We start from the raw sequence: 57,671 nt of genomic DNA on the forward strand, positions 1-57,671 counted from the left end.
CGCAAGTACCGACGGGCTCAGACTACCCCGAATTCAGACCTATATTGCCGAAAATTACTTTTTATTTTGATTTTTTACAGCTCCTTTTATATATCTTTCAGCCAACAATTAAAAACAGTTTTTATTCAAGGTTAGCATGATTTAAAAACATTTTCTCTTCATTCATTTGCAGTAAATGCATTAAATGCATAACTAATGTATCACAAACTAGCCAGGTCATTTGTTCAAACGAACTCCCCATTGCTTGCATGCTTTTATTTGTATTCTTTAATTGACTTTTAGGTGTAGATCCCGGCAATATAATCCTATAATCAGCAAGCTTTCCTATCGATGAATCTCCATGTATAGTAATAAGTAAAACTTCTGCCCCAATCTTCTTGGCTTTCTCTGTTATATTTACCAGACTTCCCGTTTCTCCTGACCCGCTTCCAACAATCAACAAATTTCCGGATCGAATAGCCGGTGTAGTAGCATCTCCAACAACATGCACTTGCTTTCCTAAATGCATTAAGCGATTGGAAAAAGCACGCATTGCAAATCCTGTTCTTCCACAACCTGCAACAAAAATCATTGTAGACTTAGCAATAAGCTTTGCTGCCATTTCTATTTCTTGCCCATTTACCATATCAGCATTTTCTTGCAGTTCTTTTATAATTCTCAGTAATTCTATGGACTTCGTCATAGTGTACCTCTTTCATTTAAAAAAACCTACCGTAGTAGCATTCCACAGTAGGCTATTTTTTATTATAATTCAAAAACATGACGCACAAATTCACATGAATGTTTAGCATCTGCATCCAATTTTGCTTCTGAGGTATCTGTTAAAAGATTTCGCCAAATCTTTATATCTTGTCCAACTCTCCCCCCCTGTAAGACAAATGGTTCCATAACTGCAGCATGCTGATAATTAATGTCTCGAAGCGCCTGTCCGATTTCGGCCCATGGCATAGTGCCTTTACCGGGAACTTTACGATTTCGTTCTCCCATATGAAAGTGCACCAGCTTATCTCCAGCTTTTCTGATAGCATCTCCAATATTATCTTCCTCAATATTCATATGAAATGTATCTAACATCACACCTACTCGATTGTTTCCGACAGCATCAACATATCTTAAACATTCATCACAAGTATTGATAAGATAGCCTTCAAAACGATTAAGCACTTCCATTCCAAGTGTAATGTCATACTCCTCTGCATATTTTGCAATAAGTTTCATATTTTTTACAGAAGTTTCAAAATCACGTTCTTTATTAATATCACTATTAAAATCAACCGGCCAATAAGAATACAGTCCTCCACCTAAAATATGAATATCCATCAAATGGAGTTTCCGAAGTGTTTCTTTAAAAAATTCAATTGCATTTTTTTGTACAGCTTCATCAGGTGAGGCAAGATTTTCATCTTTCTGAGGACCATATCCAGCTGTTAAAATAATCCCTTTTTCCTTAGCATATTCCCCTATTCTAAGTAACTGCTCATCTGTTGTGTAATCTTTTTTAAATGCTCCACAGGAAATTTCAAGAATATCAAATCCCAGTTCCTTGACCTTATCAATGTATTTAAAGTAATCACCAGTCCATTCTTTTTCCCAATATGCATAGTAAATACCATATTTCATCTTGTTTCTCTCTATTCTTTTTTATGATTCAACAAATGGTCTTAATTGTATTAAAATGTTGAATAATCAATAAGTTCCGAATGTACAAAAATTCTTTATTTATACAAATACTTTCTCCATAATATTTATCAAAAAATTATTCTTTCTTATTTTCTCATTTTTCGCTTATCAGAATAATAATTTGCAATCAATACAAGAATTAATGCAAGACCCCAAATCAGGTCACGGTAATAGTTACTTATATCCGGGAAGGTATTAAGATAAGAAGATAACATCTGTAAAATAAATGCTGCAATTATAACTCCTGGCACAGCACCAAATCCACCATTCGGATTAATACCCCCTAGTACTGATATCAAAATGCATTGCATTATATAACTAGACCCAAAATCAGCTTTTGCAGAATTAATTCTCGCCAGTGAAAGATTCCCGGCAATTCCACAAAGTACACCCGAAATTGTGTATGTAAATAACAAAACTTGTTTCGTACGAATTCCCGAGAAAATTGAACACTTTTCATTGGTACCTACAAAATATACTCGCCGCCCAAAAGAAGTTTTTCCCATTAAGAAAATAGCACCTAAGGCTACTACTGCAAATATAATAAATGGTATAGGAATTCCCAATACCTTTCCCATTGCAAACTTTGCTAATACCTTATTACCCTGCACCGTTTTCCCGTCCGAAATCACAATGGCAATCCCTTGAAATATTTGATAAGACCCAAGAGTCGCAAGCATTGCAGGAATCCGTAGATGGGCAACTAAAACCCCATTAAATGCACCACAAATAGCTCCGATGAGAATACCGCAAAGCATTCCTACAAATATATTTCCACTTGTTTTTTGCATAACCAATGCTGCTGATATTCCTGCCAAATTTGCAATATATGCGCCGGAAAGATCTATACCACCGGAAATCATACAAATACTACATCCTAGAGCCATAAGCCCAATTTCTGATACCTGGCGCGCAATTGTTTGAAATACTGTTGGCTTAAGAATTTGGTTTCCCTTTGTTAACGCCATGACAGCAAATAGAACAACAAAAATGAAAATCAATTTTTCCACTTTATCATCAATGTTAAGCTTTTTTACTTTGGTCATTATGCATTTCCTCCGTTCTGATGAATTCCGGAATTTTTAGATGCGAAATGCTTCTGTACCATCGGTATCACTGTTCCAACAATAATAATTCCACCGATAAATACTTTCTGCCAATTTATACTAATTCCAACAAGAATTAAACTATTGGTAACCATAGATAAAAGCAATGTTCCCAAAAGGCATCCACGTAATGTTCCAACACCGCCAGTCAATTTAGCACCACCAAGCACGATGGCTGCAATCACCACCATTTCACCGCCTGAATATTCCGCAGGAAGATAATGTAATGTCATTGTCGCATAGCTTAATCCTGCAATTGCTGCTACACATCCATTAATTACAAAAACGCCAAAACGAATTGCATTTACATTAAAACCGGCTCTATCTGCAGAAATCTCATCTCCGCCGATTGCATAGACCCCTCTTCCTATCATAGTATAATTCAGAACTATATATGCCACTAAGTACACTACAATTAAAATTATAAATGTATATGGCATGGAAGACCCAAGTCCCGTTTTTACATTCTTAACGCTGAAGAGCGCTGCACTTCCAAACGCTTGTAAATTAGCCGGTAATTCCGTACGTTCCGCTTCAAATGCGCCAAATAATAGACCGCTGATAATTGACGATGTGCCAAGAGTCACAATTAATGAAGGAAATTTATACTTAACTATAATGAATCCATTAACAGCACCCATGATAGCACCAAAAATAATGGCAATTAAATATACAAAAATCCAAGGTCCGTTAAATCCGGTGCTTTTTGTAATGGCAATTGCCAGGAAACTACTACAAGCGCCAATCATCGGAAATGAAACATCAGGCCCTGTACTAACAAAGGCAAGCAGCGCACAAATAGCCCCCATTGCCGGATAAATCATTGATCGTATAATATCCACTATATTATTATTGGTAAAGAATTGACCTGAGCGTACCTGTATAATAAGTGAGAGTATAACGATGATTATAAACACCCAAAATTCAGTGTCTTGAGTGATTTTTTTGAACTTCTTCATTGTTGCAACCTCCTCTATTACACTGTAGCTTTATTCAAATTAACTGTATTCAGGTCTTCTTTCTCCAGTGCACCTGTCATCTTTCCCCCTTGCATCACAATTGCTCTGTCACAAAGCGACACCACTTCAGCAGTGTCATCAGAAACAACAATAATAGACATCCCTTGCATTGCTAATTGCTTCAATAGCTTGTGAATATCGTATTTCGCACCAATATCTACTCCAACTGTAGGTCCATTCAAAATTAAAATTTTAGGATTATCAGAAAGCCATTTTGCCAGCACTACTTTCTGCTGGTTTCCACCTGAAAGCGTTCCGGCAGCATTTGTCGGATTTTGCGTTGCAATTTCCAACTTTTCCACCCAAGTGCTAGCCTCATTCATTAATCTTCCCTTATTTAAAACTCCCATGCTAGACAAAGAATTTAAACGAGTTACTGTGATGTTATCTGTAATAGATTGAGGGATAAAAAGTCCCTCTGTTAACCTATCTTCGGGAACCAATGCAATTTTCAGTTTTTGAGCTTCCTGTACACTATTGAGGCTAACCTCTTGTCCCTCCATAATGATTTTTCCGGAAACAGGACGATTTAACCCAAACAACGATAATGAAAGTTCTGTACGTCCAGAACCCAACTGCCCCGTAACACCGAGAATTTCCCCCTTGTGAAGTTTAAAGCTGACATCTTCAAATCCCTTTGCAGAAAGATTCTGTGCTTCAAGGATAATCTCTTTACTTATCTCTTTAGGCAAAGTAGACGATTCATTCTCAAAATGTCGACCGGTCATATAATAAGTGAATTTATCTTCTGTCATCTCACTGGCCGGACAGCTAATCACATTTTCACCACTTCTAAGAACTGTAATGCTATCGGATATCTCAAATACCTCATCCAACTTGTGTGATACAAAAAGGATAGTAATTCCTTTGCTTTTAAGTTCCGCAATAATATCAAAAAGACGATTGACCTCCTTACTTGTTAATGCAGTAGTCGGTTCGTCCATAATAATAAATTTTGCATCATGAACCAAAGCTCTTGATATTGCTATCAGCTGTTTGTCTGCTACAGGCAGTTGTTCCACTCTTGCATCTAAGTCTACATTGAAGTTAATCTTTTGAATTGCTTCTTCTGCGATAGTTCTAAATCTTTTTTTATTTACGAATTTTTCATTATTTGCAAGAACCTGGTTAAATGCCAGATTCTCCAAAACTGACAAATTCGGGAATAGGGAAAAATCCTGGTAAATAACCTGTATACCGGCTTTAATAGCATCAGACGGTGTCATATGTGGGTGTACAATGCCATTAACTTCAATTGAACCCGCATCAGGCTTATAGAAACCGGAAATCACTTTAATAATTGTAGACTTCCCACACCCGTTTTCTCCGGCAAGACAATGTGTTTCGCCTTTTTTAATCGTCAAATCCACGCCTTTTAACGCATGAACACCACCAAATGATTTTTTGATTCCCTTAACGGACAATATGTTTTCCATCATACCTCCTTCAGCAGGAACATATTATTTAAAAAATGCATATCCCACCACATAACTGTCAATAGGATGGGATATGCAACACTAAATATAGTCCTTAGAACTCGTAATCATCTACTGTATCAGGAGTAACAACCAGTTCCGCCTGCCCAATCAATGTACGGTTAGTATCCTTATTTAGGGTCATTGATTTATATCCATCAACACCTGCATTATAGCCTTCTCCATCACCAATGTTTTCACCTGCAAGAATATCTGCTGCCAGCTTACACATAACATAACCTGAAAGATCAGGATCCCATAAAAGTAGCGTATCAATAGTGCCCGACTTCATATATGGTGCAAATTCTTTCGGTGTACCAACACCGACTACATGAACGTCCAATCCAAGTTCCTCAACAGCTTTAGCAATTCCCGGACAGTCTGTTGATGCAACACCAGTGAACCCTTTAAGATCCGGATTAGCCTTAAGAACTTCTTTTGCACGCTGATAAGAAGTATCCATAGACTCCTCTGACTCACAAGTCGGAACTTTTCCGTCTATGAGTTCCATATCTGGATATGCTTCCTTTTGACGTTCATATTGAGCATTAGCATATTCCATATGTGTAGTAGAAGTTGTATATGCAACCATCTCGGCATATTTACCTTCTTTATCCATTGCCTTAGCTAGCTCATCCATAATAGCAGCGCCAAAGTCCTTTGCAGTGAACGCTTCTATATCAAATAAGGTATTTTCAAGATTAGATGCTTCATGAGAAACAACCACAATTCCTGCTTCCATTGCTCTTTGTAGTGATGCCTCAAGTGCCCCTGGATCAATGGGCACAACGCAGATTGCATCTACGCCTTGATCTATCATCTGATCCACAACCTCAACCTGAGAGGCAGCATCTGCTGTTGCAGGTCCTTTTTGAATCACATTAATAGAGGTATCCTTACCAAATCGATTAACACCAACTTCCATCCGTTTAAACCACGCTGAAGTATTGTCCTTAGTAACAACAGCAATAGTCCACTCAGACTTATCCTTATTGGACTTGTACTTAGCAACGTCAAAGAGATCCCCTGAAGCTACTTCCGTTTTCCCGCTCGCTTTTTCTTCAGCAGATGCCTCTGTCTTGGCCGCAGTAGAAGTAGTCGTATTTGATGAACTGCTTCCACATCCCACCAGTGCACTGATGATAGTTGCTCCAGCTATAACCATAGCCATCAACCTCATTCTTTTCATAGTTTCCTCCTTAAAATTATAAGTGAATTTTTGCTATTCCTAGCAAAAACTAGTTAATAAGAACAATCATAAATTTTGAATACATATCTTGGGCGTAAGGTAAACATGCCGAGTTTCGGATTTCGGAAATGCAATCTTTTCAATGAGAAGATTAATGGCTGAATTGCCTATTTCTTCCGGGGGTCTATCAATATAATCAAAATTATCCAAAATAATATCCATTGGTTCAATCTTATCAAGACTGATACACCGAATTTCCCTATTCCAGTGCATTCCATGTTTTTTCAATGCCTTCAATAATCCAAGACTAATACTATTATTGCCAGTTATCATTCCATCTGGTATCTCACCTGAATCTAGCATTTCCATTGCCACGCGATATGCGCTTTCTGTCAAATAATCCACTGTATTATAATAATATTGATCAATACACTTGATGTTATGCTTCTCTAAAGCATCGATATATCCCTGTCTTCTTGTACGTCCCAATGTAGTACAAACATCAGCATTCATCATCCCAATGGTTTTGCACCCGGCCTCCATCAAGATTTCTGCAGATTGGAATATCGCCTCACGATCTCGAAAGAAAACTCCGTCAAACATCTTAAGTGCTTCTACATCTCGATCCATTACAACTATAGGTACATCAAGCTGTTGCAAAAGAGATATAATCTCACTTTGAGAAGAATAGTCTATTGCAGGCGTGTATAGTAACCCTGCAACTCCAATTTCTTTAAATCTTTCCAAAGCTAGCATATCTTTTTTTTCATCATCATATGCGCTAAAACAGATGAATGTCATCTTTCGTTCATCCAGTTTTTTCGCAATACAACGCAATACAGCACCCCAGAATGGATTATCAATTTCAGGAATTATAACTCCGATAGTAGTACTTAATTGCATGGATAGGTTTCTAGCGTTCTGAGACGGTACATACTTTCGTTTTTTCATTATTTTTTCAATTTTTTTTCTAGTAATATCATTTACCTTCTCAGGACAATTCATTACACGAGAAACCGTTGTTTTTGAAACCTTTGCCTCCTGTGCTATATCATTAATCGTGAATTTTTTAATTGCCATCTCGTTTCCTTTTTTATGAAATCGGTTACATCAACTAGAGATTATTGCTTTTTTACTTTTTTGTCAATAAAAACATTTGCCCATTGATTAATTTGTGCTAAATGCCTATATTTTTGAATACAAGTTGTTCATAATGTCTTTTGATTGATATTTATATTATATTTTGTAAGCATAGTGCGCAACTTTTTATTGACTAAAATCCAGACTTGAATTAAATAATATATATGTAACTGGTTTCATCTTTTTTAGTCTATTGCTACTGAAAACTTGAAATAATTTAATATATATAAGGAGGTTAAAAATGAAAAACCCTAACGTAAAACACATAATTATAGGAGGAGATCCTGGTGGCTTTTCATTAAAAAATGCAATTCGAGATCACCTAATTGAAGAGGGATATGACATAACAGATGTTGATTATGATGCTCCCATTTTTTTTCAAGATGTAGCAAAAAAAGTTGCCAAAGGAGTACAATCACAAAAATTCGATAGAGGAATTGCAATCTGTGGAACCGGAATGGGGGTTAGTATTATTTGCAACAAGCATAAAGGAATATATGCAGCACTTTGCGAGAGCGTTTACCAAGCTAGACGAGCTCGCCAAGTAAACAATACAAACGTACTATGTCTAGGTGGATTTATCGTTGGGGAGGAAATGGGCCGAATCATGGCTGATGCTTGGCTAGAACAAGAACATATGTCTGGTTTATCCCCCAATGTTGCAAAAATTGTAGAGCATGAATTTGATCAACTGGTCGAATTCGAGAAAACGATTTTTGAATAGATAAGTGAGGTCGCTTAGCAAATGGATATTAAGAGACAAATAGAGAATGAGGATATATTTCTTGGCATTGAATTAGGATCAACAAGAATAAAGGCTGTTCTTAATGATCTTAACAATTACCCCATTGAGGAGGGAACTTTTTCATGGGCAAGTAATTATGAAAATGATATTTGGACATATAAATTAGAGGAATCTGTTTTTGGACTTCAACAAGCATATGCCAACTTAAAGGAAAAAGTTAAAAATAAGTATGGTGTTATTATTCGCGGATTCAAAGCAATTGGAATAAGTGGTATGATGCATGGCTATCTCATTTTTGGGAAAGACGGAAATCTTCTGACACCATATAGAACATGGCGGAATACCATGACCAAAGAAGCGTCCGTATTTTTAACAGGATTGTTTCATTACAATGTTCCTCAGCGTTGGAGCATTGCGCATCTTTATCAGTCAATTCTGCGAAAAGAAAATCATATTCCAGATATTACTTTCATGACAACATTGTCCGGATATATCCACTGGATTTTGACCGGAGAAAAAGTTTTGGGTATTGGTGATGCCTCGGGAATGTTTCCAATTAATTTTTCTCATAAGACTTATGATGCCGACATGATTCAAGCATTTAATACGCTTATCAGTGAACATTCTGTAACTTGGCGCCTCCAAGATATTTTACCCAAAGTTCTTCTTGCCGGCTCAGAAGCAGGGAAGCTCACCGCAAATGGTGCTCTAATATTAGACCCTACGGGAGATCTCAAGTCTAATATTCTATTCTGCCCTCCTGAAGGCGATACATCGACTGGGATGGTTGCTACGAATTCACTAAGCCCTAAAACCGGAAACATTTCGGCTGGAACCTCTGACTTTGCAATGTTAATTTTAGAAAAGTCACTTTCAGAGGTATATCCTCAAATCGATATAAATGCAACGCCAGCAGGTCATCTTGCCGCCAACATACATTGTAATCACTGTACTGCCGACCTCAATGCATGGGTTCATATTTTTGAAGAATTTGCTGAAGCAATAGGCCACACAATTTCATCTACAGAACTCTATTCTTTACTGTTTCATAAAGCTATAAAAGGAGACGCAGATTGTGGCGGCCTATTAGCATATAACTTCTATTCAGGCGAACCAATTATTGGAGTTGATGATGGAAGGCCATTGCTAACACGTTCTTTTAATAGTAATTTCACTCTAGGGAACCTTATGCGTTCACATTTATTTACAGCATTTGCCGGTTTGAAATTTGGAATGGAAATACTACAAATAAATGAAAAACTAACTTTTAACCGCATTATGGCTCATGGTGGAATTTTTAAAACCCCCCATGTAGCACAAGATATTCTAGCTGCAGCTATGAATACCCCTATTTCTGTAACACCAACAGCATCATTTGGAGGTGCCTGGGGTATAGCGGTTCTTGCTGCATATACATATGCCATAAAAGAACATAATACAAACAAATCTTTAGATAACTGGGTTGATCAAGATGTATTTAAACAACAAGACATTGTTACAGTAGATCCAGATCCTGAAATGGTAGCGGGTTTTAACACATTTTATCAAAGATATATTCGTGGCTTACCTATTGAGGATGCTCTAGCAAAATATATGAGTTAAGTAAAGCTAAGAATATACGTTTATATTTATTTATCCGCTTTGATATGGAAAGACTTAATTCCATCGATAAAAACACTTCTTAAATATAAATTATGAGAAGCATCAATAAAACTATGGAATTTCAAGTTAAAAAAGAGTCCAGTAAACGTAATTGGAAAAGGACTTCCAAGATGTATTTAGAGACCGATAAACCGGTGTTCGCCGGATTATCGGTCTTTCTTTTTTATGCTCCTGATTATGTCTTATGAGCCTCTTTCTTGCAAATGCATGCGAGCTCTTACAAATAGAAAATTCTACTCCGTTTACGGATATTATCCGAATGTGGAGTATAGGAGATTTGGAATATTCGAATTATACTATTAGAAAATCTAATTTCTTCATTCTGAAAATTCTCATTCTTACAAGGAGATTCTTATGTCCACATTTAAAGTCAATTATGACTCTACCGAAAAGCAAAAAATCATTTCCTCTCTCACATTAATGGATGATCTGTTTATGAAGGTCGTTTTGCAGGATAGCAAATGTACGGAATATATCCTTCAAACAATCCTGGATAATGCAAAATTAAAGCTCAAAAAACAGATTCTTCAAAAAAATCTTCCTAATCTCCATGGACATTCCCTAATTTTAGATTGTCTATGCGAAGATGAGACAAATAATATTTATAATATCGAAATTCAAAATAATACCTCCGGAGCCCAACCCAAAAGAGCCCGCTATCATGCCGCTTTATTAGACACGCACTCTCTAAAAAGAGGAAATGATTTTACACAATTACCTCAGTCTTATGTTATATTTATTACAGCAAAAGATGTACTTCACGGTCAACAGCAGATTTATCATGTAGAAAGAATAATAAGAGAATCCGGAAAGCCATTTTCAGATGAATCTCACATTATCTATTTCAATACTTCTTACATAGATAATAGCCCTTTAGGGAAATTGGCTGAAGACTTTCATGCTTTAGAAACAAGCAAGATGCACTCCCCGATTTTATCCAAAAGAGTAGAAGTATTAAAAAGCTTCAACGCTAATCAGAAAGGAGATCAAGAAATGAATGTTCTTTTAGAGCAATACCGGCAAAAAGCCCTTAGAGAAGGAATGGAAAAAGGAATGGAAAAAGGAAGTTTAGCTAATAAAAAAGCGATGAAGCTAATGGGATTGCTGGCGGAAGAAGGTAGAATTGAAGATATCAAAAAAGCTTCTGTGGACCAGGAATATTTGCAGAACTTGCTTTTGGAATTTGATTTATAAAACAATTCATATACTGTATATAAGTAAGCCCCCCGAATGTTTAGAAAATGATTCTGTTCATTCGGGGTCATTTTTATATATAAAATTAATCTACTATTTCTGTCAAAAAGCTACATATTAGAGTTTACTCAATGACATATAAAGGCTCTCCTGTAACAAGATAATTTTCTTCTGCCGGAGCAGATGCATCAGATTGTCTCCAAAAGTTATTTTCAAATACTAAATACACTGTCTTGCCATTATATGGCATTAGATAAGATCGCATAGAAGAATCCGGATAAAAATCAAGACCTTTCAGATAAACATATTCACTTGGATCACCATCTGCTCGATTCATCCATAGCCTTTCCGGTTTCGTAAAATCAATTATTCCAAAATAATGTCTTAGTGAATCCATGGAATAATTAGCAAGCAAATTAACATCATGACCAGCTTTTCTCCAGTCATAATATGTCCAAATACCAATCTTTCCTTGAATAGGCACATACCCCTTATTCTTCGCCTCCTGAATTTTGGCCTGCCTTGCCGCCTCTGCCATGGCTTGCTCTTGTGCCTGGTCTCTCTTTCCATCTTCTCCCAGATACTTTCCATCAATCTCTTGATTTTTCGCCATGGATCCATCTCCCAAGAGATAGTAGTCCTCAATCCATTGATTTTTTGCCATGGTACCATTAGGCAAAAGATAGTACCAGCTTCCCTGTTGCTCCACCCACTCCTGTTTTGCCATGGAGCCGGTGGGTTTAAAGTAGTACCATTCTCCGTCAATTTCTGCCCATTGGTTTCTATAAAAATGCTTTCCCACCCGATAGCGCCATAGGCTTCCGGTTTTTACCCAAGTGCCGGCAAAGCTGATTCCGGAAAATAAAGTGGCTAATAAAATGCTGAGCCACGCCATACTTAAAAATCTTTTTTTCACTTTCCCCTCCATTTTCTCTATTTAAGAGTATGTTCTAAGAAGCGTAACATTTGCCTGTTCCACAGCATTCATGACAGGGTAGATTTCTTCCATATCGGCAGTCCTAGGGATATACCAACTCTTCTGCGCAAAATAATCCGTTAGAGCCTGGTCTTTGAAAATGTAACCGTGCCGGGCATACATTTCATTGATAATCATTTGGGTGATGCTTCTCTCTCCGGGGAACATACTGTTTGGATACCGGGCTTGGAAGTTCGAAACATCCGCAGTACTTAACAAACGACTTGCACTTTCTGCATAAAGATACTCTCCTGTGGTAGGAGTTTGCACTGATGCATTGCCTCCCTCTGCACCAGTCTGAACGTTGGCACCGGGCTGAGCATTGGCATCGGCCTGAGTTTTTGCATCAGCCTGCATTTCCATAGAAACAGTTGACTGCTCCATAGCGCCTTCCTTCTCATTTTCAGGCAAAGAAGCTTGCTCTGAAGCGTTTTCTTTATTTGGGTCTGTAGCATCAGAAGCTTTCTTTTCATCCTCTTTTGTTAAGCCCGATACTTTATAGCTTCCGCCTTTAAGAGAAAGGGGAATAGCTAAATTCTTTACACTTTCTTCTGAAAAATCCCAATGATACTGTACCGTATCTCCATTTTTCAAATCCGTAGTTTGGCTAAAATTCGGTAGCATAATGATATTTTTAGTATAGTCAACGGCCTCCGGATAAAGAAGGGGAAGAAAGCCTTCCTCCGCTTCTTTAGAATAATGAATTTTCTCCTTCTCTTTTTCCAAGAGAGCATCCCAATCAATTTCAGCCTCTAAAGTTCCCTGCCCATCCGTTCCTATGGATTGAATTTTTAGGTAAGAATTTAAATCAATACCATGGTTTTTTGGACGAAGCAGTAGAATTCCACCTCCTGCTATCACTGCTAAAGCAAAAATTACCAGCCCTGGTATATACTGTCCCGGTTTAGTTTCGGTATTGCTCGGTTCAACTTTTGGAGATGAAGCTCCGGGGAAAATCTGCTCTTCTTCAGGAGAAGCGTTTTCCATATTTTTATTTTCATTGAATTGTTCCGTCATAGGACACTCCTTCTTTCCATGAAAAGCACTTTAATAGGGATATTTTTTCACGAAATTATCCCAGCCCATCTTTTTTACTTCAGATAAAGGATAGTATTCCAGCCATCCGGTATCCTGTGATGCAGCAAATAAGGCGGAATCATTCGTCACCTGTGTATTGGGTTCGGTTTCTCCAAAAGTATAAACCTCTGTAGAATTAATCTTTCCACCATCATAGAAGAAGTAGAATTCATGATAAAACATCTCATCATTTTTGTACTCTCCTCTATACCATGTGGAGCCAAAAAGTCCGGGAACCTTTCTTCCCTTACTATATTCCGCATAGGCTGTTGGTGCATGTACATCCATAGCTCCATCAATAACTTTTGCACCGTTAGCAGAATATTTTATAAAGCAAGTATAGCTATATGTAGCTCCGATATTCGTACCGATAAGTAATTCCGGTGTTCCATCATTAGTAATATCATACAAAGCTAAAACAGGATCATCATAAACAGTCAATTCTGTTGCATACCTTTTTGACCATATATAATCATAAAACTGTTCTTTCCACGTTCCCTGATTGGCACTTGCATTGTTCACCGCTTCTGTTGCTGCCGTTGTTGCCGGAGCTTCCGTTTCAGCGGGTACAGCTTCTGTCTGCGGTGCAACCTCTACAGCCTGTCCGTCTCCATTTGTATCAGTTCCTTCTCCCGCCTGTTCGGCTACTTCCTCTTGCAGTGCCTGAGCCTGACTTTCCATCTTGCTCTTTTCTTCCGCACTTGCTTCCGCCATGTTTTGAACAGTGAAGGTCAATCCCTGCTCTCCTGCATTTTCCGCTACAAGGCAGGAGCGATATTGCTCTTCCGAAAAGCTTTCGCTGATAAATTTGAGTAGAATACGATAAGCCATTGCCTCCTTTTTCACGGAAAGGATTTCCATACTGTTGACTTCTCCGGTAGAGGGGCTTCCTTGCTCCAGATTTTCTAAAATGCTAAGCAATAGAGAATCCGGAAGACTTTCCAGAAGAATGTCGGAATCATCCCCTTCCTTTAAAATCTGTCCTTGCAGGAAGAACAGGGCCTCATTATAGGATAAGGCTATATTTTTTACAGAAGCAGTCACAGGTTGATTTATGCTATTCTTCTGTTTTTTTGCAGTATTTTCTGAGGAATCAGTAGATTTCTCAGGCTGATTCTCAGGCTTCTGAGACTCAGCCAAAGTATTCGAAGCTTTATCTTCAGTTTTTTGCATTACATCTACAGTGTCCTGAGAATCCTCAAACTTGCTGTTTTTGCCGTTGCTAAGAAGTATACGGGATTGTTTCTTCTTCAATCCTTCCCAAAGGGTCAAGTAATCCTGTTCCTTGACTTCTTTTCCGTGTAGCATATATTGTCCGGAACTACCTTCTACAGCCGTTTCTCCGACTGATTCCCCGACATTTTCCCCTGCTTCTTCTCCCGCATCTTCACCGCCAAAGGCTTCATAGGAATGACTGGCGATTTCCTCAAAGCTTAGGGGAAGACTGCCGTTATTCAAACGATAAAGGCGCTCCAACATTTGCCCGTCATACTCTTCCCGATAGAGATAGAGCGTTTTTTCCCCTTGAATTTGAAACAGGGTATAGTTCACACCGCCGCCGGCAAAGACATCCAGACTGTCCATAGTGCATAGAGGCTCAAGCTTTCCGCCTACAAAGCTGTATACCTGTAAATCTGCCTGACTTACCCTGCCGTCTTCCTTTCCACTGTTTCCTTCTATGTAAAGTAGCTCCGGGGTATCGTCACCGAAAATATCCCAAAGCAGGACCGTTTTTCCCTCTTTCTGCTCTGCTTCTTCCCCTGCATCCTCTGTATCCTGTCCGCTGTACTGCCAGACATACGAAGAAATGGCCTCTCCCTTTTCTTCCAAGTGGGCAAGATAGGACCCATAGGCTCTACTATAATCCGAAGAAAATGCTTCCTCCTTCCCTACGGCATTAGACTTTCTCTGTAAGAACATGAGAAAAAGAAGCAGTATCGCCACAAACAACACGAAAAATGGCAAATACTGCATGAGTTTGTAACGGCCGTTTCCGGTATTTTCGGTATTACCGGTGTTTTCAGCTTGACCTGCACTTCCGGAAACTCCGCCGTTTTCCTGTTGCTCCTGTGAAAAATTGGAAAAGTTCATCATTTTCCCCCTCTAATTCCGAGTAAATCGGCTTCTTTGAAGCTTTAAGTTTTACCCTATCTTTTTACCACAATACCAGCGGTAGCAAAAAAGCCACCGCCGGTATCAGTTCCCTGGTAAATCTTATCTCTTTACCGGCTTTCCATTTACAGTCCATCGACCTTCACTATCTAATTGATAACCGTCTTTTTGTTCATTACGATAAAGTCTTCCCTGGTTTGCTCCTCCTTCTTCCAAATAGTAACAATAGCCATCAATCCACTGCCAGCCTGTTACCATTCTTCCTTTCCAACCGTCGGAAGTTGGGAAGAGATAATATTTGCTACCGTTTAACTCTATCCATCCTGTTGCCATATAGCCGGAATCCAGGAAGTAATACCAATAGGTCTTACCATTGTAATCTTCATTTCCCCAGTTGTTCTTGGGATAGCTTCCGTCTGCTTTTTTATACCACCAGCCGGTTCCGTCTTGCATCCATTGTCCGCCTGCTAAAGAACGCTCAACACCCAGAACCTGTCCTACATTTCCACCGCTAACGCTGGGCTTTCCGAAGCCACCGGAGGAGCTTCCGCCACCTCCACCGCCTCCGCCACCACCGGAGGAACCACCGCTGGAGGAACCACTAAAGGAGCTACCACCGCCGCCGGAGGAACTGCCACTAAAGGAACTACCGCCGCCGGAAGAACTGCTGCCTCCACCGGAAGTGCTACCGGAGGAGCCGCTTGAAGAACTGCCACTATTGCCACCGGTCTGTGCCTTCTTTTTGTACTGCGCCGTAATAGTTATATTTCCCTGCACATTTCTTGCATCCTTATCCCAGCCGGTAAATTCATAGCCCTGTACAAGAGGTGCTGAAGGATAGCTTGCATTTTCTCCTTTTTCTACTCGCTGGGTAGATAAGTTTTCTCCGTTCATCCCCTTAAATATAACATTATAATACACTGCCGCAGGGTATCTGTCCAAGTAGAATCTTTGCGCGTCATGTCCATGCCATAGATACTGCTGAACATTGGTACCATTCGCCGTCTGTCCGCCGTAAACGTCCACTACCTTTCCGGAGTTCTTATTCACAAAGCGATAGGTTCCGTCACCATTAGACACTACATACCATTGCTCACTGGGCTTATTGTGCTTCTCCCAGGTTAAAATGTTGACTTGATCATAAAGACTATCCGCTACCACATCCAAGTACTGATTATTGTACTGGTTCTTCACCAAGAAGCTTCCGTCAGCCTGCTTTTCCAAGTTCCAAACTGCCGTAGCATCCGGCGCTGTCTTATTGTAGTCCCAAAGTAGTACGTTGGTTCCCAACTTTGTGGGATTGCCCTTTTCCACAACTACCGCTTTATCCGGTGATAGCTTGGAACGAAGTACGTATCCTGTACTCTTCACTTCCGGGGCACTCTTTTCATTTACTTTAGGTTTATAATATTTAAAGAGTTTAAAGCGCTGAGCATAGCTGCCATTTGGTTCATATTGTCTCACATTTGTGCCATCTGCAATACCGGCATTATCCACGTCCATTCTAAGCCCGGAACACTGAGGAATGAACTCATAAGCATCTCCTTGCTTTACGATATAAAAACGCTGATTGGCATTCGTTCCTATTTGATTCCAGACCTGAATATTCGGTCCATTGCCCGCTGCTCCGGGGCCTCCATTCACATCTAAAACCGTTCCTGCCTTAGACCGAATAATAAAGCTATCATCAGCCTGTCTTTCCAAACGCCAGTAATATGGAGCCTCTCCCCAAGTGCGGTAATCTCTAATGAAAACATTTTGACCACTTTGTCCGTTACCGCCATAGGCAAGACATCGTCCTTCAGCAAGTGTAGAGGTGATTAGATACTCTCCATCGGCAATATCATCGTCGCTACCATTTGCCGGGAGGGGTAAACGATCCGGCTTGGGAGGAGGCGTGGGCTGATTATAAATATAGATATACCCTTGGAAACCGGGTACATTTTCCTTTACACCATATCGAAAATCGTAAGCCCAAGTAGATCCCGCTCCCCTTGTTCCATAGCTGGAACTGGAAGTATAGACTACACCATTTTCTACCTTTTCTACTACAGCAACGTGTCCATAAATATAAGTCCCATCTCCCCACCAACAAGCAATAGCTCCCGGTCTTGGCTCACTACCGTATCTAAAGGCGTTTGTACTTTTATTATACCCCCACCAATCCCTAGCATGACTTGTAGAGAGATTAGGTCTATAGCCTAATATTTCATATGCTCTTCCAAAAGCATACCAGGTACAGTTCCATCCTGGAGATGGAAAAGGATTACCAGGTTTACTATAATACGTTCCCCCTGTTCCCGGATTTGTCGTCCTCGGCACATATCCCACCGACCTAAACCCGGAATATCCGAACAAAGACGCGGTCTCTGCTACGGGAGCTTCTTCAATGCCTTCCTCTTCCGTCTCCTTAAAGCCGCTTTTCAGCTTGCTCAGATCCACGATGGAATAGGTATTTTCTTCTTTTGCTACAGATCCTTCTGCTACTTCTTTTTCCTTTACTTCATTCTCTACTCCCTTTCTCGAATTTTCTTTGTTTTCCGCTTCTTCCTTTCCTTTTTCTTCTTGTACTTTCCCTTCTGATACTTGTACTTGTACTTCTTTGCCTTCTGCTTCTTCCTCTTTCTTTTCTAAAGAGCCGACTGAGTCTTCCGAAATTGCTTCCTCCGACTTTGTCTCGGTTGTTTCCTTCACAATGGTTTCAGATGCTATATTTTCCTGCTCCGCATACGCCGGAATCGTAGCACTTCCTACCATCGCCAAAGAAACAAAAAAGGCAAGGATTTGTTTCTGTCTTCTTCTCATGCATAACCTCCTTATCCTGCATTTGAAAACAAACGTTTTTCCTATTCACGTAGTAGTGTTCAAGCCATCAGCATATCCGCAGATAAACTACATCCTGACGGATGAACTTTGGTCACAAGGCCAGCCTATCGGTATGCCTCGGAGAATCTACTCGCTAGTGTTGCTTTGGTTCTAGCAAAAAATTCGCAGGAATACACTTCCCTTTTCTTACACTTACAGGGGGTGTAAGTTTGGTGTAAGTGGAAAAAAGGCGCAAAAATAGGCGCAAATTCCGGAAAATTCATTTTCCAAAATCTGCGCCATAGGCATTTTCAAAACTATTTTTAAAGTATCTTTTAGAGATGTGCCGCCAGTAGAAAAAAGAAAAAAATCAGTAAAGCGTAAAGAAGAAAGTAGGCTCTATGCATTCGCATAAGAGGGAAAATGCTTCGAACCCGATCTTTCAGGAAAGAAAGCAACCATACCACCAGCACAACAACATTTACCCCGTGTACCAAGAAGGTGCCCAGTCCTGCTTTAAAGCAAAGAATGGCATAGAGGGTGCTCAGCACGAAAACGATGGGGAAAATAATGATAAAGGAGCCGGCACATTCCGCATTGAACTCCACCGCAAAAGGAGAACAGGAGGAAAACCACAGGAAACCGTAGATGAAAAAGAGCGCTACGGCAAATCCGGGAGACAAAAGTAATGTCCCCTCTCCTCCATGCATATAGCCGTAAACCAAAACCAGGAGGATTCCTATCGCATTAAAGGTCATATTGAATATCATATGAAAGCTGTTGGCAATCACATGCAAACGATCCATTTTCTTGGTATCCGGGTTCTCCTCGCTGGCACAAAATGTATGCATGGGCTCCCTGGTAAAGAGAAAAAAGCTGTGCACAAAGGTTACCAGCATATTAAAGGCCAGGGAAATGTTGGCCACGGGGACAAAGTGTCCTTTTCCCACATAGCTTGCAAAGTCCGGAATACTTCTTAGGAAAATGTAAAATGCCATAGAGGAAAAGGCTCCTAATAGGTTGCAGCCCAAGGAGTAAATAATGAGCTTGGGAGACAGGTCATAGCGCCCCATTCCGGGAATCACTCTCCGGCTATCTCCATATTTTGCAATATAGGGAATTTCTTTCAGCTTAACCTCCACTGCGGGATTTCTTTGACAATAAAAAAATACCGCTATTGCCGTATCCAATAGTCCCAAAAAGAAGGGGGAAACCGCCAGCATAAAACTCAAAGTAAAAAAGGCAAAGGGCGGAAGCTGAATGCACTGCAAAAATACGTCCAAGGTATTCATTTTTCCTAAATGCAATACGAAGAACACCAAGGCAATCACGCCTATGGTAAAGAAAAAGCAATTTCTGTTCTCCAAGATTTTCTTCCCCAAGGGGTTCTCTGCTGTAAAATCCGCTCCCCGAGGCTCAGAGAGAAGGGGGCCGGGCTGCTCTGCTTTCGGAAGCTCCATTTGCTGAGATTGATGCAGCAGCATATCTATAGGCATATCCATTGATGAATTCACGGAAGAATCCACCGGAATATTCATAGGAGGCTCTACAGTCCTATCCGCGGAAGCATCCGCAGATGCTTCTCTGATTGCATTTTCCTCCGTAAGCTCCTGTGGACACAGGCAGTTGTCCAGCCCATACTCTAAAAAGCGAAGGGCATAGCTTTCCAAGTCCTCATCTTCATTTTCAGAACCGGGAAAGCTAAGCTCTTCCCTTTTCAAAAACTGACGCAAATTTCGAAGGGTGTAGGCTGAATCCTGCTGTTGAAAGTACTCTGTAAAGCAAAGAGAAGCCGCAGTTTTTAATCCGCGATACCCTTTCCGCTTACCCTGTTTGATTTCACTGATACGAGTCTCGGTCATGTTTCCTTCACGAACCTTATTAAAAATAGAACACATGGCCTTCTGGGTCACCCGTAGTTCTTCGTTTATATAGCGGAAAATATCTCCTTGGCAGACGCTCCTCATAGCCCAAAAACTCCTTCAGGGAAAAATCATTGCAATTTCAAGCTTATTTTTTTATCATGCGTACTCTTTGTCTTGCCTGGAGTAGCCCTCTTTATCCCCTCTCACAGCAGCTCAACAATTTGTATATATAATATCTTAAGAAATACTCGTATGTTGTCAATATCCTATGAAGATTTTCCCCCTTTCACGGTAAGAATTTTGTTTCATTCCTTCTCTTTTTCTTTATATTCTTTAGGATTCTTTAAGGCTGAAAACATATTTTGCTCACAGTTTTCTTGTATCCTATACACAGTTACAGAAATGTAACTGAAGAAAAAAAGCTTTTCATACTCAACTCCGGGACCTTCTCCTGAAAATATGGTTTCGGAGTCCCCCCTTCAAAAAAAGAAAGCGGCTGTGAGAAATCACAGCCGTTTTTCTTTTCTGTTTATTTTAGTTACAGGACTATTATCCAAATCAGCAATACCCTTCCTTGAAATGCCTGTTCGCTTTCAGCTCCGTCTTATCTAGGAAACTAAGCTTTGCCTTTTTTTGTTCAAGAAAAACAGATTAAAAAGCATGATGCCGATATAAAGAATCAGACATGCTCTATTGATAAGATTGGTATGAAAAACGAAGTAGTTTAAAATGCAGGCTCCATAAGATAGAAAAACTAGAGCAAAGGAAAACTGATAGACTCTGCTATCCTTTAAAGATGTTTTTTCGTCCTTCATCCTTCTTTCCAACTGACTCGCTGCTCCTAAGCCAATAATCATAGTCATGCAGAAATCTTTTGTAGCCTGCTCTTTACTAATGAGATACACAATAAAGAAAGCTACAGCCACCCCGATGTTCAAAAAATCCCAAACGCTAAGCTTCATGCCTCCTCCTTTCATTAATAGCCTTTCACGGCTATCTTTGCTTTCAAAGTTTATTTTCCATTGCTCCGCAAAGCTCTTTTGAAAAAACTTGCACAGTGAAAATAAATCAGTATTTTGAAAGAATATCTTTAGAAGGATTATATAATACTAACTTTTTCTTTTCATCTTACATTTCTATTAAACAGCAAAAAGTAGCTGTAAAAAATCAAAATATAAAGAAATTTTCGGCAATATAGTTCAGAATTGAGGATAATCCCGATACTTGCGAAAGACCGGCGAAGGGAAGGACTGTAGAAATTAAAAAGCTAAAGCGACAGATGCAGTATAGGCATGAAAGAGAGCAATCTGAGCCCGCCGGTACTTGCGAAAAACAAAGGTACTGTAGTTTTTCGCTTAGTACCGCTGCAGGGCGAGGTTAGCGGGAGCGTGCTCGATTTCATGCCTATACTGCATCGGAGCGAGCCTCATCAATGAATACAGTCCTTCCCTTCGCAGAGGCAAGGCTAGCGAGAGCGTGCCCCATTTATAGACCCACACTGCTTCAGAGCGAGCTTAGCGGGAGCGTGCTCGATTTCATGCCTATACTGCTTATAAAATTTTTTGATTTTTTACATCGCTATCTTTCTGCTCTGCATCCGTCTCCTTACGATGCTTCACCTTCTCCCACAAAGTCCGAAAAGCAGGCAGGGAGCTTTCAATGCTTTCATAGGGAATGCAGTAGGACAGGCGGAAATAGCCGGGTAAGCCGAAGCCGTCAGTGGGCACCATAATGATATGCTCTTCCTCCGCCATCTTCTGGAATGCCTCTGTGTCCTCCAAGGGGGACTTCATCAAAAGATAAAAGGCTCCCTCCGGCGGCAAACAGGAAAATCCCATTTCCGTAAGCTCCGTATAAAGAAGCCGACGATTTCTGTCATAAAATCCCACATCCACCTTCACTTCCAAACATTCGGAAATAACCTTTTGGAAAAGGGAAGGGGCATTGACAAAGCCCAGGGTTCTTCCGGCAATCGTAGCAGCCCGCATCAGCTTTTCTCCGTCCTCCACATCTGCCCCGATAGCCAGATAGCCGATTCTCTCTCCCGGGATGGAAAGGGTTTTGGAGAAGGAATAAAGATAAATGCTGTTGTGATAAAGGCCGGGCATAAAGGGAACGGTTCTATCGTCATAAACCAGCTCTCGATAGGGCTCATCGCAAATCAAATAAATGGGATGCCCCACCCTTTCCTCCGCCTCTCTCAGCATCTCCGCCAAGGCCTTTAGCTCTTCTTCCTTATACACCACTCCACTGGGATTGTTGGGGTTATTTAAAATCACCGCCTTGGTTTTTCTGCGGATCAGACGGTCTGCCATACCGATATCCAGAGAAAAATTATCTTCCTTCACCGGAACTACGGTAAGCTTTCCCTTGTAGTGGGAAACGTAGGCATTGTACTCCGTAAAATAAGGGGCAAAGCAAAGCACCTCATCCTCTTCGTCCAGAAGACAACGCATCAAGACATTTAAGCCTCCTGCCGCTCCGGCACAGAGGAGAATCTGCTCCTTCTCATAGGGCAGTTCAAAACGTCTTGTCAGATGCCTTGCAATCTGCTCTCGCACCTCATCATAGCCGGCATTTTTCATATAGCCGTGAATCTCGTGGGGATCCTGGTTTTCCAAAAGGCTGATAATGGCATTTTTTACCTCATAGGGCACAGGAGCCACAGGATTCCCCAGACTGAAATCATAGACATTTTCTTTGCCGTACTTCTCGGCCATTTCCTGTCCCAGTTCAAACATCTTTCGAATCGCGGAATTTCCTTGTAAAAGGGGTTCCATTGTCTTTGCCAGTGCCATAATACCTCCCAAAGAGCATGCTCTTTTTCTTTACTGCGTTTCTTGATTTGCTTTGCAATACTTCTTGTTCCTTATTGCTTACTATTTTGTAGCTTGTTCGCTTTTGCTTGCTTTTACTTGTTATTTTAACGCTAATTCTTAATTTATTGCTTCTATTTACTGTTTCTATTTATTGCATCTATTTACTGCTTCTATTTATTTCTTTGACTGTGTTCCAGTCTGCCTTTCCTTCTTTTGCCTTTTCAATGCCGCTTCCTTTAAGGCCTTAAAGCTTTCTTCTTCAGAAACTGCATCCGGGTTGTTTCTAAGCATGGTTTTGGTCCACCAATGCATCTTTCCGCTTTCTGCATTTCCTCCGTCTTCCAAAACCGCAAGCTCCTCCTCCATTCTTTCCTTATCCTTTAAGAGACCTTTAAGAAGAGCACCGGCAGATTCTTTCAGATTCCCGGCGGACTCCTTTACACTGCTGGCTGCCTGTCCCACAGCGCCCTTTGCGGTATCCGCCGCAAGGCTTGCTGTACTGATGGTATTGCTGGCCGCCTGGCTGACCGTATTTTTCGCCAGAGAAACGCCGGACTCCATCACATATTTCACGGCAGCCACATTGCCTTCCTTTTGCTGTACGTTTCTGAGCTCTTCCGCTCCCTGCTCCCACTCCTGCTTGGCTTCACCGATGCGGTCGTAAAGCTCTCCGATGGAACGCCGCAGGTTCTGAATCTCTTCGGAATTTCTCGCCAGTCTTCCCAGACGCTCCCGAAGCTCCAGAGCCGCGATGACGGAGAATACCACATCTTCCACAAAAAGGGTATAGAGCATGGTGTCAATGATCACAAAGGTAAGATAGCTCCAATCTGCCGGAATGGAGGAAACAAATTTATGCACCACCTGCATTAAAAAAATCGCCATCAATCCCCATCCTATAGAAGCAAAGAAGCAGATGTAACCACGAAAGTTCAAAGGATTCTGAGAATAATCCCACCAGCGCATATGAAAGATATGATTCATCAGAAGACCGGTGATAAGTTCCAATGCCGTTCCGCCGAAAAATCCAAGCAAAAAAAGATAGAGGAAATGCCCCTCATGTCCATGAGCGAAGAAGACCAAAAGGCAGGATCCCACACCATACAAGGGAATCCAGGGTCCATGGCAAAATCCTCTATTCTGTAAATGACCGGATTTCAGAGAGCAGTAAGAAGACTCGAAGCACCAACCCAGGATGCAATACAGCATAAAGAAGGTCAGCCACTGTAAAATTGTGTATCCTCTCATAAAAACTCCCTTGCTTTAAAAATCATTTTTAGCTATTTTATCGCAGTTTTTCATTATTGTCGAGTTTTTTGGCGTTTTTCAAAATATATGTTCTAAAATACGGATCTTAAGCGCTATATGCAAAAGTGTAGGTTTCGGGATTTATGTCATAAGCTATATGATCCAAGCTTTGAGTATGGAAATCTCTTAGAAAGCCGGGATTTAATCCCAAATCTTAGATTTACCATCTTTTCTTGCAAAAGCTGTAAAGGGATTTCCTTCCCAAAAGAACGCAAACTGCCACAGAAAAACCTACTAGGAATAGGAAGAAAAGAAGCTGAACCGGCAAAGCTCTCTCATAATGTAGGAAATAGCTGTAGCCTCCCATCTTTAGGAACAAGTCCCGGAAAGGGCGATGGAACAGATAAATCACCAAAGAATATTTTCCCCAAAGAGAAAGCTTCCTCTTCAAATTTTCCAAAATTTCAGAAAATCTAAATTGGCCTTCCCAAGCTCCGGTAATGCCAAGCTTCCGGCCCACAGCACCGGTAAGGCTCGACTTCCTTCCTAAGATTTTCTTGTGTAAAGGATACTTTCCCAAAAAAGAGAGTAGCCAATAGAAAAAATAGGAAATTCCCAAAGCAAAAGGAATATAGAAAATGCGAAGCAGGATGGGAAAGCTTTGAAAAAAGGGAAGAATCTCCTCTTTGCTGACCCTTCTGTACCATACTCCATAGAAAATTCGGGTATAGTTTTTTAAACCGGGGAAAAACAGGAGGAAAAGAAGCAGGGAAACTCCCCCAAAGAGAGCAAGGCCGTCTCTTCTTTTCTTCCAGGAAAATGAGGATTGAGAAAGGAGCATCCCGAAATAGAAAAAGGGAGCAAAACCGAAAACCCGATCCAAGGCCAAGAAATCCACAAATCTCCTATTTTGATCCAAATATCCTGCGAACAAAGAAAGGAAAATCAGAAGGAGAAGGTAGTATTTTTCTCCCCTATCCTCCGGATTCCCCCCCTTTCCGATATAAACTCTATTTCGTTTAAAAAAGCAAAGGGGCAGACAGGCTAGCTGCCAAAAGAAAAGCCCCAAAAGATACCAAGGGGTAGAGGATTCATGGAGATAATCCGGGAAGCCTCCCTGACCCCCGTAGCAAAATACATCAAAGGGATAGAGCAAGGTTTTTAAGAAAAAATAGCAGATAAAATAATACAGTAGATTCGAAAAAAGAGAGGAAGCCTTTCTTCCCCTCTTTACAAAGCTTTGTTGAAAAAAATATCCGGACAGGAAGATAAAGGCAGGCATATGAAAGCTGTATATCCCATAAAAGCTCCGGGAAAATAATGCCATGCCACTATCCTTTACAGGCAGGAGAAAATGTCCAAGCACCACAAGGAAGATTAAAAAGCCCTTGTATCGGTCCAATTCCTCAACTCTCTCCCCTGCCATACTATCCTTTCTTTTACCGCGAACATAAGTGCTTTTGTTACTGCTATTTACAGTGCTACTACTCCGCTCTCTCTGCTATTCCGAATACCGCTCTATCCTTTAAGCAAAAATCGGTGCTACCGCCTTTGCATACTTCTCTTTTACCGCCTGAGCCTCTTCTTTATTCTTTCCTAAGGTAGTGTAGTAAGCCTTAATCTTCGGCTCTGTTCCGGAGGGGCGCACAATAATGCTGGAGCCGTCCTCCAAATGGTAAATCAAAACATTTGCCTTAGGAAGCCCTGTCTTCTCCGTATCCAGATAATCCACACATTCCTTTACCTTGCTGCCGGCAAAATCCTTAGGGCTATCCTTTCGTAAGGAATCCATAATGCCCTGCATCTTATCCATGCCGGAAAGTCCCGGGAAGGAGAAGCTGTCCACGGAGTTCAGGTAGTATCCATGTTGCGCATAAATCTGCTCCAAACGCTCCTTAATGGAGGAGCCGTTTTTCCGGTAATATGCCGCCATCTCACAAATCAGCATGGAAGCCACCACCGCGTCCTTATCCCGCACCGCGGTGCCGGACAGGTAACCATAGCTTTCTTCGAAGCCGAAAATGAAGCGATTTTCCTCTCCCTTTTCCTCCAAAAGCTTAATCTGCTCTCCAATCCACTTAAATCCGGTCAGGGTATGGCGAAGCTCTATGCCATAGTACTCTGCCACCTTATCCGCAAGGGGAGTACTCACAATGGACTTTACCGCCACCGGTTTTTCCGGAAGGGTGCCTTCCTCCTTACGGCCTTTCGCAATGTAATCTAAGAGTAAAACCCCCATCTCATTTCCGGACACCAATTCATAGCTTCCGTCCTGACAACGCATGGCGATACCCACACGGTCTGCATCCGGGTCTGTCGCCAGCATCAGGTCTGCATTTTTCTCCTTAGCAAGGGCCAATCCCTTCTCCAAAGCTGCAAAAATCTCCGGATTTGGGTAGGGGCAGGTGGTGAAATAGCCGTTAGGATACTCCTGCTCCGGCACAATGCTGACATCCTCGATGCCCATTTCCTTGAAAATGCGGGTTACCGGCTCTAAACCGGTACCATTCAAGGGAGAGTAGACCAAGGTCAATCCTGCATCCTTGCAAAGTCCGGGATGCACCTGCTGGGAAAGAACGGATTTATAGAAGGCTTCCTTACAATCCTCTCCGACGAAACGAATCAGCCCCTCTTCTACAGCCTTGGCAAATTCCATGGTCTTATAGCCGGTAAGTACATCGGTTTCCTGAATCTTTTTATAAACCTTTCCTGCTGCTTCGTCAGTCATCTGGCATCCGTCACTGCCGTAGGCCTTATAGCCATTGTACTCCGCCGGGTTATGGGAGGCAGTCAGCATAATACCCGCACTGCAATGATAGTATCTGGTGGCAAAGGACAGGGCCGGCACCGGCATCAAGGCATCATACATCCGAACGGTAATGCCATTTGCCGCCAAAACCTTGGCTGCTTCCTTGGCAAAGGTCCAGCCCTTTAGACGGGAGTCGTAGCTGATAGCTACCAGCTTTTCCAGCTTCTCCTCTAAGATATATCTGGCCAATCCTTCTGTAGCCTGACGCACCACAAAAAGATTCATTCTGTTGGTTCCTGCACCCAGGGTTCCTCGGATTCCTGCGGTACCGAACTCCAAAGCTCTTGCAAAATGCTCTTTGATTTCTTCCTCCTGCCCTGCCATGCATTGCAGTTCTCTCTTTAAATCAAAGTCCTCTAACTCCGCTGCCATCCAGCGCTGATACTCTTTTTGATAATCCTGCATCTTCTTCGTCCTTTCTGCATCCTGCCTTTTTTCCGCTCTACTTTACCATGGAAGACGGAGAAGAGGCAAGAATATCGTATAGAAATGATGGAGCAATCGTATAGAAATGATGGAGCAAACGTCTCTCCATAAAAATCTCTTTATTTCTATAAAAACTGTTTATAAAAGAACAGTATATTAAAAGCATCTTTTTGTTGTTAGTTAAAGCTAACCATTATATAATATTTATGCTTATTATCCATTATTTTGTTATTTTATATAGTAAACACTAACAATATTTAGGAGGCCTCCATGAACGTTTACAAAAAAGTATTTCGCTACGTTCCGGAAAAAACTGTACCGGGAATCCTTTCTATCCTGACTTCCCTCCTTTCCGGAGTGATTCTGGTCTACGCCTATATGCTCCTCTACTTCTTTCTGGAAAATCTGATCCTTTTCCGAGACGAAGGGCAGAGCTACATCTTGAGTCTGAAAATTGTTCTTGCCCTTACTCTGGCAGGACTTTGCTATCTCTTCTCCGGTGTTTTATCCCACATCTTTGCCTTCCGCCTGGAGACGAATCTCCGAAAAAAAGGGATTGAGGGTTTGGCATCCGCTTCATTTCGTTTTTATGACCTGCACTCTTCCGGCTATATTCGAAAAACCATTGACAGCAATGCAGAGAAAACCCATCAGGCAGTGGCCCATATGATTCCGGACAGTGCGCAGGCCTTTCTTGTGCCTCTTCTCAGCTTGGCTCTTGGCTTCTTTGTGAGTCTTCGGGTGGGGGTGATTCTCCTGCTTCTTGTTCTTATTAGCGGCTTCTTCCTACAGAAAATGATGGGCGGCAGCCAATTTATGAGCTTGTATCAGGAATCCTTAAACCATCTCAGTGCAGAAACCGTGGAATACGTTCGGGGTATTCAGGTCGTAAAGCTCTTCGGAAACCGCCTGCAAAGCTTCAAAGCCATGAAAGAGGCCATTGAAAGCTATGCAAAGTACGCCTATGAATACAGTTTAAGCTGTAAAACTCCTTATGTTCTCTACCAATGGATCTTTTTAGGCTTAATTCCGATTCTGTCGATTCCCCTGTCCTTTCTCCTGGTAAAAGAACCCCATCCCGAAAAACTAATCATCGATTTGATTATGATTTTCTTTCTGGACGGCGTCATCATGGTGGCTTTCATGAAAATCATGTGGTCCGGCATGTACATTTTCAATGCAAACTTCGCCATCGATGAAATGGAAAAGCTCTACAAAGCAATGCAGGAAGACAGCCTCCAATACGGCAGGGAAGAAAAGTTCCAAAATTACAGTATGGAGTTCCAAGATGTAGATTTCTCCTACGGAGACAAGAAGGTTTTGGAAGGTCTTTCCTTCCGCTTGGAAGAGGGAAAAAGCTATGCCCTTGTGGGGCACTCCGGTTCGGGAAAATCCACCATTGCAAAGCTTTTTTCCGGTTTCTACAAAGCGGATAAAGGACAGATTCGAATCGGGGATCTCCCCATTGAAAACTACAGCAAGAATGCCCTGTGTAAAGCCATCTCCTTCGTTTTTCAGGACAGCAAGCTTTTCCATAAGACGATTTATGAAAATGTACTATTAGGTAAACCCGATGCTACTCCGGAAGAAGTCCATCACGCTTTGGACTTGGCAGGTTGCAGAGAAATTCTGGAGCGTTTTCCCGAGAAAGAAAATACCTTAATCGGTGCAAAAGGCGTTTACCTTTCCGGTGGCGAAAAGCAGAGAATCGCCATTGCCAGAGCCATCTTAAAGGATGCTCCCATCGTGATTCTGGACGAAGCCAGTGCCTCCATCGATGCGGATCAGGAGTATGCCCTGCAAAATGCCTTTAAGAATCTGATTCAAGGGAAAACCGTGATTATGATCGCCCACCGTCTTTCCAGTATTCAGGGCCTGCATGAAATCCTGGTTTTGGAAGAAGGAAAGATCCTGGAACGGGGAAGCAGTAAGGAGCTTTTACAAAAAGACAGTCGCTATAAAAAGCTCTGGGAACTGTATCAAACTACGGAAGATTGGAGGATAAACAAATGATGAATTGGTTCAAAAAACAGTTCTCCCTTACGGAGCAGGGAGCGAAAAACCTGCAAAAAGCCAGTCTCTACTGCTTTCTTACCTATTGCATCAACATGGGACCCGTTATGCTCTTACTCTATCTCGCAAAGCTCCTTCTGGAAAATGCGGCTAGGACGACCTTTTCGCCATGGGAGCTGATTGTTTCGGCGCTCGGTATCCTGCTCCTCCTCTACCTCCTGCTTTCCAAGGAGTATATCTGCCTCTATAATGCGACCTACAAAGAATCGGCAAACCTGAGAAAAAATATTGCAGAAACCCTGGCAGACCTTCCCATTGCCTATTTTTCCAAGCATGACTTAAGTGATTTATCGGAAAGCATTATGTCTGACGTGGAGAGGATTGAACACGCTCTAAGCCATTCTGTTCCCAAAATCGTGGCGATGATTTTCTTCTTCCCGATTATGGGAATCCTCATGTGCTTCTCAAACTGGAAGCTGTCCCTTGCCACCCTTCTCCCCACGATTTTCAGCTTTCTTTTGATTCCCTTATCCAGAAAGCTCGTAGTGCAAAACAATCAAAAGTACTATCATCTTTTGCGGGAAAATGCGGAAGCTTTTCAGGAACACATCGACCTACATCAGGAAATCAGCAGTTTTCTTCCTGACAGGGAGGTTAGAGAGGCCTTATTTCAAAAAATGGACGTGCAAGAAAAGCTCCACTTGAAGACGGAAATGGGATCCTTTATCGTCATGGGATGCTCTTCCATATTTGCATTCCTAAGTGTGGCTACGGTAATATTCGTCGGTTTCCCGCTTTATCAAAATGGCAGCCTTTCCCTCCTCTACTTCTTGGGCTTTATCATTGCTTCCATGAAGTTAAAGGAAATCTTCGACATTTCCAAAGAAAGCCTGATGGAAATTTTCTATATTGCACCGGCGGTGCAGCGCATCTCCGAAATCAAGGCTGCAAAGAAGCAGGAAGGAGAGAGTACAGCGCTTTCCGACTTCTCCATTGACTTTCAGGATGTGTCCTTCTCCTACAACGAAGACAGGGCGATTCTGAAAGATGTTTCCATGTCGGTAAAGGAAGGGGAACTTTTCGCTTTGGTGGGCCCCTCCGGCTGTGGAAAAACCACCATTTTACGCCTGCTGTCCAGACTCTATGACGCAGATGCCGGAAAAATTCTCATCGGCGGAAAGGATTTGCAAAACACGGCGACAGACTCCATTTTCCAAAAAATCGCCATGGTCTTCCAGGAAGTGAACCTCTTTAATACCACTATCCTGGAGAATATCCGTCTGGGTAGAGCAGATGCCACGGACGAAGAAGTGCGGGAAGCAGCACGTCTTGCGAACTGCCTGGACTTTATTGAAAAGCTTCCCGAGGGCTTCCAAACAAGAATCGGAGAAAACGGCGCGGAACTCTCCGGCGGAGAAAGACAGCGACTTTCCATTGCCAGAGCCTTCTTAAAGGATGCGCCCATACTTCTCTTAGATGAAATTGCCGCAAATCTGGATATTGATAACGAAAGAAAAATCCAGGAAAGCCTCAGTAGCCTAATCCGCGGGGAAAACCGAACCGTGGTTCTCATTTCCCACCGTTTGAAGTCCATCGAGAAAGCAGACCGCATCTTAGTGCTGTCCTCCGGAGAGGTGGACGCCGTGGGCACCCACGAAGAACTGCTGGAGCGCTCCAAAGTCTATCGGAACCTGGTAGAAAAGAGCAGACTTGCAGAGGAATTTAGCTATTAAAGCCGTATCGAGAAAAACTCCAAACCTTATAAAACGGATTCCGGAATACTCCGGAACAAGGGAAGAAAATCCGCTCTTGAAAGGTGCTTACTTCATGAAAGTAGTTTTTCGTTATGAAAGTAGCTTACGTCATAAAAGAAGCTTTTCGTTATGAAAGGAAGATTTGCGTTATGAATAGAAACAAACTGACCATTAAAGACCTGGTGTCTATCGGCGTTTTTGCCGTGATTTACTTTATCTGTATGTTTGCCGTCGGAATGATGGGTGTCATTCCGATTTTATATCTTGTCTACCCAGCTGCCTACGCGCTTATCGGAGGGCCTATTGTCATGCTCTTTATGGCAAAGGTAAATAAGCCCTTTGGGCTTCTCATTTTCGGCATGATTGCACCCTGTATCATGTTCCTCTTTGGGCATACCTTTGTGGTTCCTCTCCTCTCCCTTCTCTTCTGCCTCCTTGCAGAAGGAATCCGCCGGATGGGAAAGTATCAATCCGGCTCCGCCACAATGCTAAGTTATGCAGTGTTCAGTCTCTGGCCCTGCAATTCCCTTATGCAAATGCTTCTTCTGAAAGAGCGTTATATGGAGATGGTGATAAAAGAAATGGGAGAGAACTACGGAAACGCCATTGAAAAATTGCTCACCGCACAAAATATGGCTATCGTTTATGTCTGCACCTTCCTTTTCGGCCTTCTCGGTGCCTTTCTTGGAAGAAAGCTATTGAAAAAACATTTTGAAAAAGCAGGAATTGTATAGAAACACGGAGCAGAACAATGCAAGATAAAAACTCTTTGAAATCCGCAATAAAAGAAAAACCTTGGGCGGAAAAGCGGAATCCCTTTAATCCAAACCCAATTACCAAGCTTCTCGTTTTACTGTTTTTGGGCTTCACGATTATGAACTATCTCCCCTTTTACAGCGAATGGGCAGTGGTGCTTCTCTTCTCTCTCTTCTTCTTTCTGAATGGATTTCGAAGAACTGCGCTGTTCGCCCCCCTTGTTTTCGCCGCCCTTTGCTTTGTTCCCGGGTACTCTGCGCAGTATTTTATGCCGCCTCCCTTACGCATCCTCTTTTCCTTCCTTTATCTTTTTCACCTGCTTTTTTTGCCCTATCTTGCAGGAAGCTTTTTTATGAAAACTTCGGATGTAGGCGCTATCTTAAGCTCCATGGACTTTCTTCATATCCCCCAATGCATTTCTATCCCTGTTGCCGTGATGTTCCGTTTTTTCCCCGCCTTTACGGAAGAGAAGAAAGCCATTGAAAGAGCCATGAAGATTCGAGGAATTCATACCCGGAACCCGATTCAAAATCTCCTCTATGTCTCCATTCCGCTCCTCATCATTTCCTCCAATATCGCGGAGGATATTGCAAAGGCGGCGGAGTGCAAATGCATCGAGAATCCCATCAAAAAGACGCGTTACAATACGGTTCACCTGCAAATCGTAGATGCAGTTTTTTTATTTTGTATCCTGCTGATACTGGGGCTAAGCTATTTTGGAATTCGGTGACGACACTATTTCTTCCGGATTCGACTAAAAAGCAAAAAGGAAGAATCCATCCCCTTCTTTATCCTGCTTGGATTAGAAATGAACTTGTATAAAAAAAGACGGTAAAAAGGAGTTGCTATGCTTTCTTTCGAAGATTTTTCTTTATCCTACGGAGATTCCGCTCCGGTACTACAGGACATTAGTCTTACGATAAAAGAGGGGGAATGTCTGCTTCTTACGGGAGAAAGCGGAAGCGGGAAATCCTCCCTGATTCATGCAGTAAACGGCCTGGCTTATCAGTACGACAACGGAAAAAGCAAGGGAAAACTCCTTTTTCAGGGAGAAGAACTCTCTTCCCTTCCCATTTACAAAATCGCCCTACGAATCGCCACCGTTTTTCAAAATCCGAAAACCCATTTTTTCAACATAAACACCACAAAAGAATTGCTTTTCACCATGGAAAATATGGGACTGAACCGCGAGGAAATGGACAGGCGAATGGAAGCGCTTCTCTCCATTTTCCCCATCGAAAAACTGCTTGGGCGAAATATCTTCGCCTTATCCGGAGGCGAAAAACAGATTCTCGCCCTTGCATCCGCCTACCTCTCCGGCTGTCCCTTCCTGGTTCTGGACGAGCCCTCTTCCAACCTGGACGAAGGCTCTATTGCCGTTCTAAAAACCATGCTCCACACCCTGAAAGAAAAAGGAATTACGATTCTTGTGGCTGAGCACCGCCTTTATTACCTGATGGATATTGTTGACCGAGTGGCATTTTTAGAAAAGGGAAGACTCTGCAAGTTATTTTCCCGAGAGGATTTTCTGGCACTTCCGGAGGAAAATATCAAAGCCATGGGGCTTCGTGCAAGAACGAAGCCAAGCCTTTCTCTTCCGGAATGGAAAAATGAAGGAGCGCTAAGATATTATAAAGAAGAGGGCTTTGCCTCTTTTTCCCTTGGGAAAATTTACGGCATTGTGGGAGAAAACGGAATCGGTAAATCCACCTTTCTTCGCAAACTCAGCGGCTTAGAGAACGAAAAAGGTAGCCATTTTTCTCTTTTCGGAAAAGAACTCTCAAAAAGACAGCGTCTTGCTCTTTCCGCTATGGTTATGCAGGACGTGAATCAGCAATTATTCGGAGACTCCGTGGAAGAAGAGATGGAACTGGGGAAGACAGGAAAAAAACGAAGTCTTAAAGAGAGAAGCGAAGGGATAATAGATGGGCAAGAAAACGAACAAAAGAAGACAAAGCCACATCATGCGACAAAAGAAGAGCTCCTTAGCGCACTGGGACTTTCCGCGCTAAAAGACCGCCATCCCATGAGTCTTTCCGGCGGTCAGAAGCAACGTCTTGCCCTTGCCGCAACCCTCTATCAGGAGGCAAAGCTTTTCTTTTTTGATGAACCTACCAGCGGCATGGATCAGAAAAATATGCTTCGTATCGCCAGCCTCTTAAAGTCTGCCATTCGAGAGGATCGAATCTTCTTTATTGTGTCTCACGACTACGCCTTTTTACAGGAAGTGGCGGATGAGGTGGTGGAAATATGCTTACTCAATATTGGTGATTTTCAGTCTGTTCCCAACCTTCTTAACCGCTAACTCGAGGTCTAAATCATGCAGACCGCCATATGCTTTTATCAGATATTCAATCGGAACATTTTTAACAACTTCACTACTCGGAATATTGTAATACCATTGATAGTAAGCATAGAATTCACCTATCCAATCGGGCACAAAGCCTTTCATAGAATCACCTTTTTGTAACGCAAAGCCTTCTGTTTTACAGAAATAATTCCATAATTCAGAATGATCCATAGTATTCACATAGGCTTGCCCTTCGTCTATGCTTTTTCTGGTTTTACTGTTCATATAAGCCTGAATAAAATCAGCGGTATCTTTTTCCGGATAATTATGCGCAACAAAATCAAAAAGCTTTCCCTGATTTTCTACGACATCCCCTAAATAAGCTTCTGAATATGCCTGCATTTTCATTACCTCTCTAATATCGTACTAAATACATTCGTAACCTTATTTGCATCGGAATCCACCAGTTTGCGCATTTTTTCTCTTGCACTGACATCTCTCTCGTTATATTTTTCATTGAATTCTTGAAAATCCACACAGGTCAATTCCGCTTTTATTTCAAGCAGTTTTTCATAGGCACGTTCGGATTTTATGCAGTATTGAATCCCTAACCCTCCTAAGGACAAGAGTTCCTCCAGAATTTCAACATCAATATTATCCCGGACAAACTCCCTTGCGATGTAGAAATACGAAGCATTTGCTCTCCAGCCTGTAATCACATCATAATCTTCAGAATCAATTCCATATTTCTCAATAAATTTTCTTGATAAAACCCTGTATCTCTTCGAATCCGCAGCCTCTCTATGTTTCATCAGCTCCGCAAGCCAGGAGAGAATATTATGCTCTTGAAAGTCTAAGACTTTTAAGTCTGTTATATCCAAGCTAAATTTATGAACCCAACCATTCCGCTCATCCGGTCTGCAAACCGCCCATTCTTTCGCAAGTTCAAGGTTCTCGGTAAGATAAAATCCTTTCCCATAGTCATGTTTTTCGTCACCTAAACCATATCGGGGAGAAACCTGTTGATTTGGGCTGCCATGATATAAAATGATTTGCTCCATTCGTAGTTCCTCCTAAACAAACATCTTGTAAAAAAATATATTGAATTTCTCTCTTTATTTATTGCTCATTTTGCTCTTTATAATATCGTGCACAATAGATTTAATCAAGATTTTCCATCGTACGGAAGAGCCATTCCCGGCTACACATAAACGCATCTTTTTCTTTCTCTATTTTTTCAAAAAAGGCTTCTATTAGCCTTCAAAAAGAAAGAAGAATCCCTGCCCAAAGCCTCACTACCGTGCTATACTGGAGAAGTCAGAATACAAGAAGGAGCGTAAAGCAATGACTCTTACAAAAATGGAATGTCCCAACTGTCACGGCACCTTGCATATTCCGGAGGGAATGAAGGAAGGCTTCGTGACCTGTGAATATTGTAAAACCAAGGTCTACATCGAACCTAGCAAACCGAATATCACCCAGAACATTCATATTGATAATGTTAATTTGGGACAGCAGAAAAGCGCTCCTCCGGCAAGGCAGGAACTCAATGCCGTACAGACGCTTGTTCTCATGGGTACAATACTATCTGCCATCTTAATACTTTTCGTCAGCAATACATTTCGTGCGCCTCATAAAAGCGTAAGTCTGACTACGGCGAAGTTTCGAACTGTGCCGGAGGATGAAACCGTAAAAAGCTTCGTAGAAACGGCCTTCGGAAAGAGCTTGAAGGATATTACAAGGGAGGATTACAACTCTCTTGCTTTCCTGTCCATTCATAAAGCCAGCAAGGCCGGTTCCGACCAAACGGAGAAGTGGCAGTTTGACTATGCAAAGTCTATGAATGAGGATGGCACAGCCAAGGACCCGGAAACGCTTTATTTTCCTATCACTGATACCATTGATGAAGCGGATATGCAGGTTTTTACAGGCCTAGTTAAGCTCTCCCTTGGATATCAGGTGCACTTCGACTATAGTGCCAACTCCGATGCGAATACCCTGAAGAGTCTGACCAATCTCCGCTATTTTTCCGGAGAATATGAGGATTTCCGAACTCTCGCAAAGCTTTTCGCGAATCCCGAACAGATTCTTGGACTCTACAACATTACTCTGGACGATGATGCTACCGGTGATTCCTACTCCGGCGAGGATGCAGAAGGGGAAGATCAGGACGCGCCCTTTAAAGCATTTTCTTCTCTGGAAGAGCTCACCCTTCATATCGATGATGACTATACGAAGGGGCTTCTGTTCCTTCGAAACTTTCCAAAGCTCAAGACGCTTGCTCTGGAGCTTAATGCGGACAAAAGCCCCATGGATCTTTCTCCCCTTTCCTCTTTAAGCAGCCTAAACAGTCTGGACCTCTTGGGAACAGGAGATAGTTCCGTGGAAAATGTTGCCGTACTTTCCGGTATGCCCCAGCTGGAGCGGCTCTCCTTACGGAATTTAAAGGATGTAAAGGACTTGAACTTCGTGCAAAACATGCCGAAATTAAAATCCCTAAGTTTAGTAGACCTTTCAATTTTGAATCTGGACGGCTTATCGGGACATCTTTCCTTAAACAGCCTCTCCATTGACTGCTCTTCCCTGGAAAATGTTAATGCTCTTAGTACCCTCAGTTCTTTACAGACGCTTTCCTTCGGGTATCACACGTATCAGCTTCCTGATTTACACGGCTTAAGCGCCTTGGAAAATGTGAACTGCTATTCCCTGGATCGGGATTCCATTGCCCACATGCCTTCCATAAAGACGCTGACAATCCATAACTATAGTATTGAATACAGTGCAGATTTTCTGCAGGGAATGAATGCATTAACGGATTTAACCATTGTGGGAAACGGCATTATCGGTGCAGTGCAGCCGGACTTGGGACCTGTCCTTCGGACCCTTCCCGCTCTTACACATCTGGAATTCCAGGATTTGCCCTTTGATAAATATACGGATTATACCCAAACTTTTACAAATAACGGGGCCAAAGAGCTTATTTTCTCTCCGAACAAAAGTCGCTCATCCAGTGACTATCCTGTTCTTCCCGTTTCTCTAAGCCACATGGAGGACGACAACACGGTGGAGAGCCTGACCCTCACAAACGCAACACTCAAGAATTTGGACGATGAATCGGATGATTTTTCCACTAATGCAAAGTCTTTCCTCTCTCATTACAAGGCCTTAAAGAGTCTGAATATCAGTGACAATAAACTGCAAAGCTTGGATTGCCTGGAAGGTCTGACTACCCTGGAGGAGCTGGATTTCTCAAATAACTATATCTCCGACATTTCCGTTCTTCGGAATCTTCCCAACCTAAAGAAGGTGAAAATGAGCGGAAACCCCATCGTAAATGCGGAGCTGCTGCCGGATGGTGTGGAAGTAATGAAATAAGCGAATACTCCAAGAGCCACTGAAGTCTCCCTTCAGTGGCTCCGGTTTTCCTATGCATGGATAGCCATTAATCCACCTCTATCAAATTATGTTCCTCTAATGTGCTCTTTCCTGAACGTACACTCTCGATAATTGGGGATTATCATTTTTTATCCGTATGAATCTTACGTTTTAGATGATAGATTACTTTATAATTATCTCTTAAAAAATAGCAATATTGCTATAATTTAATGCATGTGGTATTCTTTTCTACAGAAGCCAAATGTGAACTTGTAAAACAATATATGAGGAGAAAAATGAGAAAAAGAGCAAAAAAAGCATTGGCATTACTTCTGGCATTATCTTGCAGCTTTTCTACCTATGTTTCTGCAGCAACTATCGCAAATGAGACGGTACTGTCTGAAGGAATAAAGCAAAGTTTTCCGGAAGAAAAGAGTACAAGTTCTTCTGAAAATGTGATGGAAGAAAATGCACTTGAAGAAAACGTAATGGAAAAAAATGTAGTCGAAGAAAAACATGAAGTCGAAAAAGAAATTACAGAAAGAGAGTCTGAGGCTACCGAAGAGAACGCATTTTATGCCGAAAAAGCACTTTCCGGTGTGCTTATTACGGTGCAGGCTGATTCCGGGGTATTTCCAAAGGACGCGACTTTACGAGTAAGAAAGCTCTCTAAAGTTGAGGAACAGAAGGTGGATTCCGCTGTAAAAGAGAAGCTTCAGGAGAATCAGGAAAATCTTCTTCAGAGCATGATTTTTGATATCTCGGTGCTCAATCAGGAAGGAGAAGAAGTGCAGCCGGATACTGCAAAAGGGGAAGTGAAGGTTCAATTTTCCAATATTCCCTTTTTACAGGAAGATGCGGAAAAACAGATTTCCGTGTTTCATCTGGATAGTGTTGATGCAACTGCAGAGAAGTTAGAGACAGAAAAAATAGAGGAGAAAGAAAATGCAGTAGAAGTATCGGCGGAGCATTTCTCTTTATTTGCTGTTTCTTTGGTTAAAAAAGAAAATACTTTTTCGGATACGGTAGCGGTGGAGTTAGGAGACACAATCAGTCTTTATAAACTGCTTAGGCAGGATGTTTTGCGTTGTGAAGCGATGAAAGAGACGGATCCCGCTGCTGTTCGTCTAAAGCATGACGGAGATGGGCAGGTCGCCATTGAGGCCTTGCACGAAGGAACAGCCAGATTACTTATAACCATAAAAGATGACCTGGGGGAGAAAAAAAAAGAATACCGGATTATCGTACAGAAAGCATCTCTTAGTGGAAGAGCAGGGAAGGAGATTGAATATAGTTTAACAGGCCCCGAAAATGATATGACTCTGACACTACGGGGAAGAGGGGAAACGGATGCATTTGAACTGGCTCCCTGGGAGCCCTATAGGAATAAGATTCGGAGAGTCATTATAGAAGAAGGGATAGAAAAGTTGCATGTGGAGATGGAAGCCTTTGGCAGCATGGAACATCTGGAGACGGTGAGCCTTCCTTCTACCCTGAAGGAAATACCGGACCATGCCTTTTATCATTCAGAAAACTTAGGAGATGTCACCATTCCTGCTTCCGTACGGAGGATTGGAGAGAAGGCATTCTACAAGTCTAAAGGAAATGGAAAGAAAAATGCGATTATCAATCATTCTCCGGTATTTATGAGTGAAAAAGGAAGCATGCAGTATAATCCCGCGTTTACTTCCGTACAGCAAACTGCCGGGGAAGAAGAACAGGAAGTAAAAAAGTGGAATATTTCCATGAAAAAGGTGAATTTTTATACACTTCCGGAAATCAACAAATGTTTCTTTGAGCTGGAGACGGAAGGGAATGAATATGCAAACTTTTATCTGTATACGACAGAAGATCCAAGTGAAGTAGTTACCATAAAGAATTTTACCGATAACAGCGGAAGTTTCAATAGAGACCTGAGACTGATCTTTTTTTCAAGCGGAAACGGATGGCGGCTTCCCGGAACAAATAAGAAATTTACTTCTTATCTATTTGATTTTAGGAATACAGACCTATTTTCCTTTTTACCGGGGCACACCTACTATTGTACATTTTTAATGAATCCGGGAGGCAGCACCAAACCATATAGTGAGACGCAATTGTTGCAAAAAGTGGTTACCGTGTCGGATGAGGCGCGCTTACCCCGCACCGACGGGAATTTTAGCTGGCAATTAACAGGAGAAAAGAACCCCTATACGCTTACAATAGAAGGTAACGGGCGGATGCAGGGTCTTACTGCAAACGGAGAACTTCGCTCATGGAATAAGCTCTTGCATGCTCTCGGAAGACAAGCACATCTGGAATTAAAGGGGAATATTACAGCACTGGATCCCCATGCCTTAGATGGCATCACTTACATTAAGAAGGGTTTAGTGTTGCCGGATTCTATCGTAGAAATAGGGGATTCTGTTTTTTATAAAAAATCGATAGGAGGCAATCTTGTCTTCCCGAAGAATTTAAAGAAAATAGGGAATTCCGCTTTTCGTAATCTTTCTTACAAGGGAGATTTATCCTTGCCGGATGGACTGGAAAGTATCGGGGAAAGTGCTTTCCGTGACTTGAAAGAGGCGAATACCCTCACGATTCCCTCCTCCGTTACAGCTATCGGGACAGGCGCTTTCTATAAAGATCAGATGAGCTATAAGGGAAAGAATCGTATAGAAAATCACTCTTCCGTGAAAATTGGTACACGATATGTGAACCCGCTTTTTACGGACTACAAGCCGGATGATTCCGGAGAAGCACCGATTCCGTCTTATTCCGGAAGTGGCAATGGCGGCTCCGGCAGAGGCGGTAGTTCCGGAGGTAGTGGCGGTTCCGGTGGTGGAAGCAGTTCAGGCGGTAGTGGCGGAACACCGATGGTTTTAGGGGCAGACCGCAATCTGCCCTCCAATGTAAACTGGCAAAGAGACGCAAAGGGCTGGTGGATTCTGAACCCGGATGGAACGTATCCCAAGGCACAGTGGTTATGGATTAATAATCGTTGGTACTATTTTAATCAAGAAGGCTATATGTTCACCGGCTGGCTTTTCTATAACAATGCCTGGTATTATTTTGAAGAAAATGAAGGCAGTGAGCAGGGAAAGATGAGCCTTGGCTGGAAGGAGATTCGCGGCTTCTGGTATTACTTCAGTGAAGAGGTCGGTGCGGAAAATGGCAAGATGCGTACCGGTTGGCAGGAGCTTAAAGGCAAGTGGTACTATCTGAACCCTCAGGCCGGAGCGGATAACGGAAAGATGCTTTTCAATACCAAGGTTGAGGGTTATCCTCTTGGCTCGGATGGTGCTTGGCAGACAGCGTAGGCAGATTATGAAAATCCTTATTGCTATAGATTCCTTTAAAGGAAGCCTCTCCTCTAAAGAAGCGGGCGAGGCCATAAAAAGCGGTATTTTACGGGTAGTTCCTGATGCTGATGTTGTAATTTCTCCTCTGGCAGACGGAGGAGAAGGCACCGTGGAAACGCTGGTGGAAGCCTTAGGAGGAAGCTTGGAAACAGTCCGGGTAAAAGGGCCGTTGTTTCAAGAGGTGGAAGCTCATTACGGTATTCTTTCAGACTCGCAATATTCCCCAAAAGATGGGAAGCTTGCTGTCATGGAAATGTCTCAAGCTTCCGGCATTACCTTGCTTTCTCCGGCGGAAAGAAATCCACTGAAAACCAGTAGCTACGGCGTTGGGCAAATGATTTTAGATGCCTATTACAAGGGCTGTCGTCGCTTTTTAATCGGCATCGGCGGTTCCGCCACAAATGACGGTGGAATCGGAATGTTAAGCGCCTTAGGCTTTCGTTTTACGAAGGAAGACGGAGAAGAAATTCTCCCTATCGGAGAAGGACTGAAAGACTTGGCCGGGATAGAAAATACTTCTGTACCGGAGGGTTTATTACAGTGCTCCTTTCAGATTGCCTGCGATGTGGAAAATCCTCTTTATGGGGAAAATGGATCCAGCCTTATCTTTGGCTTTCAAAAGGGCGGAAACAAGGAAATGCTTTCCCAAATGGATCTTTGGATGAAGCATTATAGTGAGCTTGTAAAAGAATATAACCCTGCTGCCAATCCGGAAGCTCCAGGCTCCGGAGCCGCCGGAGGGCTGGGATTTGCCTTTCGCAGTTTTCTTCAAGGAGAACTAAAATCCGGTGTTTCCTTGGTTTTGGAAGAAACCGGGCTTTCCGAGAAAATGCAGGGAGCTGATTTAGTGATTACGGGAGAAGGAAGGCTGGACGAACAATCCTCCATGGGAAAAGCACCAATCGGTGTGGCAAAGCTGGCCAAAGAACAGGGAATTCCGGTGATAGCCTTTGCAGGAGCCGTTACAGAAGGAGCAAAAGCCTGTAACCAAGTCGGAATCGACGCCTACTTCCCCATCCTAAAAGAAATCATTACTTTAGAAGACGCCATGAAAAAAGAAACTGCCAAGAAGAACTTGGCAGATACTGTGGAACAGGTGATGCGGCTCTACCGCCTACAGCATAAAAAGTAATAGAAAAAAGAAGCTGAAAGAATCACAATAATTTTGATTCTTTCAGCCCCTTTTTTTATGCCTAAGCGATGCCTAGGCGCAGACGATGACATCCTGTTCTGAATCATCTTTTGGGGAGCTCTTTTCGGTTTAAAAAAGAGAACTGCGAACAGTGCAATACTTAGGCTAGCTTTTCAGCAGGATTGCTTTGGACTACGGGGTAATCTGAGCCCACGGGTTCTTAGCTTTTGTCTTATAAAAGCTTAGAACCCCTGTGAGGCGAGGTTAGCGGGAGCGTGCCCCGATTCCAAAGCTGTCCTGCGAAAAGCAGCTAAAGGAATCCTACTCTTCACAGTTCTCTATTTAAACTATTTCTTCTTCGGCATGGAATGTACCGCTTCTCCGAATACATCCTCCAAAGCCTCTCCCACTCCTTCATTGTAGGTTGGGTGCGCTCTCATAGCCTTCAGCAGCTGCTCAACGGTAAAGCCGTTTGCCACAGCATTGCCGAACTCTCCAATCATATCGGTTGCTCTTGCACACATCATCTGTACGCCCACAACCGCATGGCTCTTGCTGTCGGACAGAATCTTGATAAATCCGCGCTCTTCCTTGGAAATCATGGATTTTCCGTTTCCGCTCATCATGAACTTACCCACATTGATTTCTAAGCCCTGCTCCTTGGCGATAGCTTCCGTAATTCCAACGGAGGCGATTTCCGGTGAGGTGTAAACGCAGCCGGGCACCACATTTAAATCAATGCTTCTCTTGTGCCCCGCCAGCTCCTCCAGGAGGCAAATGCCCTGTGCGGAAGCAAGGTGTGCCAGCTGTAAGCCCTTAATCAGGTCTCCGATGGCATAAACATTGTCCATGGAGGTCTTGAAGTGCTCGTCTACCACTACTCGGCCTCTCTCCATTTCCAGCTCAACCCCTTCTCCGAAGAGTCCCTGGGTATTGGGCACACGGCCTACTGCGCAAAGCACATACTGCGAAGTTACTTTTACCGGCTCATCCTTCTCGGTATAGAAGCAGGAAACGCCCTCTGCTTCCTTTTCCACCTTCTCTACCTTAACGGAGGTATGGATATCGATGCCTCTCTTCTTTAAAATCAACTTCAAATTCTGAGAAATATCCTTATCCATGTTGGCCAGAATACTGGGCAGAGCCTCCAGAATGGTAACCTTGGTTCCTAAGGAGGCGAAAATGGAGGCAAACTCCACACCGATTACTCCTCCGCCAATGATGCTTAAGCTCTTGGGTACTTCCTGCAACTGGAAGAGCTCATCACTGGTTAATACGCCTTCACTATCCAATCCCGGAATCGGCACTAATGCAGGCTTGGATCCAACAGCCAAAATCACATGCTTCGCCTGATAATTTCCTGCTCCTTCTCCACCGCTTACGGTAACGGAACCGTCCTTCTCTAACGTTCCCAGTCCCTTCAGGTAATCGATGCCGTTGGACTTAAAGAGCTGCTCTACTCCGCCTACCAGCTTATCGATAATGTCCTGCTTATATTCCAAAATCTTGCCGTAGTCATAGGAAATGTTCTCGGCAAAGATACCGTACTCCTTCGCATTTTGCATTTCTCTGTAAAGCTCAGTGGCATGAACCATGGCCTTTGTAGGAATACAGCCTCTGTTTAAACAGGTTCCTCCCACTCTATCCTTCTCAACCACAGCTGTCTTAAAGCCCAGCTTTGCAGACTTTAATGCCGCTACATATCCACCGGGACCGGCTCCTATGATAATCACATCATAACTCATAATTCTTACTCTCCTAATATTTGCTGTCTCACAAGGTTCTCAGAGCAATACCGGCTTAGCTTTCTTTCGCTATTTACCTTATTTTCTCTCTCCCTTAGCGCCCATTTATCTTCTTAGCAAGAAGAGCTGTTACATAAAGAATCCTTCAAAGAAGAACCGGAGCTTTGGCTTGTTCCAAGAAAGCTTTTTCTCTTCCAAACAAAGCTCTTACTCACCCTCTCCTTTATCTTTATATAACAGCTCTCTAATCATCGACTTTATTTTACTTTCTTTCGAAATAATGTATCGACTTTTTTGCCTTTATCTCCACTCATAGTGAAGCATCAGTTCTTTTTGCTTTTACTTCCACTCATAGTGAAGCATTAGTTATTTTTGCTTTTACTTCCACTCATAACGAAGTACCGGCTCTCTTGCTGCCTTTACTTCATCCAATCTTCCTACCGGAGTAGTTACAGGAGCATCATGAAGCGCCTGTGGATTGGTCTGAGCTTCCTCATAAAGCTTTCTGAAAACAGCTACAGCATCGTCCAAAGTTTCCTTGGACTCTGTCTCTGTAGGCTCAATCATCAAAGCTTCATGAACGATAAGCGGGAAGTACATTGTGGGCGGATGCATTCCGTTATCCAACAGAGCTTTGGCAACGTCCATTGCAGAAACCCCTGTCTTTTGCTTAAGATCCTCTAAGCTCATAACGAACTCATGCATACAAATCTGATTATAAGCCATGGTATAGAGATCCTTCAGCTTATTCATCATGTAGTTGGCATTCAGCACCGCATTCTTACTAGCCTGTGGAATTCCTTCTTTTCCTAAGGTCTTGATATAGGTTAATGCCCTAACCACTACCAGGAAGTTTCCGTAGAAGGCCTTCATGTCTCCGATAGACTTTGGAGCCTTCACAAACTTCTTTACTGCATCTCCGTCAACCAGATATCCGGGCATGAAATCAGCAAGAAGCTTCTTACATCCAACAACTCCACTTCCGGGGCCTCCGCCGCCGTGAGGAGTAGAGAATGTTTTATGAAGATTCAAGTGAATAACGTCAAATCCCATGTCTCCGGGACGAACAACGCCCATGATAGCGTTTAAGTTAGCACCGTCATAATAGTTTAATCCGCCGCAATCATGGATTAACTTGGTAATCTCTAAGATATTTTCATCGAAAATACCTACGGTATTGGGGTTGGTCAGCATCAAGCCGGCAACATCATCCCCTAAAACTGCCTTGAATTTCTCCATATCTACACAGCCGTGCTCATTGGAAGGAATGGTTACCACCTTGTAGCCTGCCATGGTAGCGGTTGCGGGATTGGTTCCGTGAGCCGCATCAGGAATAATAATCTTATTTCTCTTAAAATCCCCTCTGCTCTCATGGTAAGCCTTAATCAGCATGATTCCGGTAAACTCACCGTGAGCACCTGCTGCAGGCTGAACCGTTAAACGATCCATACCGGTTACTTCACAAAGAAGCGTTTCAATTTCCTGGATTACGGAAAGGCAACCCTGTACGGTATGCTCCGGCTGCAAGGGATGAACCTCTGCAAAACCGGGTAAAGATGCCATATCATCATTAATCTTCGGATTGTACTTCATGGTGCAGGAACCTAAAGGATAGAAGCCGTCATTTACACCTCTACACTTTTTAGCAAGCTCTGTGTAATGTCTGCTGATTTCTGTCTCTGACAGCTCCGGCAAATGTAATTCAGCCTTTCTTTGATCCTTTGCAGGAACATCTACCACTTCCACATCACAGGGAGGGAACAAACTGCAATGTCTGCCGGATTTGCTTTTCTCGAAAATAAGCATTACTTCACCTCCTTTAAGATTTCTACTACACGGTCCATGGAAGCCTTATCATTAACTTCCGTACAGCACCATAGAATTCTCTTATCATCCAGAGGATATCCGCCAAGGATACCTTCCTTCTCTAAAGCATCCAATGCCTTCTTAGAGGATAAGTCGGACTCTGTTACGAATTCATTGAAGAAATCCGCCTTATACTGTGGCTTAAAGCCGATCTTTTCTAATTCCTTGGCCAAATAATGAGCCTTGGAGGTAGAAAGACTTGCCGCTTCCTTTAAGCCTTCCTTACCGACTGCTGCAAGATAAACACCTACAGCTAAAGCACAAAGTGCCTGGTTGGAACATACGTTACTGGAAGCCTTTTCTCTACGGATATGCTGCTCTCTGGCCTGCAGAGTCAACACATAACCGGTTCTTCCCTGATGATCCTCTGTAGCTCCTACGATTCTTCCGGGAAGATTTCTCTTCATCGCATCAGTGGATGCCATGAATCCAAGGTAAGGTCCTCCAAAAGCAATGGGAAGTCCTAAAGGCTGTCCGTCACCAACTGCAACATCCGCTCCATACTCTCTGGGAGTCTTAAGAACACCAAGAGAAATGGGATTTACGCTCATAGCAAACTTTGCCCCTGCCTCATGGGCAATCTCTCCAATCTTCTCTGCATCCTCCAGATTGCCGTAGAAATTCGGATGCTGGATGAAAACTACTGCAGACTCTGCATCCGCCTTAGCCTTTAATACTTCTACATCGGTTAAACCGTCCTTCTCCGGAATAATCTCTACCTGCATACCGTTGCCATGGCAATAGGTCTTGATGGTTGAAATGGTGTCCGGATGCATCAGAGCGGAAATCAAAGCCTTGCTTCTCTTTCTCTCTCTGCACATTGCTACTGCCTCAGCCGCAGCCTCAGCACCGTCATAAACGGAGGCATTGGATACGTCCATGCCGGTCAAGTCGCAGATCATGGTCTGATATTCAAAAATAGATTGTAAAATACCTTGGCTGGTCTCTGCCTGATACGGGGTATATGCCGTCAAAAAATTCTCTTTACCAATCACGCTCTTTACGATAGAGGGAATAAAATGACGGTATGCTCCGGCACCTCTGAAGATCACCGGGAACACTACGTTTTTGTTCGCCAGGGCAGACATATCTCTACGTACTTCCAGCTCGGACAAACCGGCAGGAATAGAAAGCTCGCCTTTTAATTTTACTTCCTGTGGAATATCTCTAAACAGATCATCAAAGGAAGAAAATCCACTTTCCAGAAGCATCGCCTTCTGCTCCGCCTCTGTATTGGGAATGTATTTTCCCATAATCCACCACCTTTCTTTCGGTTAGGGTCTTCCTTAAGAAGATAGGGGAGACCTTCCCATTCTATCCCCTTAAGGAAGGATTCGCATTCTGTCTCTATTACAGAGTCTTTAAGAACTCCTCATATTCTTCTGCGGAAAGAAGCTCTTCCTTATCGGTAACATCCTTTACCTTTACGAACCAAGCCTCATAAGGAGAGCTGTTGATACTTTCAGGAGCATCCAAAACAGCCTCATTGATTGCACTAACCACACCGGTTAATGGAGATATTACGTCGGAAACAGCCTTTACGGACTCAACATCAGAGAAAGACTCTCCCTTTGTTACACTGTCGCCCTCTTCCGGAAGATTTACGAAAACCAAATCTCCTAATTCGCTCTGCGCATAGTCGCTAATTCCTACTACGTACTCTCCGCCTTCTTCCTTTACCCACTCGTGATCCTTGGAATAAAGTAATCCCTTCTGAACTGCCATCTTTTTTTCCTCCTTAAAATAAGTAGTGTTGATTAAACCGTTTTCTTTATAAAATAGATCTTCCCGGAAGAAAATCTGATTTTAAAAATTTGCCTTTCTTCGAGTATTGCTCCTAAAGCCTGCAATCTCTCTTGAAAAATGTTTTGCTTTTATTTCTCTCTCTTGTAGAAGGGAAGCGCTACCACTTCTACATCCACCTTACGTCCCCGAACGTCTACCTGAAGCTGAGTACCGACCTCTGCATACTTGGGATCGATTAATGCCATTCCTACCGGATAGTTTAAGAATGGGCAGTGGGTTCCGGAGGTGGTGTGACCAATCACCTGGTCTCCCGCCAAAACGTCCTGATGTTCGCGGATAACGCCTCTGCCGGTAACCTTCAGGCCGACTCTCTTAATCTTCGGCTCTCCCTTGGCTTCAATAGCAGCCTTTCCGATAAAATCAGGTTTGTCCATCTTTACCGCAAACTTTAATCCGGTCTCAAGGGGAGTGATTTCATCATCCATCTCATGACCGTAGAGAGGCATAGCCGCTTCCATACGAAGGGTATCTCTGGCACCAAGTCCGCAGGGAATCAGTCCCTCTTCTTTTCCTGCTGCCAAAAGCTTATCCCACATTTCCTCCGCCTTGCTGCTGTCCAGATACAGCTCTACACCGTCTTCTCCGGTATAACCGGTCTTGGAAACAATACAGGGAATACCGTCAACCGTAGCATTAAATACAGCGTGGTAATATTTCTGAGGAATATTTTCTTCGGAGGTCAGCTTTCTGATAATATCCATAGCCTTAGGGCCTTGAAGGGCAATCTGGGCATAATCATCGGATACATTGGTGAATTCCACATCCCCGAACTTATGCTGTACCATCCAGTTAAAGTCCTTCTCACGGTTGGCAGCATTTACAACGATAAAGTAGTCGTTGTCTCCTTTCTTGTAAACGATTAAATCGTCTACCACACCGCCGTTTTCATTACACATCAGGCTGTATCTTGCCTGTCCGTCCACCATGTTCTCAAAGTTATTGGTTAAGATCTTCTGAAGATTTGCCAATGCATCCTTTCCTTTGCAAAGTACTTCACCCATGTGGGACACGTCGAAAAGTCCGGCTTCGGTTCGAACAGCCATATGCTCCTTGATTACTCCACTCTGCTCATACTGAACAGGGAGAAGAAATCCGGCGAAAGGAACAATCTTTCCACCTGCCTTCACATGCGCTTCATACAACGGTGTCTTTAATTCCATAAACTGCCTCCTTTATTTTATGGTGATTTTATCATCATGCTTTTTCCCCATCGCCTGACCCCTAACATCAGAACATCCGGGCAAAAAGTAATTACTCTATCTTTTATTATAAAAAAATTTTTTTCTTTTTCAATGTATAAAAAAATAAAAATATATGGGTTTTCTCCGGTTCATCCGGCCTGTCTTTTCTCTCAAAACCCTTTAGGCCAGCATATCCGCAATCTCAGACACGGAAATTCGATAAAGCTTTCCCTCCAAGCCTCTTTCCCTAAGACCCTTTAAAAGGGAATCCCGGTCAAAAGCCAGTCCTACAAAGGCTTTACTGATTTCCTCAGGATCCAGGGTACTGAAAAAATCTCCGCTAATAGAAGCTTCCTGTATTTTGCCCTTCTGAATCTCCAAGGCAAAATGCATCTTTCCTCCCGGGAAGCGTCCAATCTTTTCCATGTTGAATTTCGGATTCTTTCCGTACAGACTGTCCCAGTTTTGAAAATGGGTCTTGGCCAGTTCCTTGACTCTAAGCAGTTCTTCCGAAGAAAGCTCCAGGCGATTGGCTTTATTCTCTTCTCCCAAAATGGCGGAAACCATCAGTTCCTTAAAGTCCTCCGGAGAAATCTTCTCCTGCAAATGGTCGGAAATGTTACAAACTCTTTCCCGTACCGATTGGATACTCTTGGAAATAATCTTGTACTCATCCACCGTGGTGGAATTCACCATCTTCTCGATGTCCGTGGAAAAAAGCAGGGATCCATGATGGACGATGCTTTCCCCCAGATGATACTGGGCATTGCCGGAAAACTTTCGTCCCTCAATACAGAGGTCATTTCTTCCGTTAAATTCTGCTTTCACGGAAAGCTTCGCCAAGGCATCAAGCACAGGGCTTAGGTATTTTTTAAACTCTATTCCCTCTTCCTTATAGCGGTCGATAAAGGTAAACTGCCAGCCTCCCAAATCCGTGTAAATGGTGCCTCCCCCGCTCATCCGCCGTACCAGATTCATCTTCTGCTCTCTGGCATAGGGGAGATTCACCTCCTCCGCCAGGTTTTGGTATTTGCCCAGCATCAGGGTAGGGGTGGTTCTCCAGAAAAGAAAAACCGTATCTTCCAACTTCTTTTCTTCGGCTAAGTAATATTCCAGGCCGAAGTTCTCATAAACGTCCGTGGACTCTAAATCAATATAAACCATGCACGTCCTCCAAAGCTTCCCAAGCTCTGTAGGAGCTTCTGGCTAAGGGTGCGGAGGCTACGTGGTGAAAGCCCTTTAACAGAGCATTCTTCTTATAGCGGGCAAAATCCTCCGGTGTGGCATATCTGGCCAAGGGGTAATGCTCCTTGGTGGGTTGCAGATATTGTCCGATGGTTAAGATATCACAGCCGGTTTCCAGCACATCATCCATCAATCTGTCAATCTGCTCTTCCGTCTCTCCAAGACCTACCATAAAACCGGTCTTTACCCGGATATCCGGAGAATGCTGCTTGCAGTAACGAAGCACTCCTAGGGATCTTTCATAAGCCGCCTGGGGACGAACCGCCTTCTGCAATTCCTTTACCGTCTCCACATTGTGGTTCAGAACCTCCGGCTTAGCCTCCAGAACAATGTCTAAAGACTCCGTCCTTCCCTTCATATCGGAAATCAGGGTTTCAATAGTGGTGCCGGGACAAAGCTCCCGAATCGCCCGGATGGTTTTCGCAAACTGTAAGGCTCCTCCGTCCTCCAAATCATCTCTGGTGGAGCAGGTCAAAACCACATGCTTCAGATGCAGTTGCTTAGCCGCCTTGGCCACATTCATAGGCTCTTCTTCGTCCACTGCCTCCGGTCTTCCGCAGGTCACATTGCAAAAACGGCAATTTCTGGTGCAAACGCTTCCCAAAATCATAAAGGTTGCCGTATGCTTCCGATAACACTCTCCCATATTGGGACAGTTGGCTTCCTTACAAACGGTATTCAAGCGAAGATCCTTCATCAGGGCCGCCACCTCTTCGGTAGCCTCTTGATTATAGCGAACCTTCAACCAGTCCGGCTTCTTCCCTAAAGAAGGAGGGGCAGCCTGTAAATCCTCCGCTTTCTCCAATGTCTTCTCCATATCTTGCTCCCTATCTAGCTCCATATCTTGCTTTACGCTGTCTCTTCAATCAAAGCGACCTTCTCCAGTCCTTATGCTGTCTCTTCAACAGAACAACATTCTCCAGTCCTTACGCTGTCTCTTCAATCAAAGCAACCTTCTCCAATACCCCTACCGTATCTCCTTCTTCACAGCACTGCTCTACCAGAGTGCCCTCGAAGCCGGATTCCACTTGGGTAACCACCTTGTCGGTTTCAATCTCGAAAATCGGTTCACCCTTCTTTACCGGATCTCCAACTTCCTTCAACCAGGCACAAACCACTGCCTCCTGCATCTCCGGTCTTAACTTCGGAATCACAATTTCTTTCTTCATCTTCTACTCCTTCTATAATGCAAGTCCTATTAAGACTTCTCTGACTTCCTTACTATCCTGTGGCTTAAGCCTTTCCGCCAAATCGGAAAACTTTTCTTCAAAAAGCTCTAAAGAAAATGGCTGTCCTTGGAAAAGTGCTCTGACTTCCTCTTCCGAAAAATAAGGGGATTGGATTGTAAAATCTTCAATGCTTCCCTTCCGAGCCTGATAACTGATTCGTATTTTTTCTCCTTGGAAAATGCCTTCCTTCTCAAAAGAGAAATGAGGGGTTTTTCCAAAGGTCCATTCCCAGGAATGGTATTTTTCCCGGCAAATCCTCTCTACCTCCGCCTTTTCCGCCTCCGTAAGCGCTAATGCTTCCGGCTTAGCTCCCATGGCCTCCCTTAATGCTTCCATAAAGCTTTCTATGGGAGGAAGTTCCGTAAAGGGATAGCCTTCCTTTCTCAATCCTTCCCAGGATTCACTGATATTACAAACCTTGCAAATCGCTGAGGGAGAAGCCTTCGACTGAATGTGAACACTTTTATTCTTGGTGGTAATCTCATCCAAAAGACTTAAGTCCGATGCATATAGCAGGGTACCATGGTGTAAAACCCGTTCTCCGGTGACCTTTTGGGCACTGCCGGAAATCTTCTTTCCTCCTATGGCGATATCGGAGCATCTGTTCTTCTCCGCCATAATCCCAAGCCCTCGTAAAGCCGTAATCACCGGAAGGAGAAAATCGTCATACTCTAAAATCTTGTTTCTTTTCTTCATGAGGCTGTAATTCACATTGCCCAAGTCATGATACACCGTACCTCCGCCGCTGCTTCTTCGAACAACCGGAATCCCTCTTTCCTTTAACCGACGCAAGCTTACTTCCTGGCTGATGTTTTGATAACAGCCTACGATAACTGCCGGAGTATTCCGCCAAAGAAGAAAAATATCCTGCTCCGTTCTATTCTGAAAAAGATATTCTTCCAAGGCCTGATTATAGAAGGGGTCCAAGGAGGGATTTATAATTCCAATCATAGGCTCAGCTCTTTCTATTCCGAAAATTCTTTCTATTTTTTCGGAAAAACAGTGAGATTTTTCCTCTACAATGTTCATTATAATCATTATTTATAAAATGTCGATATAATAACGCTAAAATTTATAAATAATAACAGTATTTAAGAGGAAAAATTGTCTATTTTGACTAGTTTTTCCTCTTAAATACTGTTGTATACTTTTATTTTTGTTTAATTATTAACAAATTCGGCTTTTTACAAAAGAAAGCAGAGCTTCTCTATCATTTTCCGAAGGATTCTGCATCACATAATCCAAAGCCTGATGCAAAAGTTCTCCCATAGCCGGCCCGGCTTTCACGCCTATAGAAAGTAAGTCCTTGCCCTTGATTGCCAAATCGGAAAGGGTATAGCAATCCCCCTCCTGCTGAATCTTTTGAAGCCATGAAAGGCGAAGCTTCACCTGCTCCGCCATAGCCTTCCCCGGGGTATTGGAAACATTTTCCAAAAGGAGCGCCTTGGTCTCATAAAAGTCCTGAACCAGTTCAAGTCCATACCGAGAAAGCCGTTTCCGAAGGGCATAGGGAGAATCCGCCTCTTCCAAAGAAAAGAGCTCCACAAAGGCGGAAGCCTGATCAATACATTCCCGATCCAGTTTCAGCTCTTCTAAAATTTCCTTGGCATATTCCGGCAGGTGCCTTAGCAGAAGGCCCAAGCGCAGATACTTCTTATCTTTGGCATTTCCTAAAAGAGAAGGAATTCCCCGCTTCTCGATTTCCGAAAAATGCTGTGTCACAAAGTCGGAAAGGCCGGTAGAAAATAGCAACTTCACCCGCTCCGGATGAGGGCTACATAAAAGCTTCACCAGCTCCACCGCAATCCGTTCCTTGGAAACCTTTCCGAGGTTTTCTCGAAGAGCCAGCATGGCCTGAAGGCAGTCCGCTTCTATCTGAAAATCCAGCTGGGCGGAAAAACGAATTCCCCGCATCATACGAAGGGCATCCTCCGTAAAACGTTCCTCTGCCCTTCCCACAGTGCGAATCCTTTTATTTTCCAGGTCTTCCTGTCCATGGTAACAGTCAATAATGCCCCGATCCATATGGTAGGCCATGGCATTGATGGTGAAATCCCTTCTGGCCAGATCCTCTTCCAGGCTTCCGGTAAAGGATACCGCCTTGGGATGACGCCCATCCTCGTAAATGCCGTCTACCCGGTAGGTGGTTACCTCAAAGGCTCTGTCTCCCTCTCCGGCTTCCTGGGGGCTAAGTAGAACCGTCACGGTGCCATGCTCGATTCCCGTATCAATGGTACGCAAAAAAAGGGATTTTACGACCTCCGGCCTAGCAGAAGTCGTAATATCCCAATCTTCAGGTTCTCGTCCCAAAAGGGCGTCCCGAACACATCCTCCGACAGCATAGGCTTCGTAGCCTGCCTGCTCAATCTGCCGAATAATGTGTTCTACTCCTTTGGGAACGGTGATTTGTATTGCTTTCGGATCTTTCATCCATTTTCCTTTTTTAACATGTTTCTTTTCGTAAAGCTTGTGCACAAGGAAATTTCCGTAAGACCTATTCCCTGCGCTGTTTCTTAGTAAGCTCTTCCCCAGTAAACCATCTTTGTAGCAGGCTTTCCGCATACTACGCAGGTATCGGCAATCTTTTCCTGTTTTGCAGGAATGCAACGGGAGGTAATACCGGAATACTCCTTAAGCTTCTCCTCGCACTCTCTGCAACCGCACCACATAGCACGAACAAATCCGGGCTTCTTATCCAGGGAAGCTACCAATTCATCCAAACTCTTGGCATCGGTGGTTCTTTCCTTCTGGAAAGTTAAAGCTCTATTATACATATCCTTCTGAATCTGCTCCAAAAGCTTCTTGCTTTCTTCCACAAGATTCTCAAAGGATACCACAATCTTCTCTCTGGTGTCTCTTCTTACCAGTACCACCTGTCCCGCTTCGATATCCTTCGGTCCGATTTCCAGACGAAGAGGAATTCCTCTTACTTCACTGTCCGCAAACTTAAATCCGGGAGTCTTGTCGGAATCATCCACCTTCACCCGAAGTCCTGCATCCATCAAGGTATTCATCAAATCAAAGGCCTTGTCCAGTACCCCTTCCTTATTCTGCTGGATAGGAATGATATTTACCTGTACAGGAGCAATACGAGGAGGAAGAACCAATCCGGAATCATCCCCGTGAACCATGATTAAAGCACCGATGGTTCTTGTGGTAATACCCCAGGAGGTCTGGTGTACCGGCTCAACGGTATTGTTCTTGCTTAAATACTGCACCTGGAATGCCTTGGCAAAACCGTCTCCGAAGTTGTGGGAGGTAGCACACTGTAAGGCCTGTCCGTCATGCATCAAAGCCTCTACCGTATAGGTAGCAATCGCACCGGCAAATTTCTCCTTATCGGTCTTACGACCCTTCACTACAGGAATCGCCAGTTCATTTTCCAAAACATCCGCATAGATGTCCAGCATTAAAAGGGTTCTCTCTTCCGCTTCCTCTGCTGTAGCGTGAACGGTATGTCCCTCCTGCCATAAGAACTCTCTGGTTCTTAAGAAAGGTCTGGTGGTCTTCTCCCAACGAACTACGGAGCACCACTGATTCAGAAGCTGAGGAAGATCACGATAGGACTTTACCACCTTGGAATAATAGTCACAGAAAAGTACCTCGGAGGTAGGACGAACACAAAGTCTTTCCTCCAGTCTCTTGGAACCGCCGGAGGTAACCCATGCTACTTCCGGGGCAAAGCCTTCCACATGCTCACTCTCTTTTTCTAATAAGGACTGGGGGATTAACAGCGGCATAGAACAGTTTTGTACACCTGTAGCTTTAAAACGGGAATCCAGAGCCGCCATAATATTCTCCCAAATAGCATAGCCTGCAGGTCGAATAACCATGAAGCCCTTTACAGAAGAATAATCTGTAAGTTCCGCTTTCTTTACTACGTCCGTATACCACTGCGCAAAGTCTTCCTCACGGGAAGTAATTTGCTCTACTAATTTCTTGTCTGCCATAACTGTTTCCCCCTTTTTGGATATTGTTAAAAAACTATCCTTTGATTTTACATGATGAATTTTGGATTTGCAATCTTTATTCCCTATAAAATATTTTGAATATAGGTATACTCTATAAAGTTAAATGTCTGAAAATTCATGCCATATTGCTTCCCTATTATTCTGTAACTCTGATATAAGTTGCACTAATCCATAGCAATAATTATCATATTCAGGCTTTATAAATTTTATTCCTTCATCACACTCCGAAAATTTAAAGTTAGACTTATAGTGACTTATTAATTTTTTAACCTCTATAGTATCCTTCTGTTCCGTTTTATCTGCTGCATAAAGATAAAGATATTTACACCCTATTTTTTTAGTTATATCTATAACAGTTGGAACAATAACTTCCCAAAAAATACCAAATCCTAAAGGGATTGTAACATCTTTCGGCAAATAATATTTTTCATTCTTACATAAATGTCTCAGCTCTATAGCTGATATGCAATTTTGAACATTGATTGTACTCTCTGATTGTCCAATTTCCTTAGACTCCTGTTTCCTCTCCAATCTCCGGCTTGCTATATTAAACAAGCGATCACATTCCTCTAAATCATACATACTTAAGCCAGCTTCATACATATTATCTAGAGATTTTTCATCTTTAGCTTTTTTCGCTTCAATCACAGTCTCAACAAATTCTTGTTTCTCTTCAGAAAGCCTTTCCTCTAAGTTATCACCAACGAGTAATCCACATTTTATGGAAAAAAACAAGGCAACTGTTCCGGATTCATCTTTTACAAGATATACTCTTGTTTCTCCTTCCAAATCATCCGCCCATGCCTTGTCCGCATCTCTTATATAATTTTCAAGTGTATTATTATTTTTTTTAGAAGTAAATTCACTAACCAAGCCTCTATTATTCGGATTACTTGTTAAAACTTCGTATGTGAACTTTTGATAAAAAGATCGTATTTCTTTAGCGTTAATGCTAATCCCTCCTTAAGCAATGGTTGTACTTCTATTCATTAGTTCTTTTGTTGCATCTACCTTCATAGCATCCAATAATAGCTTTACGTTACCATCTTCTCCCGACTCCAAACCTTGTCTTGCTTTTTTCCACGAAAACTCGCCATGAGACAAACTACTTAACTTCCAAGATGGTAACGATCCGTATCTTTCCAAAATAAACTGCAATAAATCTTTGGTTTCCTCTGAAACCTCATCAAACTTTTGAGAAAAAGCATCTTGTTTATATGCCGTTCTTACCTCTTTTAAAACCGGACCATATTTCCATCCATAGAATACGCCATCAAATAAAGCCCTATTATGGCGTATAAGGGATTCTCGTTGCGCAAAATACATTAGCTTATGCATCTTCATTTCATCCATTGCTTTTGCATTATTTTTATAGTACATGTCATATAAAGCCTTTGCTACACACATTGTATTTTCCATACACATCCCTCCTTTGCTTGATTGATATTCACGGAAGTATACTACCTTCCAGTTTTATTTACAAGAGTTAACAACAGAAGCTTATGAAATTAAGAAAAAGATTGCACCCGATTTATTAAAAATCGAGTGCAAGAAAAAGCCAAAAATATTACTTTAAGATAAATCCATACTTTACAGGATCTTCTTCATCAATCACAAAGTGGTTGAAGCCGGTAATCCATGCGGAACCGGTAATCTGAGGAATAACCGCATCGTAATCTCCCACCTTGGTGGTTCCTACGATTTCTCCCTCGAAGATGGTGCCCAGGATGGACTCATAGAAGAACTTATCTCCCTGCTTTAACTCACCCTTTGCGAAAAGAGTAGCCAGCTTTGCACTGGTTCCTGTTCCACAAGGAGAACGGTCTACCTGTCCCTGTCCGAATACTACGCAGTTCTTTAAGGTCGCGCCCTTGGTCTCTGTTGTAGACCACCATTCTACTAAGTCTACGGTATGGATATGGGAAAGCAATGGATGCTGTACAGGAATCTCCTTGTTGATGATGTCTCTTAGCTGGATTCCCAAAGCGTTCAGCTTATCTGCATTTTCCGGCTTAATCTCTACACCGATCTGGTCTACCTTCACGATAGCGAAGAAGGATCCGCCGAAGGAAATATCAAACTTAATCTTGCCGTAACCCGGAAGCTCTACCTCCTGATCTCTCTTGTATAAGAAAGCGGGAACGTTCTGGAAGCTTACCTTCTTAGCCTTGCCGTCCACAACAGTAACTTCACCGTGGATAATTCCTGCAGGAGCCTCTTGTACAATCTTGGTAATCGGCTCTGTTACAGGAACGATACCGGTCTCTACCGCAACGGTCATAGCACCGATGGTTCCATGTCCGCACATGTTCAGGTATCCGCCGCCATCCATAAAGATAATACCGTAATCGGCCTCATCCACTGTAGGCTGTGTCAAAATGGACCCGAACATATCGTTATGTCCTCTCGGCTCCAACATAATAGCTGTACGAAGATAATCCATATTGTCCTCAAGCCACTGCTTCTTCTCAGGCATAGTCTTTCCGGGGATTTTAGGGACTCCACCTACTACGATTCTGGTAGCCTCACCGGCTGTGTGGGAATCAACTGCGTGAATACTCTTGCTGAATTTCATGATGCTTACCTCCATGGTTTATTTTTATAAAGGAAAAGCCGCCCC

The 57,671-nt window shown here is 42.7% G+C and carries 44 protein-coding genes; 11 read left to right on the forward strand and 33 right to left on the reverse strand.

The genetic code is table 11. The annotated features are described in order from the left end of the window. Positions 1-121: 121 nt before the first annotated feature. From hxlB to RDQ32_RS01500, 7 genes are all read right to left on the reverse strand, one after another. Positions 122-682, reverse strand: coding sequence for a 6-phospho-3-hexuloisomerase (hxlB, locus tag RDQ32_RS01470; protein ID WP_308578848.1), 561 nt, complete (start codon positions 680-682; stop codon positions 122-124). 62 nt (positions 683-744) lie between these two features. After that, positions 745-1,620: a sugar phosphate isomerase/epimerase family protein gene (locus RDQ32_RS01475; RefSeq protein ID WP_308578849.1), complete on the reverse strand. Its 876-nt coding sequence runs from the start codon at positions 1,618-1,620 to the stop codon at positions 745-747. Between the two features lie 146 nt (positions 1,621-1,766). After that, entirely contained in the window at positions 1,767-2,726 is a 960-nt protein-coding gene (locus RDQ32_RS01480; RefSeq protein ID WP_308578850.1) for an ABC transporter permease, read from the reverse strand. Then, entirely contained in the window at positions 2,726-3,745 is a 1,020-nt protein-coding gene (locus RDQ32_RS01485; protein ID WP_308578851.1) for an ABC transporter permease, read from the reverse strand. Before RDQ32_RS01485 ends, RDQ32_RS01480 begins: the two co-directional genes overlap by 1 nt. Positions 3,746-3,762: 17 nt before the next feature. Then, positions 3,763-5,241, reverse strand: coding sequence for a sugar ABC transporter ATP-binding protein (locus tag RDQ32_RS01490; RefSeq protein ID WP_308578852.1), 1,479 nt, complete (start codon positions 5,239-5,241; stop codon positions 3,763-3,765). A 94-nt stretch (positions 5,242-5,335) separates the two neighbouring features. Beyond that, a complete protein-coding gene (locus RDQ32_RS01495) occupies positions 5,336-6,469 on the reverse strand; it encodes an autoinducer 2 ABC transporter substrate-binding protein (RefSeq protein ID WP_308578853.1) in 1,134 nt (377 codons plus the stop codon). A 66-nt stretch (positions 6,470-6,535) separates the two neighbouring features. Then, complete coding sequence (locus tag RDQ32_RS01500) at positions 6,536-7,549, reverse strand: LacI family DNA-binding transcriptional regulator (RefSeq protein ID WP_308578854.1); 1,014 nt, start codon at positions 7,547-7,549, stop codon at positions 6,536-6,538. 301 nt (positions 7,550-7,850) lie between these two features. Between RDQ32_RS01500 and RDQ32_RS01505 the strand changes: the two genes are divergently transcribed. From RDQ32_RS01505 to RDQ32_RS01515, 3 genes are all read left to right on the forward strand, one after another. Then, complete coding sequence (locus RDQ32_RS01505; protein ID WP_308578855.1) at positions 7,851-8,333, forward strand: RpiB/LacA/LacB family sugar-phosphate isomerase; 483 nt, start codon at positions 7,851-7,853, stop codon at positions 8,331-8,333. 21 nt (positions 8,334-8,354) lie between these two features. Continuing rightward, complete coding sequence (locus RDQ32_RS01510) at positions 8,355-9,956, forward strand: FGGY-family carbohydrate kinase (RefSeq protein WP_308578856.1); 1,602 nt, start codon at positions 8,355-8,357, stop codon at positions 9,954-9,956. 414 nt (positions 9,957-10,370) lie between these two features. After that, positions 10,371-11,210, forward strand: coding sequence for a PD-(D/E)XK nuclease family transposase (locus tag RDQ32_RS01515; RefSeq protein WP_183684378.1), 840 nt, complete (start codon positions 10,371-10,373; stop codon positions 11,208-11,210). Between the two features lie 124 nt (positions 11,211-11,334). On the opposite strand, the gene RDQ32_RS01520 is transcribed toward RDQ32_RS01515, so the two are convergent. From RDQ32_RS01520 to RDQ32_RS01565, 10 genes are all read right to left on the reverse strand, one after another. Then, the gene (locus tag RDQ32_RS01520; RefSeq protein ID WP_308578857.1) at positions 11,335-12,126 is read right to left on the reverse strand and encodes a hypothetical protein; all 792 of its coding nucleotides are present in this window, start codon (positions 12,124-12,126) and stop codon (positions 11,335-11,337) included. 21 nt (positions 12,127-12,147) lie between these two features. Further along, a complete protein-coding gene (locus RDQ32_RS01525; RefSeq protein ID WP_308578859.1) occupies positions 12,148-13,203 on the reverse strand; it encodes a YARHG domain-containing protein in 1,056 nt (351 codons plus the stop codon). 30 nt (positions 13,204-13,233) lie between these two features. Continuing rightward, positions 13,234-15,357, reverse strand: coding sequence for a hypothetical protein (locus RDQ32_RS01530; protein ID WP_308578860.1), 2,124 nt, complete (start codon positions 15,355-15,357; stop codon positions 13,234-13,236). Positions 15,358-15,477: 120 nt separating this feature from the next. Next, positions 15,478-18,180: an RICIN domain-containing protein gene (locus RDQ32_RS01535; protein ID WP_308578861.1), complete on the reverse strand. Its 2,703-nt coding sequence runs from the start codon at positions 18,178-18,180 to the stop codon at positions 15,478-15,480. Between the two features lie 335 nt (positions 18,181-18,515). Then, complete coding sequence (locus RDQ32_RS01540; protein WP_308578862.1) at positions 18,516-20,147, reverse strand: hypothetical protein; 1,632 nt, start codon at positions 20,145-20,147, stop codon at positions 18,516-18,518. Between the two features lie 506 nt (positions 20,148-20,653). Continuing rightward, positions 20,654-21,007 carry a hypothetical protein gene (locus tag RDQ32_RS01545; protein ID WP_308578864.1) on the reverse strand — a complete coding sequence of 118 codons (354 nt, stop codon included), beginning with the start codon at positions 21,005-21,007 and terminating at the stop codon, positions 20,654-20,656. Positions 21,008-21,595: 588 nt separating this feature from the next. Further along, positions 21,596-22,843 carry a pyridoxal phosphate-dependent aminotransferase gene (locus RDQ32_RS01550; protein ID WP_308578865.1) on the reverse strand — a complete coding sequence of 416 codons (1,248 nt, stop codon included), beginning with the start codon at positions 22,841-22,843 and terminating at the stop codon, positions 21,596-21,598. A gap of 195 nt (positions 22,844-23,038) precedes the next feature. Then, positions 23,039-24,112 (reverse strand): hypothetical protein, encoded by a 1,074-nt coding sequence (locus RDQ32_RS01555; protein ID WP_308578866.1) that lies wholly within the window; start codon positions 24,110-24,112, stop codon positions 23,039-23,041. A 220-nt stretch (positions 24,113-24,332) separates the two neighbouring features. Continuing rightward, the gene (locus tag RDQ32_RS01560) at positions 24,333-25,538 is read right to left on the reverse strand and encodes an acyltransferase family protein (RefSeq protein WP_308578867.1); all 1,206 of its coding nucleotides are present in this window, start codon (positions 25,536-25,538) and stop codon (positions 24,333-24,335) included. A 99-nt stretch (positions 25,539-25,637) separates the two neighbouring features. Then, the gene (locus tag RDQ32_RS01565) at positions 25,638-27,326 is read right to left on the reverse strand and encodes a phospho-sugar mutase (RefSeq protein WP_308578868.1); all 1,689 of its coding nucleotides are present in this window, start codon (positions 27,324-27,326) and stop codon (positions 25,638-25,640) included. A 291-nt stretch (positions 27,327-27,617) separates the two neighbouring features. Here RDQ32_RS01565 and RDQ32_RS01570 point away from each other — a divergent pair, with 291 nt between their 5' ends. The 5 genes from RDQ32_RS01570 (at position 27,618) to RDQ32_RS01590 (ending at position 34,175) form a co-directional block, all read left to right on the forward strand. Beyond that, complete coding sequence (locus tag RDQ32_RS01570; RefSeq protein WP_308578869.1) at positions 27,618-29,360, forward strand: ABC transporter ATP-binding protein; 1,743 nt, start codon at positions 27,618-27,620, stop codon at positions 29,358-29,360. After that, positions 29,357-31,093 carry an ABC transporter ATP-binding protein gene (locus RDQ32_RS01575; protein ID WP_308578870.1) on the forward strand — a complete coding sequence of 579 codons (1,737 nt, stop codon included), beginning with the start codon at positions 29,357-29,359 and terminating at the stop codon, positions 31,091-31,093. The genes RDQ32_RS01570 and RDQ32_RS01575 overlap by 4 nt, the downstream gene beginning before the upstream one ends. 170 nt (positions 31,094-31,263) lie before the next feature. Beyond that, complete coding sequence (locus RDQ32_RS01580) at positions 31,264-31,848, forward strand: MptD family putative ECF transporter S component (protein WP_308578871.1); 585 nt, start codon at positions 31,264-31,266, stop codon at positions 31,846-31,848. Between the two features lie 17 nt (positions 31,849-31,865). Next, positions 31,866-32,600 carry an energy-coupling factor transporter transmembrane component T gene (locus tag RDQ32_RS01585; RefSeq protein ID WP_308578872.1) on the forward strand — a complete coding sequence of 245 codons (735 nt, stop codon included), beginning with the start codon at positions 31,866-31,868 and terminating at the stop codon, positions 32,598-32,600. Between the two features lie 117 nt (positions 32,601-32,717). Next, positions 32,718-34,175, forward strand: coding sequence for an ATP-binding cassette domain-containing protein (locus RDQ32_RS01590; protein ID WP_308578873.1), 1,458 nt, complete (start codon positions 32,718-32,720; stop codon positions 34,173-34,175). Here RDQ32_RS01590 and RDQ32_RS01595 read toward each other — a convergent pair. Beyond that, positions 34,125-34,562: a hypothetical protein gene (locus RDQ32_RS01595; protein ID WP_308578896.1), complete on the reverse strand. Its 438-nt coding sequence runs from the start codon at positions 34,560-34,562 to the stop codon at positions 34,125-34,127. The genes RDQ32_RS01590 and RDQ32_RS01595 overlap by 51 nt on opposite strands. Before the next feature lie 5 nt (positions 34,563-34,567). After that, complete coding sequence (locus RDQ32_RS01600) at positions 34,568-35,221, reverse strand: DUF3990 domain-containing protein (RefSeq protein WP_308578874.1); 654 nt, start codon at positions 35,219-35,221, stop codon at positions 34,568-34,570. A gap of 283 nt (positions 35,222-35,504) precedes the next feature. On the opposite strand from RDQ32_RS01600, the gene RDQ32_RS01605 reads away from it, so the two are divergent. From RDQ32_RS01605 to RDQ32_RS01615, 3 genes are all read left to right on the forward strand, one after another. After that, on the forward strand, positions 35,505-37,535 hold the full coding sequence (locus tag RDQ32_RS01605) for a leucine-rich repeat domain-containing protein (protein ID WP_308578875.1): 2,031 nt from the start codon (positions 35,505-35,507) through the stop codon (positions 37,533-37,535). 296 nt (positions 37,536-37,831) lie between these two features. Next, positions 37,832-40,834, forward strand: a complete 3,003-nt coding sequence (locus tag RDQ32_RS01610; RefSeq protein ID WP_308578876.1) for a leucine-rich repeat protein — start codon at positions 37,832-37,834, stop codon at positions 40,832-40,834. 7 nt (positions 40,835-40,841) lie between these two features. Further along, positions 40,842-42,008, forward strand: a complete 1,167-nt coding sequence (locus RDQ32_RS01615) for a glycerate kinase (protein ID WP_308578877.1) — start codon at positions 40,842-40,844, stop codon at positions 42,006-42,008. A gap of 347 nt (positions 42,009-42,355) precedes the next feature. On the opposite strand, the gene lpdA is transcribed toward RDQ32_RS01615, so the two are convergent. From lpdA to RDQ32_RS01685, 14 genes are all read right to left on the reverse strand, one after another. Beyond that, positions 42,356-43,753 carry a dihydrolipoyl dehydrogenase gene (gene lpdA / locus RDQ32_RS01620; RefSeq protein ID WP_308578878.1) on the reverse strand — a complete coding sequence of 466 codons (1,398 nt, stop codon included), beginning with the start codon at positions 43,751-43,753 and terminating at the stop codon, positions 42,356-42,358. 378 nt (positions 43,754-44,131) lie between these two features. Then, complete coding sequence (gcvPB, locus tag RDQ32_RS01625) at positions 44,132-45,559, reverse strand: aminomethyl-transferring glycine dehydrogenase subunit GcvPB (protein ID WP_308578879.1); 1,428 nt, start codon at positions 45,557-45,559, stop codon at positions 44,132-44,134. Then, positions 45,559-46,872, reverse strand: a complete 1,314-nt coding sequence (gene gcvPA / locus RDQ32_RS01630) for an aminomethyl-transferring glycine dehydrogenase subunit GcvPA (RefSeq protein WP_308578880.1) — start codon at positions 46,870-46,872, stop codon at positions 45,559-45,561. Before gcvPA ends, gcvPB begins: the two co-directional genes overlap by 1 nt. A gap of 97 nt (positions 46,873-46,969) precedes the next feature. Next, positions 46,970-47,344 carry a glycine cleavage system protein GcvH gene (gene gcvH, locus RDQ32_RS01635; protein WP_308578881.1) on the reverse strand — a complete coding sequence of 125 codons (375 nt, stop codon included), beginning with the start codon at positions 47,342-47,344 and terminating at the stop codon, positions 46,970-46,972. A 149-nt stretch (positions 47,345-47,493) separates the two neighbouring features. Further along, on the reverse strand, positions 47,494-48,585 hold the full coding sequence (gene gcvT, locus RDQ32_RS01640; RefSeq protein WP_308578882.1) for a glycine cleavage system aminomethyltransferase GcvT: 1,092 nt from the start codon (positions 48,583-48,585) through the stop codon (positions 47,494-47,496). Positions 48,586-48,786: 201 nt separating this feature from the next. Continuing rightward, positions 48,787-49,770 (reverse strand): lipoate--protein ligase, encoded by a 984-nt coding sequence (locus RDQ32_RS01645; protein ID WP_308578883.1) that lies wholly within the window; start codon positions 49,768-49,770, stop codon positions 48,787-48,789. Then, positions 49,757-50,668: a lipoyl synthase gene (gene lipA / locus RDQ32_RS01650; RefSeq protein ID WP_308578885.1), complete on the reverse strand. Its 912-nt coding sequence runs from the start codon at positions 50,666-50,668 to the stop codon at positions 49,757-49,759. The genes RDQ32_RS01645 and lipA overlap by 14 nt, the downstream gene beginning before the upstream one ends. A 109-nt stretch (positions 50,669-50,777) precedes the next feature. Continuing rightward, the gene (locus tag RDQ32_RS01655; protein WP_007158101.1) at positions 50,778-51,020 is read right to left on the reverse strand and encodes a biotin/lipoyl-containing protein; all 243 of its coding nucleotides are present in this window, start codon (positions 51,018-51,020) and stop codon (positions 50,778-50,780) included. A 12-nt stretch (positions 51,021-51,032) separates the two neighbouring features. After that, positions 51,033-52,031, reverse strand: a complete 999-nt coding sequence (locus RDQ32_RS01660) for a lipoate--protein ligase (protein WP_308578886.1) — start codon at positions 52,029-52,031, stop codon at positions 51,033-51,035. A gap of 216 nt (positions 52,032-52,247) precedes the next feature. After that, complete coding sequence (locus RDQ32_RS01665; RefSeq protein ID WP_308578887.1) at positions 52,248-53,510, reverse strand: CCA tRNA nucleotidyltransferase; 1,263 nt, start codon at positions 53,508-53,510, stop codon at positions 52,248-52,250. Between the two features lie 83 nt (positions 53,511-53,593). Further along, positions 53,594-55,030 carry a proline--tRNA ligase gene (gene proS, locus RDQ32_RS01670; protein ID WP_007158105.1) on the reverse strand — a complete coding sequence of 479 codons (1,437 nt, stop codon included), beginning with the start codon at positions 55,028-55,030 and terminating at the stop codon, positions 53,594-53,596. Positions 55,031-55,150: 120 nt separating this feature from the next. Beyond that, on the reverse strand, positions 55,151-55,924 hold the full coding sequence (locus RDQ32_RS01675; protein ID WP_308578888.1) for a hypothetical protein: 774 nt from the start codon (positions 55,922-55,924) through the stop codon (positions 55,151-55,153). A gap of 90 nt (positions 55,925-56,014) precedes the next feature. Beyond that, on the reverse strand, positions 56,015-56,470 hold the full coding sequence (locus tag RDQ32_RS01680; RefSeq protein WP_183684350.1) for a Panacea domain-containing protein: 456 nt from the start codon (positions 56,468-56,470) through the stop codon (positions 56,015-56,017). Between the two features lie 148 nt (positions 56,471-56,618). Next, entirely contained in the window at positions 56,619-57,626 is a 1,008-nt protein-coding gene (locus RDQ32_RS01685) for a proline racemase (protein ID WP_183684349.1), read from the reverse strand. Positions 57,627-57,671 lie beyond the last annotated feature (45 nt).

The sequence above is a fragment of the uncultured Oribacterium sp. genome (assembly GCF_902481605.1).
GTDB classification, from domain to species: Bacteria; Bacillota; Clostridia; order Lachnospirales; family Lachnospiraceae; genus Oribacterium; species Oribacterium sinus.

Coding starts and splice junctions, on each gene's coding strand:
- hxlB (WP_308578848.1), bottom strand. CDS start 682: ATGACGAAGTCCATAGAATTACTGAGAATTATAAAAGAACTGCAAGAA.
- RDQ32_RS01475 (WP_308578849.1), bottom strand. CDS start 1,620: ATGAAATATGGTATTTACTATGCATATTGGGAAAAAGAATGGACTGGT.
- RDQ32_RS01480 (WP_308578850.1), bottom strand. CDS start 2,726: ATGACCAAAGTAAAAAAGCTTAACATTGATGATAAAGTGGAAAAATTG.
- RDQ32_RS01485 (WP_308578851.1), bottom strand. CDS start 3,745: ATGAAGAAGTTCAAAAAAATCACTCAAGACACTGAATTTTGGGTGTTT.
- RDQ32_RS01490 (WP_308578852.1), bottom strand. CDS start 5,241: ATGGAAAACATATTGTCCGTTAAGGGAATCAAAAAATCATTTGGTGGT.
- RDQ32_RS01495 (WP_308578853.1), bottom strand. CDS start 6,469: ATGAAAAGAATGAGGTTGATGGCTATGGTTATAGCTGGAGCAACTATC.
- RDQ32_RS01500 (WP_308578854.1), bottom strand. CDS start 7,549: ATGGCAATTAAAAAATTCACGATTAATGATATAGCACAGGAGGCAAAG.
- RDQ32_RS01505 (WP_308578855.1), top strand. CDS start 7,851: ATGAAAAACCCTAACGTAAAACACATAATTATAGGAGGAGATCCTGGT.
- RDQ32_RS01510 (WP_308578856.1), top strand. CDS start 8,355: ATGGATATTAAGAGACAAATAGAGAATGAGGATATATTTCTTGGCATT.
- RDQ32_RS01515 (WP_183684378.1), top strand. CDS start 10,371: ATGTCCACATTTAAAGTCAATTATGACTCTACCGAAAAGCAAAAAATC.
- RDQ32_RS01525 (WP_308578859.1), bottom strand. CDS start 13,203: ATGACGGAACAATTCAATGAAAATAAAAATATGGAAAACGCTTCTCCT.
- RDQ32_RS01530 (WP_308578860.1), bottom strand. CDS start 15,357: ATGATGAACTTTTCCAATTTTTCACAGGAGCAACAGGAAAACGGCGGA.
- RDQ32_RS01535 (WP_308578861.1), bottom strand. CDS start 18,180: ATGAGAAGAAGACAGAAACAAATCCTTGCCTTTTTTGTTTCTTTGGCG.
- RDQ32_RS01540 (WP_308578862.1), bottom strand. CDS start 20,147: ATGAGGAGCGTCTGCCAAGGAGATATTTTCCGCTATATAAACGAAGAA.
- RDQ32_RS01545 (WP_308578864.1), bottom strand. CDS start 21,007: ATGAAGCTTAGCGTTTGGGATTTTTTGAACATCGGGGTGGCTGTAGCT.
- RDQ32_RS01550 (WP_308578865.1), bottom strand. CDS start 22,843: ATGGCACTGGCAAAGACAATGGAACCCCTTTTACAAGGAAATTCCGCG.
- RDQ32_RS01555 (WP_308578866.1), bottom strand. CDS start 24,112: ATGAGAGGATACACAATTTTACAGTGGCTGACCTTCTTTATGCTGTAT.
- RDQ32_RS01560 (WP_308578867.1), bottom strand. CDS start 25,538: ATGGCAGGGGAGAGAGTTGAGGAATTGGACCGATACAAGGGCTTTTTA.
- RDQ32_RS01565 (WP_308578868.1), bottom strand. CDS start 27,326: ATGCAGGATTATCAAAAAGAGTATCAGCGCTGGATGGCAGCGGAGTTA.
- RDQ32_RS01570 (WP_308578869.1), top strand. CDS start 27,618: ATGAACGTTTACAAAAAAGTATTTCGCTACGTTCCGGAAAAAACTGTA.
- RDQ32_RS01575 (WP_308578870.1), top strand. CDS start 29,357: ATGATGAATTGGTTCAAAAAACAGTTCTCCCTTACGGAGCAGGGAGCG.
- RDQ32_RS01580 (WP_308578871.1), top strand. CDS start 31,264: ATGAATAGAAACAAACTGACCATTAAAGACCTGGTGTCTATCGGCGTT.
- RDQ32_RS01585 (WP_308578872.1), top strand. CDS start 31,866: ATGCAAGATAAAAACTCTTTGAAATCCGCAATAAAAGAAAAACCTTGG.
- RDQ32_RS01590 (WP_308578873.1), top strand. CDS start 32,718: ATGCTTTCTTTCGAAGATTTTTCTTTATCCTACGGAGATTCCGCTCCG.
- RDQ32_RS01595 (WP_308578896.1), bottom strand. CDS start 34,562: ATGCAGGCATATTCAGAAGCTTATTTAGGGGATGTCGTAGAAAATCAG.
- RDQ32_RS01600 (WP_308578874.1), bottom strand. CDS start 35,221: ATGGAGCAAATCATTTTATATCATGGCAGCCCAAATCAACAGGTTTCT.
- RDQ32_RS01605 (WP_308578875.1), top strand. CDS start 35,505: ATGACTCTTACAAAAATGGAATGTCCCAACTGTCACGGCACCTTGCAT.
- RDQ32_RS01610 (WP_308578876.1), top strand. CDS start 37,832: ATGAGAAAAAGAGCAAAAAAAGCATTGGCATTACTTCTGGCATTATCT.
- RDQ32_RS01615 (WP_308578877.1), top strand. CDS start 40,842: ATGAAAATCCTTATTGCTATAGATTCCTTTAAAGGAAGCCTCTCCTCT.
- lpdA (WP_308578878.1), bottom strand. CDS start 43,753: ATGAGTTATGATGTGATTATCATAGGAGCCGGTCCCGGTGGATATGTA.
- gcvPB (WP_308578879.1), bottom strand. CDS start 45,559: ATGCTTATTTTCGAGAAAAGCAAATCCGGCAGACATTGCAGTTTGTTC.
- gcvPA (WP_308578880.1), bottom strand. CDS start 46,872: ATGGGAAAATACATTCCCAATACAGAGGCGGAGCAGAAGGCGATGCTT.
- gcvH (WP_308578881.1), bottom strand. CDS start 47,344: ATGGCAGTTCAGAAGGGATTACTTTATTCCAAGGATCACGAGTGGGTA.
- gcvT (WP_308578882.1), bottom strand. CDS start 48,585: ATGGAATTAAAGACACCGTTGTATGAAGCGCATGTGAAGGCAGGTGGA.
- RDQ32_RS01645 (WP_308578883.1), bottom strand. CDS start 49,770: ATGGTTTATATTGATTTAGAGTCCACGGACGTTTATGAGAACTTCGGC.
- lipA (WP_308578885.1), bottom strand. CDS start 50,668: ATGGAGAAGACATTGGAGAAAGCGGAGGATTTACAGGCTGCCCCTCCT.
- RDQ32_RS01655 (WP_007158101.1), bottom strand. CDS start 51,020: ATGAAGAAAGAAATTGTGATTCCGAAGTTAAGACCGGAGATGCAGGAG.
- RDQ32_RS01660 (WP_308578886.1), bottom strand. CDS start 52,031: ATGATTGGAATTATAAATCCCTCCTTGGACCCCTTCTATAATCAGGCC.
- RDQ32_RS01665 (WP_308578887.1), bottom strand. CDS start 53,510: ATGAAAGATCCGAAAGCAATACAAATCACCGTTCCCAAAGGAGTAGAA.
- proS (WP_007158105.1), bottom strand. CDS start 55,030: ATGGCAGACAAGAAATTAGTAGAGCAAATTACTTCCCGTGAGGAAGAC.
- RDQ32_RS01680 (WP_183684350.1), bottom strand. CDS start 56,470: ATGGAAAATACAATGTGTGTAGCAAAGGCTTTATATGACATGTACTAT.
- RDQ32_RS01685 (WP_183684349.1), bottom strand. CDS start 57,626: ATGAAATTCAGCAAGAGTATTCACGCAGTTGATTCCCACACAGCCGGT.